Origin of the sequence: Pseudomonas fluvialis, from assembly GCF_014207935.1 — a bacterium.
In the GTDB taxonomy this organism is placed as follows: Bacteria; Pseudomonadota; Gammaproteobacteria; order Pseudomonadales; family Pseudomonadaceae; genus Aquipseudomonas; species Aquipseudomonas fluvialis_A.
This window is the reverse complement of the sequence record NZ_JACHLL010000001.1, coordinates 1-55,606: the sequence shown is the minus strand read 5'-3', so window position 1 is coordinate 55,606 and position 55,606 is coordinate 1. Positions and strand designations below refer to the sequence as shown.

General features: G+C 64.2%; 51 protein-coding genes (1 of these 51 cut by a window edge). 28 read left to right on the top strand and 23 right to left on the bottom strand.

What is annotated here, in order from left to right:
- Positions 1 to 237: the 5' portion of a hypothetical protein gene (locus tag HNP49_RS00255; RefSeq protein WP_184679611.1), read on the bottom strand. Its footprint begins 642 nt before the window's first position; the window shows 237 of its 879 coding nt (coding positions 1-237); the start codon lies at positions 235 to 237; the stop codon falls past the left edge of the window.
- A gap of 96 nt (positions 238 to 333) precedes the next feature.
- Between HNP49_RS00255 and HNP49_RS00250 the strand changes: the two genes are divergently transcribed.
- Together HNP49_RS00250 and HNP49_RS00245 are read left to right on the top strand one after the other, a co-directional pair.
- Positions 334 to 990: a TetR/AcrR family transcriptional regulator gene (locus HNP49_RS00250; RefSeq protein ID WP_184679610.1), complete on the top strand. Its 657-nt coding sequence runs from the start codon at positions 334 to 336 to the stop codon at positions 988 to 990.
- A 66-nt stretch (positions 991 to 1,056) separates the two neighbouring features.
- Entirely contained in the window at positions 1,057 to 2,010 is a 954-nt protein-coding gene (locus HNP49_RS00245; RefSeq protein WP_184679609.1) for an alpha/beta fold hydrolase, read from the top strand.
- Positions 2,011 to 2,067: 57 nt separating this feature from the next.
- Here HNP49_RS00245 and HNP49_RS00240 read toward each other — a convergent pair whose 3' ends face one another.
- Positions 2,068 to 2,904, bottom strand: a complete 837-nt coding sequence (locus HNP49_RS00240) for a metal-dependent hydrolase (protein WP_184679608.1) — start codon at positions 2,902 to 2,904, stop codon at positions 2,068 to 2,070.
- A gap of 161 nt (positions 2,905 to 3,065) precedes the next feature.
- Between HNP49_RS00240 and HNP49_RS00235 the strand changes: the two genes are divergently transcribed.
- The 3 genes from HNP49_RS00235 to HNP49_RS00225 all read left to right on the top strand — a co-directional run bounded on the left by HNP49_RS00235 (position 3,066) and on the right by HNP49_RS00225 (position 5,539).
- Positions 3,066 to 4,118, top strand: a complete 1,053-nt coding sequence (locus HNP49_RS00235; protein WP_184679607.1) for an AraC family transcriptional regulator — start codon at positions 3,066 to 3,068, stop codon at positions 4,116 to 4,118.
- Entirely contained in the window at positions 4,115 to 4,753 is a 639-nt protein-coding gene (locus HNP49_RS00230; RefSeq protein WP_184679606.1) for an MBL fold metallo-hydrolase, read from the top strand. The genes HNP49_RS00235 and HNP49_RS00230 overlap by 4 nt, the downstream gene beginning before the upstream one ends.
- Positions 4,754 to 4,831: 78 nt before the next feature.
- Positions 4,832 to 5,539 (top strand): OmpA family protein, encoded by a 708-nt coding sequence (locus HNP49_RS00225; protein ID WP_184679605.1) that lies wholly within the window; start codon positions 4,832 to 4,834, stop codon positions 5,537 to 5,539.
- 55 nt (positions 5,540 to 5,594) lie between these two features.
- On the opposite strand, the gene HNP49_RS00220 is transcribed toward HNP49_RS00225, so the two are convergent.
- The 7 genes from HNP49_RS00220 to HNP49_RS00190 form a co-directional block, all read right to left on the bottom strand.
- A complete protein-coding gene (locus tag HNP49_RS00220) occupies positions 5,595 to 8,651 on the bottom strand; it encodes a multidrug efflux RND transporter permease subunit (protein WP_184679604.1) in 3,057 nt (1,018 codons plus the stop codon).
- A gap of 21 nt (positions 8,652 to 8,672) precedes the next feature.
- Entirely contained in the window at positions 8,673 to 9,821 is a 1,149-nt protein-coding gene (locus tag HNP49_RS00215) for an efflux RND transporter periplasmic adaptor subunit (RefSeq protein WP_184679603.1), read from the bottom strand.
- Positions 9,822 to 9,959: 138 nt separating this feature from the next.
- Positions 9,960 to 11,579, bottom strand: a complete 1,620-nt coding sequence (locus HNP49_RS00210) for a methyl-accepting chemotaxis protein (protein WP_184679602.1) — start codon at positions 11,577 to 11,579, stop codon at positions 9,960 to 9,962.
- Positions 11,580 to 11,659: 80 nt separating this feature from the next.
- Positions 11,660 to 12,754 (bottom strand): DUF1513 domain-containing protein, encoded by a 1,095-nt coding sequence (locus HNP49_RS00205; RefSeq protein ID WP_184679601.1) that lies wholly within the window; start codon positions 12,752 to 12,754, stop codon positions 11,660 to 11,662.
- A gap of 1 nt (position 12,755) precedes the next feature.
- The gene (locus tag HNP49_RS00200; protein WP_184679600.1) at positions 12,756 to 13,811 is read right to left on the bottom strand and encodes an imelysin family protein; all 1,056 of its coding nucleotides are present in this window, start codon (positions 13,809 to 13,811) and stop codon (positions 12,756 to 12,758) included.
- Positions 13,812 to 13,821: 10 nt separating this feature from the next.
- Entirely contained in the window at positions 13,822 to 15,237 is a 1,416-nt protein-coding gene (locus HNP49_RS00195; protein WP_184679599.1) for a di-heme oxidoredictase family protein, read from the bottom strand.
- Positions 15,238 to 15,391: 154 nt separating this feature from the next.
- Complete coding sequence (locus HNP49_RS00190) at positions 15,392 to 16,702, bottom strand: imelysin family protein (protein ID WP_184679598.1); 1,311 nt, start codon at positions 16,700 to 16,702, stop codon at positions 15,392 to 15,394.
- 183 nt (positions 16,703 to 16,885) lie between these two features.
- Here HNP49_RS00190 and HNP49_RS00185 point away from each other — a divergent pair, with 183 nt between their 5' ends.
- Together HNP49_RS00185 and HNP49_RS00180 are read left to right on the top strand one after the other, a co-directional pair.
- Positions 16,886 to 17,458 (top strand): LemA family protein, encoded by a 573-nt coding sequence (locus tag HNP49_RS00185; protein ID WP_184679597.1) that lies wholly within the window; start codon positions 16,886 to 16,888, stop codon positions 17,456 to 17,458.
- Between the two features lie 7 nt (positions 17,459 to 17,465).
- On the top strand, positions 17,466 to 18,368 hold the full coding sequence (locus HNP49_RS00180) for a GIDE domain-containing protein (protein WP_184679596.1): 903 nt from the start codon (positions 17,466 to 17,468) through the stop codon (positions 18,366 to 18,368).
- A 93-nt stretch (positions 18,369 to 18,461) separates the two neighbouring features.
- Here the strand turns inward: HNP49_RS00180 and HNP49_RS00175 are convergent, their stop codons facing one another.
- From HNP49_RS00175 to HNP49_RS00165, 3 genes are all read right to left on the bottom strand, one after another.
- The gene (locus HNP49_RS00175) at positions 18,462 to 20,525 is read right to left on the bottom strand and encodes a bifunctional diguanylate cyclase/phosphodiesterase (protein WP_184679595.1); all 2,064 of its coding nucleotides are present in this window, start codon (positions 20,523 to 20,525) and stop codon (positions 18,462 to 18,464) included.
- Between the two features lie 182 nt (positions 20,526 to 20,707).
- A complete protein-coding gene (sodB, locus tag HNP49_RS00170; RefSeq protein WP_184679594.1) occupies positions 20,708 to 21,289 on the bottom strand; it encodes a superoxide dismutase [Fe] in 582 nt (193 codons plus the stop codon).
- Between the two features lie 187 nt (positions 21,290 to 21,476).
- Entirely contained in the window at positions 21,477 to 22,079 is a 603-nt protein-coding gene (locus HNP49_RS00165; protein WP_184679593.1) for a LysE/ArgO family amino acid transporter, read from the bottom strand.
- Between the two features lie 101 nt (positions 22,080 to 22,180).
- Between HNP49_RS00165 and HNP49_RS00160 the strand changes: the two genes are divergently transcribed.
- The gene (locus HNP49_RS00160) at positions 22,181 to 23,074 is read left to right on the top strand and encodes a LysR family transcriptional regulator ArgP (protein WP_184679592.1); all 894 of its coding nucleotides are present in this window, start codon (positions 22,181 to 22,183) and stop codon (positions 23,072 to 23,074) included.
- Here the strand turns inward: HNP49_RS00160 and HNP49_RS00155 are convergent.
- Together HNP49_RS00155 and HNP49_RS00150 are read right to left on the bottom strand one after the other, a co-directional pair.
- The gene (locus HNP49_RS00155) at positions 23,067 to 24,125 is read right to left on the bottom strand and encodes a trans-acting enoyl reductase family protein (RefSeq protein WP_184679591.1); all 1,059 of its coding nucleotides are present in this window, start codon (positions 24,123 to 24,125) and stop codon (positions 23,067 to 23,069) included. The two genes, HNP49_RS00160 and HNP49_RS00155, sit on opposite strands and share 8 nt — an antisense overlap.
- Positions 24,126 to 24,206: 81 nt before the next feature.
- The gene (locus HNP49_RS00150; protein ID WP_184679590.1) at positions 24,207 to 26,165 is read right to left on the bottom strand and encodes a methyl-accepting chemotaxis protein; all 1,959 of its coding nucleotides are present in this window, start codon (positions 26,163 to 26,165) and stop codon (positions 24,207 to 24,209) included.
- 158 nt (positions 26,166 to 26,323) lie between these two features.
- Here HNP49_RS00150 and HNP49_RS00145 point away from each other — a divergent pair, with 158 nt between their 5' ends.
- Positions 26,324 to 27,316, top strand: a complete 993-nt coding sequence (locus HNP49_RS00145) for an NAD(P)-dependent oxidoreductase (RefSeq protein WP_184679589.1) — start codon at positions 26,324 to 26,326, stop codon at positions 27,314 to 27,316.
- A gap of 37 nt (positions 27,317 to 27,353) precedes the next feature.
- Here HNP49_RS00145 and HNP49_RS00140 read toward each other — a convergent pair whose 3' ends face one another.
- Positions 27,354 to 27,686 (bottom strand): hypothetical protein, encoded by a 333-nt coding sequence (locus HNP49_RS00140; protein ID WP_184679588.1) that lies wholly within the window; start codon positions 27,684 to 27,686, stop codon positions 27,354 to 27,356.
- Between the two features lie 308 nt (positions 27,687 to 27,994).
- Between HNP49_RS00140 and HNP49_RS00135 the strand changes: the two genes are divergently transcribed.
- Positions 27,995 to 28,807, top strand: a complete 813-nt coding sequence (locus HNP49_RS00135) for an ATPase (protein ID WP_184679587.1) — start codon at positions 27,995 to 27,997, stop codon at positions 28,805 to 28,807.
- A 166-nt stretch (positions 28,808 to 28,973) separates the two neighbouring features.
- On the opposite strand, the gene HNP49_RS00130 is transcribed toward HNP49_RS00135, so the two are convergent.
- Together HNP49_RS00130 and olsB are read right to left on the bottom strand one after the other, a co-directional pair.
- A complete protein-coding gene (locus tag HNP49_RS00130) occupies positions 28,974 to 29,744 on the bottom strand; it encodes a 1-acyl-sn-glycerol-3-phosphate acyltransferase (protein ID WP_184679586.1) in 771 nt (256 codons plus the stop codon).
- A gap of 81 nt (positions 29,745 to 29,825) precedes the next feature.
- Complete coding sequence (olsB, locus tag HNP49_RS00125; RefSeq protein WP_184679585.1) at positions 29,826 to 30,599, bottom strand: L-ornithine N(alpha)-acyltransferase; 774 nt, start codon at positions 30,597 to 30,599, stop codon at positions 29,826 to 29,828.
- A gap of 135 nt (positions 30,600 to 30,734) precedes the next feature.
- Between olsB and HNP49_RS00120 the strand changes: the two genes are divergently transcribed.
- The 11 genes from HNP49_RS00120 to HNP49_RS18785 all read left to right on the top strand — a co-directional run bounded on the left by HNP49_RS00120 (position 30,735) and on the right by HNP49_RS18785 (position 40,797).
- Positions 30,735 to 31,628 (top strand): acyl-CoA dehydrogenase, encoded by an 894-nt coding sequence (locus HNP49_RS00120; protein ID WP_184679584.1) that lies wholly within the window; start codon positions 30,735 to 30,737, stop codon positions 31,626 to 31,628.
- 53 nt (positions 31,629 to 31,681) lie between these two features.
- Positions 31,682 to 32,467: an MBL fold metallo-hydrolase gene (locus tag HNP49_RS00115; protein WP_184679583.1), complete on the top strand. Its 786-nt coding sequence runs from the start codon at positions 31,682 to 31,684 to the stop codon at positions 32,465 to 32,467.
- 102 nt (positions 32,468 to 32,569) lie between these two features.
- Entirely contained in the window at positions 32,570 to 33,691 is a 1,122-nt protein-coding gene (locus HNP49_RS00110; protein WP_184679582.1) for a serine hydrolase, read from the top strand.
- On the top strand, positions 33,688 to 33,999 hold the full coding sequence (locus HNP49_RS00105; protein WP_184679581.1) for an amidase: 312 nt from the start codon (positions 33,688 to 33,690) through the stop codon (positions 33,997 to 33,999). Before HNP49_RS00110 ends, HNP49_RS00105 begins: the two co-directional genes overlap by 4 nt.
- A 62-nt stretch (positions 34,000 to 34,061) precedes the next feature.
- Complete coding sequence (locus tag HNP49_RS00100; protein ID WP_184679580.1) at positions 34,062 to 34,655, top strand: YceI family protein; 594 nt, start codon at positions 34,062 to 34,064, stop codon at positions 34,653 to 34,655.
- Positions 34,652 to 35,806, top strand: coding sequence for a phosphatidylserine/phosphatidylglycerophosphate/cardiolipin synthase family protein (locus tag HNP49_RS00095; RefSeq protein WP_184679579.1), 1,155 nt, complete (start codon positions 34,652 to 34,654; stop codon positions 35,804 to 35,806). The genes HNP49_RS00100 and HNP49_RS00095 overlap by 4 nt, the downstream gene beginning before the upstream one ends.
- Positions 35,807 to 35,879: 73 nt before the next feature.
- The gene (locus tag HNP49_RS00090; RefSeq protein WP_184679578.1) at positions 35,880 to 36,491 is read left to right on the top strand and encodes a DUF2846 domain-containing protein; all 612 of its coding nucleotides are present in this window, start codon (positions 35,880 to 35,882) and stop codon (positions 36,489 to 36,491) included.
- 132 nt (positions 36,492 to 36,623) lie between these two features.
- Entirely contained in the window at positions 36,624 to 37,190 is a 567-nt protein-coding gene (locus HNP49_RS00085) for a DJ-1/PfpI family protein (protein ID WP_184679577.1), read from the top strand.
- Positions 37,191 to 37,232: 42 nt separating this feature from the next.
- Entirely contained in the window at positions 37,233 to 37,541 is a 309-nt protein-coding gene (locus HNP49_RS00080; protein ID WP_184679576.1) for a ribbon-helix-helix domain-containing protein, read from the top strand.
- Positions 37,542 to 37,627: 86 nt separating this feature from the next.
- The gene (locus tag HNP49_RS00075) at positions 37,628 to 39,184 is read left to right on the top strand and encodes a DUF3369 domain-containing protein (protein ID WP_184679575.1); all 1,557 of its coding nucleotides are present in this window, start codon (positions 37,628 to 37,630) and stop codon (positions 39,182 to 39,184) included.
- Between the two features lie 2 nt (positions 39,185 to 39,186).
- Positions 39,187 to 40,797, top strand: a complete 1,611-nt coding sequence (locus HNP49_RS18785) for a sensor histidine kinase (protein ID WP_221445026.1) — start codon at positions 39,187 to 39,189, stop codon at positions 40,795 to 40,797.
- A 52-nt stretch (positions 40,798 to 40,849) separates the two neighbouring features.
- Here the strand turns inward: HNP49_RS18785 and rhlB are convergent, their stop codons facing one another.
- From rhlB to HNP49_RS00050, 4 genes are all read right to left on the bottom strand, one after another.
- Positions 40,850 to 42,292, bottom strand: coding sequence for an ATP-dependent RNA helicase RhlB (gene rhlB / locus HNP49_RS00065; RefSeq protein WP_184679574.1), 1,443 nt, complete (start codon positions 42,290 to 42,292; stop codon positions 40,850 to 40,852).
- Between the two features lie 96 nt (positions 42,293 to 42,388).
- Positions 42,389 to 43,543 (bottom strand): dipeptidase, encoded by a 1,155-nt coding sequence (locus HNP49_RS00060; RefSeq protein WP_184679573.1) that lies wholly within the window; start codon positions 43,541 to 43,543, stop codon positions 42,389 to 42,391.
- Between the two features lie 51 nt (positions 43,544 to 43,594).
- Positions 43,595 to 44,533 carry a GGDEF domain-containing protein gene (locus HNP49_RS00055; RefSeq protein ID WP_184679572.1) on the bottom strand — a complete coding sequence of 313 codons (939 nt, stop codon included), beginning with the start codon at positions 44,531 to 44,533 and terminating at the stop codon, positions 43,595 to 43,597.
- A 156-nt stretch (positions 44,534 to 44,689) separates the two neighbouring features.
- Positions 44,690 to 45,352 carry an alpha/beta hydrolase gene (locus HNP49_RS00050; RefSeq protein ID WP_184679571.1) on the bottom strand — a complete coding sequence of 221 codons (663 nt, stop codon included), beginning with the start codon at positions 45,350 to 45,352 and terminating at the stop codon, positions 44,690 to 44,692.
- Positions 45,353 to 45,698: 346 nt separating this feature from the next.
- On the opposite strand from HNP49_RS00050, the gene HNP49_RS00045 reads away from it, so the two are divergent.
- The 4 genes from HNP49_RS00045 to HNP49_RS00030 all read left to right on the top strand — a co-directional run bounded on the left by HNP49_RS00045 (position 45,699) and on the right by HNP49_RS00030 (position 49,879).
- Positions 45,699 to 46,727, top strand: coding sequence for an amino acid ABC transporter substrate-binding protein (locus tag HNP49_RS00045; protein ID WP_184679570.1), 1,029 nt, complete (start codon positions 45,699 to 45,701; stop codon positions 46,725 to 46,727).
- Between the two features lie 91 nt (positions 46,728 to 46,818).
- Positions 46,819 to 48,003 (top strand): amino acid ABC transporter permease, encoded by a 1,185-nt coding sequence (locus HNP49_RS00040; RefSeq protein ID WP_184679569.1) that lies wholly within the window; start codon positions 46,819 to 46,821, stop codon positions 48,001 to 48,003.
- A 2-nt stretch (positions 48,004 to 48,005) separates the two neighbouring features.
- Positions 48,006 to 49,103: an amino acid ABC transporter permease gene (locus HNP49_RS00035; RefSeq protein ID WP_184679568.1), complete on the top strand. Its 1,098-nt coding sequence runs from the start codon at positions 48,006 to 48,008 to the stop codon at positions 49,101 to 49,103.
- 11 nt (positions 49,104 to 49,114) lie between these two features.
- A complete protein-coding gene (locus HNP49_RS00030; protein WP_184679567.1) occupies positions 49,115 to 49,879 on the top strand; it encodes an amino acid ABC transporter ATP-binding protein in 765 nt (254 codons plus the stop codon).
- Between the two features lie 415 nt (positions 49,880 to 50,294).
- Here HNP49_RS00030 and fdxA read toward each other — a convergent pair whose 3' ends face one another.
- Positions 50,295 to 50,618: a ferredoxin FdxA gene (gene fdxA / locus HNP49_RS00025; RefSeq protein ID WP_184679566.1), complete on the bottom strand. Its 324-nt coding sequence runs from the start codon at positions 50,616 to 50,618 to the stop codon at positions 50,295 to 50,297.
- 134 nt (positions 50,619 to 50,752) lie between these two features.
- Entirely contained in the window at positions 50,753 to 53,320 is a 2,568-nt protein-coding gene (gene mutS / locus HNP49_RS00020) for a DNA mismatch repair protein MutS (protein ID WP_184679565.1), read from the bottom strand.
- Between the two features lie 78 nt (positions 53,321 to 53,398).
- Between mutS and HNP49_RS00015 the strand changes: the two genes are divergently transcribed.
- The 3 genes from HNP49_RS00015 (at position 53,399) to recX (ending at position 55,495) form a co-directional block, all read left to right on the top strand.
- The gene (locus HNP49_RS00015) at positions 53,399 to 53,899 is read left to right on the top strand and encodes a CinA family protein (protein WP_184679564.1); all 501 of its coding nucleotides are present in this window, start codon (positions 53,399 to 53,401) and stop codon (positions 53,897 to 53,899) included.
- 86 nt (positions 53,900 to 53,985) lie between these two features.
- A complete protein-coding gene (gene recA, locus HNP49_RS00010; protein WP_184679563.1) occupies positions 53,986 to 55,026 on the top strand; it encodes a recombinase RecA in 1,041 nt (346 codons plus the stop codon).
- A 10-nt stretch (positions 55,027 to 55,036) separates the two neighbouring features.
- Entirely contained in the window at positions 55,037 to 55,495 is a 459-nt protein-coding gene (gene recX, locus HNP49_RS00005) for a recombination regulator RecX (RefSeq protein WP_184679562.1), read from the top strand.
- Positions 55,496 to 55,606 lie beyond the last annotated feature (111 nt).

The window sequence follows — 55,606 nt, the reverse complement described above, 5'->3', positions numbered from 1 at the left end:
GGTCATGCGCTGGTAGATCGGCCCGGTGAACTCGCCGCTGCGTCGGGGCAGGGCGTTGACCTGGGTCTTGTCGATCTTGTCCAGCGCCTCGATCAGCAGGCGGTAGTCGCCACTGCTCCAGGGACGCTGGATGTCGGGAATCTTCTGCCCCAGGTAGAACAGCTCGGCGGCGGGCAGGCGACTGCTGACTAGTAAAAGGATGGCCAGCGGCCAGAGCAGTCGGCGTGTTAGGGTCATGACGGGTATCCGCAGCAAGGGGCGCGGCAAGAGTAACGGCTTGTCCCTGACGGAGTCACCCTGTCTTGGGTGGGGTTTGGCAGTTCTGGAGCGAAGATGAATCAGGCCGATCTGGGTGTGGTGCGTGCGGTATTCGAGGACCTTGGCGGGGTGCAGGCGGTAGCGCGCGAGCAGGGCGAGGGACCGCTGGTCAGCCATCTGCAGCGCACCAATATCCAGCTGGCCGCAATCCCGGTGTTCGTGCGCAAGGGGCTGGCCGACACCACGGTGAATGATCTGCTGGAGGCTGCCCAGGTTTCGCGGCGCACGTTCTACAAATATTTCGCCAACAAGATGGACGTGCTCGAGGGCATCTACTGCACGGCGGTGGCGCTGCTGCTGGCGCGCTTTCGCGAATTGCAGCCGGGAGCCGATATGGAGAGCTGGCTGCGCGCCATGGTCGGATTGTTCTTCGACTATCACCTGTCGGTGGGGCCGATCATCCGCCTGATGCAGGAAGAGGCGCTACGCGGCGACTCGCCGCTGGCGGTGCATCGTCAGCAGGCCCATGCCGAAATGCAGGCGCTGTTGCAGCAACGCCTGGCCCTGACCGGCAAGGAGTTCCCGACGCTGACCTACCAGGCGCTGATCTGGGCGATGGAGGCGGCCTCGCTCAATCTGCTCAACCGCGCCGCGCCACGGCAGGAGATCGGCGAGGCCAAGACCGTGCTGGGCGACCTTTTGCTGGCGGTGCTTTGTCCTCGCACGACCTAGGTTGGGGCGCATGATGGTCGGTGTCGTGCTCTGATGGTGGAACAATAACAAGCCAGGAGTTCTGCCATGTCTGCTTCCACCGCCTCCCTGCCTGCGGCCATGCTGCCACCACTGGCCAATGGCCTGGCCCGCCTGGGGTTTGGCGAGCTGCCGCTGGATGCCGTGAAGTCGCGTTACGGCAATGCCCGCGACGGCTCACGCTATGTCGAGCTGGACGGTTTCAATGTGCATTACCGTGACGAGGGCAACGCCAACGGCCCGGTGCTGGTAATGATTCATGGCGTGGTGGCTTCGCTGCATACCTGGGATGGCTGGGTGCAGGCCATGGCCAGCGATTACCGCATCATCCGCTTCGATGTCCCCGGTTTCGGCCTGACCGGCCCTGCGCGCGATGGCGTGTACAACGCCGAGCGCATGCTCAAGGTCATGACCAGCCTGCTGGACTTCCTCAAGGTAGGCAAAGCCTCGATCATCGGAAACTCGCTGGGTGGTTATATCGCCTGGAACTTCGCCCTGGCGCAGCCGCAGCGGGTGGAAAAACTGATCATGCTTGACCCGGCGGGCTACCAGATGCGCAAGGTACCGTGGATGATTGCGGCTGCTGAACTGCCGGGGGCCACCTGGGCGATGCCGCTTTGGATGCCGCGGGCGCTGATCGCTCAGGGCATCAAGGAAGTCTACGGCGACGCAGGTCGCATCAAGGCAGGTGTGGTGCAGCGTTACTACGACCTGACCCGGCGTCCCGGCAACCGCCGCGGCATGATGGAAATCTTCCGGGTGCTATTGGGCGTCAACCGCACCGAACTGGAAGGCACCGGTGCCCGCGTGGCCGAGTTGAAAATGCCCACTCTGCTGATGTGGGGTGAGCTGGACCGCTGGATTTCGCCCAAGCACGTACCGCTCTGGCAGCGTGACGTGCCGGGGTTGCAGGTCAAGGTCTATGCGGGTGTCGGGCATATTCCGATGGAGGAAATTCCCGAGCTGTCGGCGGCCGATGCGTTGGCCTTCCTGCGCAGCTGATTGATTATTCAGACAGCAAAAAGGCCCCTCGAGGGGCCTTTTTCGTTTGCGCCGCTGTCAGGCGGCGGCGCTGCTTTGCGGCTCGTAGTCACCCTTGAACTGGGCCACCAGCTCAAGGTTGTTGTGCTGCCAGGGGTGGAAGTCACCGCGGTAGAAATCCAGGTACACGCCGACCAGCTTGCGGTAGATACCGTCCTTGCCCCACAGCCAGGTCAGGCCATCACGCCAGACCCGCCAGTTCCACAGCAGGCCGTCGCGCTTGAGCATGTGCAGCAGGCCCTTGGTGGTGTCCCAGGTGAAGAAGAAGGTGCTTTGCAGCATGGCGCGGCGCAGCAGCCAGCGGCTGCCACAGGTCTGCTGGTAGACATCGAAGGCCACGGCCTTGTGTTCGGTCTCTTCCAGGGCATGCCAGCGCCACAGGCGGGCCATCTTCGGGTCGGCACCGGCGAGCCACTGCGGATCTTTCAGCAGGGCGTCGGCCATGATCGCGGTGAAGTGCTCGACCGCGCAGGTCGAAGCCAGCTGGGCATCGTGCGGCAGGTGCTTCTTGACGAAGGTCAGGCGCTTCTTCAGGCCGCGCTCCAAGTAATCGATGTCATAGCCCAGCTCGCGCAGGCGCTGGTTGTAGGCCAAGTGCTCGTGGCTGTGGTGACCTTCCTGGCCAATGAAACCGCGGATCTGCTCTTTCAGCACCGGGTCTTCGATCTGTTCGCGGAACAGGCGCACCGACTCGATGAAGAAGCGCTCGCCATCGGGGAACAGCACCGACATGGCATTGAACATGTGGGTCTTGAAGGCATCGCCGCCGTGCCAGTGGCGCGGCAGGGGATTGGGCAGGTCGAAGTCCAGCTGACGTGGACGGATTTCCAGACCTGCGGGGGTGGTACTGGCCATGGCGGGCTCCCGGTATCGAGATCGTTGTTCTTGTTGTGGCCCAGCACGAAGCTGGGTGAGGTAGCGTTGACTATGGGCTTGTGGCGGTTTGTCGGACAAGGTTATCTTCTGCCAAATTGCAGGTCATTTCCGGCCATGTGCGACGCGACGAGAACCCTACGATGAAGCAAGCCATGACCCCCACAGCCGAGCTGGTGCCGGTGGCCTATGCCGAGGTCCTGCTGGGGCTGGCCGAGGAGCGCGGTATCCGCCGCGAACAGCTGCTCCAGCGGGCCGGCGTGCGCGCGGAAGTGCTCGGGGCGCCCAATGGCCGTTTGTCGTTTCTCGATTTCAACCAGCTGGCCTTTGCCGCCCTGGCGCTCACCGCCGATGAGGCGCTGGGCCTGGCCATGGGCCAGCGCCTGAATGTGTCGACGCACGGCATCCTCGGCTATGCGGTGCTCTCCAGCGCGAGCTTTGGCCAGGCCCTGCAGTTCGCACTCAAGTACTACCGGGTGCTCGGTCTGGCCTTCGACCTGGAACTGCTGGAGGGCGACAGCCATCTGCAGCTGCGAGCCAGCGAGAGCCTGCCGTTGGGGCCGCTGTCGCGCTTTGCCGCCGAAGGCCTGTTCGGTAGCCTGCACACCATCGCCGGTTTTCTGCTGGGTGAGCCGCCGGCGGATTTCGCCCTGGGCTTTGCCTATCCGGCACCGGCCTATGCCGAGCGGTATCGCCAGCAGTTCGGCGTCGCCCCGCAGTTCGACCAGGCCCAGCACTGGCTGAGCATCCCCCGGCACTATCTGGCGCGGCCCATGGCCCTGGCCAACCCGGCGACGGTGCAGATGTGCGAGCAGCAGTGCGAGGCGTTGCTGGCCACGCTGGACGTTCAGGAAGGCCTGCTGCCAAGGCTGCGCCGCCTGCTGCTGGCGCGCCCTGGAGAGTTTCCCGACTTGGACAGCGTGGCGCGCGCCCTGCACACCAGTGGTCGCAGCCTGCGCCGGCATCTGGCTAGTCAGGGCACCAGCTACCAGCAGGTGCTCGACGAGGTGCGCAAGCGTCTGGCCCTGCAGTACCTCAGTACCACCCACCTGCCACTGCAGGAGATCGCCTACCTGCTGGGCTTCAACGATGCTTCCAACTTCCGCCGCGCCTTCCGCAAATGGACGGGGCGGCTGCCCAGCGATTATCGTGGCGACCTTTGCCTGCCCGATTCGTCTGTGGAGACCGCCCCATGAGCCAGCCGGCCCTGATCCGTGAAACCTTCCCCGTCGGCCCCCTGCAGTGCAACTGCACCATCATCGGCGACCCGGTCACCAAGAAGGCCATCGTGGTCGATCCGGGTGGCGATCATGAACATATCCTGGCGCGCCTCGATGCCCTGGGGCTCAAGGTGGTCAGTATCATCCACACCCACGCGCACCTGGATCACTTCCTCGCCTCCGGGCAGATGAAGGAGAAGACCGGCGCCAGTCTGCACCTGCATAAGGATGACCAGTTCCTCTGGGACAATCTGGAAATGCAGTGCCGTCTGTTCGGTGTGCCCTACACGCCGGTGCCCAGCCCTGACCAGTGGCTGGCCGATGACGAGGCGCTGGCCTGCGGCTGCGGCGTGGCTCTGCACACGCCGGGGCACACACCCGGTTCCATGAGCTTCTGGTTTCCCCAGGCCAAGCTGCTGATCGCCGGTGACACCCTGTTCAAGCGCGGCATCGGCCGTACCGACCTGTGGGGCGGCGACTATCCGACCATCGAGCGCTCGATTCGCCAGCGCCTGTATACACTGGACGAGGAGGCCACCGTGGTGACCGGACACGGCCCGGATACCCGGCTGGGTGACGAGATGCGTGAGAACCCCTTCGTGCGTGCGTGATTCACGGAATCTCTGCGTGTTGTTGTGTTCCAATCTGCAACCCCGTTCGGGCCGCCGTTCATTGACCAGGAGTTGATCATGACCCCCCATCGTTTCGCCGTAGCCCTGCTGGCTGCCAGCCTGCTCAGCGGCTGTGCCTCGCAGAACCCCTATGACCAGTCCGCCCAGGGCGACACCAACAAGACCGCCGTCTATGGTGGCCTTGGTGCACTGGCGGGTGCGGCCGCCGGCGCCCTGATCAACCATGACAACCGCGGCAAGGGCGCGCTGATCGGCGCCGCAGTTGGTGCGGCCGCCGGCGGTGGCTACGGCTACTACGCCGACAAGCAGGAAGAAGAGTTGCGCCGGCAGATGCAGGGCACCGGTGTGCAGGTGCAGCGTCAGGGCGACACCATCCAGCTGATCATGCCCGGCAATATCACCTTCGCTACCGACTCCGATGCCATTGCCAGCAGCTTCTACGCGCCGCTGAACAACCTGGCCAACTCGTTCCGCCAGTACAACCAGAACAGCATCGAGATCGTCGGCCACACCGACAGCACTGGCAGCCACAGCTACAACATGAACCTGTCGCAGCGTCGTGCGCAGAGCGTGGCTAATTACCTGACAGCCCAAGGTGTGGATGGCTCGCGCCTGAGTTCGCGCGGCGCCGGTCCGGATCAACCGATTGCCAGCAACGCCACCGCCGATGGCCGCGCGCAGAACCGCCGGGTGGAAGTCACCCTGCGTCCGCTGCCGGGTGCCCAGCAGCAGGCGCCGCAGTCCGGCCAGTACCAGCAGTACTGAGTTCGGCCTGACAAGAAAAAGCCCCGCACTGCGGGGCTTTTTCGTCCGGTCACACTCAGTGTGAAGTGCCGGGCTCCAGGGCAGGCTCAGCCCGGTGCGGCTTGGCCAGCAGGCTGTACACGCAGGGCAGGACGAACAGGGTGAACAGGGTGCCCACGGTCATGCCGGCGGCGATCACGATGCCGATGTCGAAACGGCTCTCGGCGCCGGCGCCACTGGCGAGGATCAGTGGCACCATGCCGAAGACCATCGCCGCCGTGGTCATCAGCACCGGGCGCAGGCGGATCGAAGCCGCTTCTTCCACCGCCTCGCGCACAGACAGCCCCTTCTCGCGCTGCAGCTGGTTGGCGAACTCGACGATTAGGATGCCGTGCTTGCTGATCAGGCCTATCAGCGTCACCAGGCCGACCTGGGTGTAGATGTTCATGGTCGATACGCCGAGGAAGATCGGCAGCAATGCCCCGCAGATCGACAGCGGCACGGTGACCAGAATCACCAGCGGATCGCGGAAGCTCTCGAACTGCGCCGCCAGCACCAGGAAGATGATGGCCAGCGCGAGGCCGAAGGTCAGCAGCAGGGCATTGCCCTCCTGGACGAACTGCCGCGAGGCACCCGCGTAGTCGAAGGCATAACCGCGCGGGGCCTGGGCCTTGGCGATGGTCTGCATGGTATCCACGGCATCGCCCATGCTGACGATCGGCACGCCTTCGATGATCGCCGAGTTGAGCTGCTGGAACTGTTTCAGACGGGTCGGCCGCGCGCGGTCGCTGATGCTGATCAGGGTGGCCAGCGGCACCATCTGCCCGCTCTCGTTCTTCACGTGGTACTTGTTCAGCCAGCGCGGATTGTCGCGGTAGGCGCGCTCGACCTGAGCAATCACCTTGTAGCTACGGCCGTCGATGGTGAAACGGTTGATCTCGCCCTCGCCGAGCAGGATGGCCAGGGTGCTGCCCAGGTCCTGCATCGACACGCCCATCTGCGCCGCCTTCTCGCGGTCGATCTCGACCACCACTTCTGGCTTGTCGAATGCCAGGTCGACGTTGAGGAAGGCGAACTTGCCGGAGGCCATGGCCTCCTGCTTGACCCGTTCGGCTACCTGCAGCAGCGACTCGTAGTCGTTCGGCGTGTTGATCACGAACTGGAACGGCAGCCCTTCACCGGTGCCCGGCAGGGCCGGCAGGTTGAAGCCGAAGATCTGCAGACCGGTGATCTGGTTGAGCTTGCCCTGCACCTCCTGCAGCAGCTCCATCTGGGTGCGCTCGCGCTCGTCCCAGGGCTTGAGCAGGAAGCCGCCGATGCCCGATTGCACGCCATCGAAGCCGTTGATCTGGAACGACGAGTAGTACTCGGGGAAGCTGCGGAAAATTTCCTCGAAGGCCTTGGTGTAGGCGTTCAGGTAGTCCAGGTTGCTGGTCTGCGGCGCATTGGAAATGAGGAAGACGATGCCCTGGTCTTCCTCCGGCGCCAGTTCGCTCTTGCTGAACTTGAGCAGCGCCGGGATCAGCGCCATCACGATCAGGGCGAACACCACCACCACCGGACGGGTGTTGAGGGTGCCGTGCAGGGCCGCCTGGTAGCGCCGCTTGAGCCGGTCGAAAATCTGGTCGAGGCGATGGGCCAGGCCACTGGGGTTTTCCTCATGGCGCAGTAGCTTGGCGCACATCATCGGCGACAGGGTCAGGGCGACGATGCCGGAGATGATCACCGCGCCGGCCAGGGTCAGGGCAAACTCCTTGAACAGTGCGCCGGTGAGGCCCTCAAGGAAGCCGATGGGGGCGTAGACCGCTGCCAGGGTGATGGTCATCGAAACCACCGGAATGGCAATTTCCCGTGCGCCTTCGATGGCGGCCTGGAACGGCGTCTTGCCCTCCTCGATATGACGGTGGATGTTTTCCACCACGACGATGGCATCGTCCACCACCAGGCCGATGGCCAGCACCATGGCCAGCAGGGTCAGCAGGTTGATCGAATAACCCATCAGCTGCATGAAGAACAGCACGCCGATCATCGACAGCGGGATGGTGATCACCGGGATCAGCACCGAGCGGAACGCGCCGAGGAACAGGAAGACGACCACTATGACGATCAGCACCGCCTCTGCCAGGGTCTTCACCACTTCGTCTATGGAGGCCTGGATGAAACGGGTGGCGTCGTAGGCGATGGAGACTTTCAGGTTCGGCGGCAGTTGTGCCTCGATCTCCGGCAGCGCGGCGCGCACATGCTTGATCACGTCCAGCGGGTTGGCACTGGGCGTGCCCTTGATGGCGATGTACACCGAGGGAATGCCGCTGAAGGAGCTGATCGAATCGTAGTTTGCCGCGCCCATTTCGACGCGGGCGATGTCACGCACCAGTACGCGGCGGTCACCCTCGGTCTTCACCGGAATGGCGCCGAAGGCCTCCGGCGATTTCAGGTCGGTGCTGGCGTTGATGCTGGTGACCACGTACTGGCCCTTCACTTCGCCGGCGGCGGCGAGGAAGTTGTAGCGCTGCACGGCGCTGTTCAGCTCGGCGGCGGAAATGCCATAGGCGGCCATCTTCACCGGGTCGAGCCACAGGCGCATGGCGAATACCTGATTGCCGAGGATCTGCGCCTCGGCAAGCCCCGGCAGGGTGGCCAGCTTGGGCTGGATGACCCGGGAGAGGTAATCGGTGATCTGCGGGTTGGACAGCTCGTCGCTGTAGAAGCTGACGTACATCAGCGCCGTGGAGTCGGCCGCTTCCTTGGACAGTACCGGATCTTCGGCGTCCTGCGGCAGCTGGTTTTTCACCTCATTGGCCTTGGCCAGCAGTTCGGTGAACAGGCGGTTGGTGTCGGTGCCGATGCGCGCGTAGATGGAGATGACCGAGGCGTTCTGCTGGCTGACCGAGGTCATGTAGTCGATGCCTTCGGCGCTGGCCAGGCTCTGCTGCAGCGGCTGGGTGATGTAGCCCTGAATGGTCTCGGCGTTGGCCCCGGGGTAGGCGGTGGTCACCGTGATCAGAGCGTTTTCCATCTGCGGGTACTGGCGGATGGTCAGTTTGCTGAACGCCTGCATGCCGAGCAGGATGATCAGCAGGCTGACCACGCTGGCCAGCACCGGGCGGCGGATAAAGGGATCGGTAAAAGCCATGCTGGGGGTCCTTGGCGCCGCTTATTGGGCGGCGCTGGCGTCCTGATTCAGGGTGAGGGCCGTGTCGGCGACTATCGCCACATGGGCGCCGTTATCCAGCTTGAGCTGGCCGGAGGTGACCACCTGCTCGCCGGCCTTGAGGCCGCTCTCGACGACCACCAGGCCGGCACGCCGTTCGCCGGTCTTGACGAAGCGGCGCTCGACCACCAGGTAGGGCTGGCCCTTGTCATCCAGCTGCGGCTTGCCGTCGTCACCCTGCTTGGGCACCACCACGTAGACGGAATTGCCATACAGGGTGAAGGTGATCGCGGTTTCCGCCACGGTCAGGGCTTCGGCCTGGCCGGGCAGCAGCACGGAGAGGTTGGCGAACATGCCCGGCAGCAGCTTGCCCTGCGGGTTGGGCAACTGGGCGCGGATCTGCAGGTTGCGCGTGCTGTCCTCGACCCTGGGGTTGAGGGCGACGATCTCGGCCTTGAACTGCTCGTCCGGGTAGGCGGCCACGCTGACCTCGACCTGTTGGCCGACGGCCAGCTTGGGCGCGGCCTGCTCGGGCAGGTAGAAATCGATGAACAGCTGCGACAGGTCCTGCAGGGTGGCGATCACGGTGCTGGTACTGACGAAGTCACCGACATCCACCTGGCGGATGCCGATGGTGCCGCTGAACGGCGCATGCAGGCGCTTCTTGTCCAGACTGGCCTGAAGCTGGGCGACGCTGGCCTCGGCCTTGAGCAGCTCGGCGTTGAGTCGGTCGAACTCGCTCTTGGAAATGGCCTGTTTGGCGGCCAGGTTCTTGCCGCGTTCGAACTCGACCCGCGCCAGGCCGCGCACGGCGATGGCGGTCTGCAGAATGGCGCGCTCCACCGCACTGTCCAGTTGCAGCAGCGGCTGGCCTTGACTGACCCGCTCGCCGGACTGGAACAGCAGTTCGCGCACGGTGCCGTCGACCTCGGTGCTGAGGTCGACGCCCTGGAACGCCTTGAGCGTGCCGATGGCCGGCATGCGGGCCTGCCACGGGCGCTGCTCGGCGGGCGCCGCCGACACATTGATGGCCGGTTGCGGCGCGGAAAACATCTGCACCTGCTGGTAGATGGAGAAGCCTTTGTAAGCAGCGAGAGCGAGAACCACCACAAGGGTGATCCCCAGCATGATGAGCATGCGACGGCGCAACATGATGCGAATCCTTGGCCAGGAAAGAGGGACTGTATGGAGCAGGCCGTGAACGTTATGCGCAGTTGTCCGCCAAGTCAAAAAACAGGCTTTGCAAGAGGTGTCCGGAGGCGCGGGAGTGCGCCTCTGGGGGCATGTTGACTATATCTGCAGGCGCGCGCTGACCAGCCCCAGTTGCTGCGACAGATCACCCAGCACCTGGCTGGCGGCATGGGTGCGTTGCACGTTGTCCTGGTTGCTGTGGGCGATGGCGGTGATCTCGGTGAGGTTCTGCGAAATATCCTCGGCCACCGAGGTCTGCTCCTCGGCGGCGGTGGCGATCTGCCGGTTCATGTCGCGGATCGACTCCACCGCGCTGGTGATGTGCTGCAGCATGGCGCCGGCTTCGGTAACCTGGGTCACGCCATCCTCGCTGCGCTGCTGGCCGCCCTCGATGGCGCGCACGGCGTTGAGCGCACCGTTTTGCACCGTGTCGATGATCTGGTGGATCTCGGCGGTGGACTCGGCGGTGCGCTGGGCCAGGGTGCGCACCTCGTCGGCCACCACGGCGAAGCCACGCCCGGCATCACCGGCGCGGGCGGCCTCGATGGCGGCGTTGAGGGCCAGCAGGTTGGTCTGTTCGGCGATGCCGCGGATGACTTCCAGCACCTTGCCGATGCGTCCGCTGTCTTCTTCCAGGCGGCGGATCACCGTCGTGGTGTTGCTGATCTCGCCGCGAATGGCGGTGATGGTTTCGATGGTGGCCTGCATCACCCGGCCGCCCTGGCGGGCCGAGGTGTCGGCGGCATCGGCGGCGTGGGCCGCATCAGCCGCGTGGCGCGCTACTTCCTGGGCGGTGGCGGACATCTCCTGCATGGCCGTGGCGACCTGGTCGGTACGGTCGAACTGTTCGCTGACGCCCTGGGTCATCAGGGTGGCAATGGCGTTCAGGTTGCCGCTGGCGCTGTCCAGCTCGCGGGTGCTGTGGTGCAGTTGCTGGCTGGCGTCGGCGAGGAAGTCGCGCAGTACGTTGGCAGCGTCGGTCAGACGACCGATTTCATCGCGGCGCTCATTGTCCAGGCGCCGGCCGATCTGGCCGCGGCTGAGTTGTTCGAGGTGGCCGGTCAGCTTGCCGATCGGCAGCAGCAGGGTGCGGTTGACCAGCCATAGGCTGAGCCCGGCGATGATCAGTGCGGTGACTATCAGAATACCGATGCCGATGCCGATGGTGCTGCTGGCACGGTCCGCCAGCTGCTTGGCCTCGGCGCTGGTCTGCAGGTGCAGTTGCTCGACCAGGACACTCATCTGCTCGCTTGTGGCGCGGTCGATACCCTTGACCGCGGCATCGCCGGCCTTGCTCTCGCCATTGGCGGCGAGGAAGGCTTCACGTCCCTTGCGGTAGGCCTGGCCCATGCTGCTGTGTGCCGTCTTCAGGCTGTCGACCTGCTGCCTGAGCTTGCCGTCCAAGGCAGGCAGGGCCAGCAGTTCGCCGAGGGTTTCCTGGACCTTGGCTTCCTGGCTGGTGAAGCCGCTCCAGTGTTTTTCAAGCGACGCCGGGTCGCTGCCACGTAGCAGCACGTTCTTCCATTCCTGGACCTGCACCTTGAATTCGACATTGGCCTTGTCCACCAGGCTGGCGGTTTTGACCTCGTGCAGAATCAGGTGCTGGTAGGCCTGGATGTTGCCGGACAGGAACTGGAAGCAACCCAGAGCAATCAGCAGCATCAGCAGCAGGCTGCCGCCGAGCAGAGCCAGGCTCTGGGTACGCAGGGATGTGTTCATCAGGACGGTCTCACTCAGCGTGCAGGGTGGTAGCAGTATAGGTCGGCTACCAGACCTGCAACTTGAGTGAGGGTATTGCCTCAGGCCAGGCGCAGATGGTTGTCCCACAAGGCCGCTGGCAGGTGCAGCGGGGTGCTGGTTAGGGCTGGCTGGCGACAGTCGATCAGCCGGCAGCGTGCCTGCCCGGAAGTGGCGACGAAGCCCTGCGGCACGGCGGCGACGCCAGCGCAGTCCGGCAGTGGCAGGTCCAGGCGCAACTCGGCACTGTCCAGATTCCAGATCAGCAGGCGGTTGCCGCGCGGGGCACTGGCGGCCAGCAGGCGCAGTTCGCTGTGCACTGCCACGCTGGCGGTGTACTGGCTCATCGCCTGCCACTGCTGCTGGGCCATGGGGAAGGGCTGCAGGGCCTGGCCGGGCCGCTTGATGGCGAGCAGATCGCTGCGTTCGCCGGGCTCGCCTTCGTATTGCTGTGAACTGACCACGGTACCGTCGCTGACCACGGCCAGGTGGCGGATGCTGTTGAGTGGCTGGGCCAGGCGATCACGGCTGAGCAGCCGGCCCTGGCGGTCGAGCAGGACCAGGCTGGAATCCATGGCATCGAGGTTCATTGCCTCGCGGCTGTCTGCCTCGGTGCGGATGCCGCCGTTGGCTACCACCAGGGTTTCGCCATCGGGCATCCACAGCAACTGGTGCGGGCCGATACCGTGGGTTGAGAGCTCATGGCTGCGCGCAAGGCGCCCCTGACTGACGTGGTAGACCCCGAGCACGCCGCGACCCGGATCGCGGGTGTCATTTTCGGTGCTGTACAGCCAGTCGCCCGAGTGATGGAACACGGCGTGGCCATAGAAGTGCCGGTTGGCCGGGGAATCCAGGGTCTGCAGCAGGCGGCCGTCGCGGGTGTCGATCAGGTAGCTCTGGGTACCGGGGCGACGCGCGACGAACAGGGCCAGTGAGAGGTAGGGGTGGGGCACCGCGTCATGGCAGCGCTGCGCCACTTCGGTGGCAAAGCGCTGGTTGCCATCCAGGTCATAGCCCACCGCATAGTGCCGGCCCTGGCTGTCGTTGCGCGCCGACAGCAGCAGCGGCTGACCGTCACGGCGCCCCAGCTGCCAGCCGGCCAGCAGAGCACCACCGAGCAGGCCGGCGCCGAGGCCGAGGAAGGTGCGGCGCTGCATGTCAGTCTCCGTCGTGGGCGTTGAAGCCGAGCTGGATATTCAGCGCCTTGGCCAGTTGGCTGGCATGCAGCTGGTGTAGACGGCTCAGGCTGTCATAGAAGACATTCAGGCGTTCACGTCCGGCAGCGTCCTTGAGCAGTGCATCCAGCGGCTGGTCGAGGGCCTTGAACTGGGCTTGGGTGTCCAGCCAGGCCTGGTCGATCTGCTCGGCCAGGGCCTGCTGGGCGCTGGGCAGCAACTGACGCAGGCTGCCATCTTCACTGCCCTCCCAGAGTGTCTGGGCGCTGCCGAGGCTGGCGCCGATCAGCGCCAGCGAGGCCTGACTGCGCCAGGCTTCGGCCTGGTACGGCTGCGGCTGACCCTTGCTCTGCCGGCCAAGCGGAGTGCCGAGCTTCTTCTTCAGCAGTTCCAGGGCATTGACCTGGGTACGCAGCAGTTCGGCCACGGCTTCCTGGCCATCGGCAAAGCGGGCATTGGGGAACTGGCTGAGCTCGGCGAGCATGCCGTCTTTGGCCTGCCACTGTTCCAGCACGTGGCCGGCCAGTTGCTGCTGATGGGCGGCGATGCTGGTCAGCAGGGGGCAGTAGCGGGCTTTCTGCTCGGCCTGGGTAAGGTCAATGGCCTGATCGAACAGCACGTATTCATAGGCGCTCAGGCCCTGAACCACCACGCTGGCCGAGTCCAGATCGGCCTGATTCAGCTGCGGCTTGCTGGTGAGCAGCGCCTCGACCTGGCGCTGCACCAGGTTCTTCTTGTCCGGCCAGAACTGCACCTGCCAGGCCAGATTGCCTTCGCTCAACGGGCCCACGGCGACCGGCTGCAGGGCCGCCCAGTGCTGCTGTACGGTCAGCAGTTGCTGGCGGGCCTGGGCCAGGTCGGCGCTGCCCTGGCAGAACGCAGTGGCGCTCTGGCTCAGTTGTTGATTGGCCTGCAGCCAGGCCTGGTAAGCCGGCAGCACCTGCTGCGTGGCCAGTTGCCGGCTGATGCTGGCCTGGTCTGGCGCCGGGTTGCAGGCGACCAGGGTCAGGCAGGAAAGGGCGAGCAGAGTCTTGCGCATGGGAGCTCCGTTACAGGGAATTGAGGAAGGCCAGCAGGGCCTCGCGCTCATCGCGGCTGAAATGACTGACGGCATCGCGGGCAGCCTGGGCTTCGCCGCCATGCCAGAAAATGGCTTCGAGCAGATTACGCGCCCGGCCATCGTGAAGGAATTGGGTATGACCACTGACCTGCTGCGTCAGGCCGATGCCCCATAGCGGCGGGGTGCGCCACTCCTGACCGCTGGCGAGAAACTCGGGGCGCTGGTCGGCAAGGCCGGGACCCATGTCGTGCAGCAGCAGATCGCTATAGGGGCGAATGGTCTGGCCAGCCAGTTCTGGCTCCGCTGCGTCGGCGCGGGTGATGAACTTCGGGGTGTGGCAACTGGCGCAGCCGGCCTGATGGAACAGTGCCTTGCCCTTGAGCACCTGCGGCGCGTCGACCTGGCGGCGTTGCGGAACGGCCAGGTTGCGGCTGTAGAACAGCACGCTGGCGAGGATGTTGTCGCTGACCTCGGGGCTGCCGCCATTGGGCATCTGCTGGCAGGCGGCTTGTGCCGCCGTGCAGTCATCGGCGGGCAGCAGCGAGGTGGTCAGGCCCATGTCTCCGGCAAAGGCGTGGGCGTTCTGCTGGTTCAGGGTGGGTTGCCCGGCCTTCCAGCCGAAGCGGCCGATCATGCTCTGCCCGCGGGCGTCATCCCACACCTGATTGGCGCGGCCGCTGATACCGTCGCCATTGCTGTCGTCGGGGTCGGCGAGTGCCAGCAGGTCGGCATCGGCAATGGCTTCGAGCAGGCCGAGGCCGATCATGGGCGGTGCGATGCGCAGGGAGAATTGCGTCTGCGGGTGCAGCGGACCATAGCCGAGGTCGCTGAGCTGCAGTTTTGGCTGACGCAACTCGACTTCGCTGCCGTCGGCCAGGGTGATGCGCTGTGTGTGCCACTCCAAGCGGATCCTGCCTTCGGGGGCGTGGCCGGGGATGGCCATGTCCTGCAGCTGGCCGCCGTAGGTAGGTTCGGCGATCACGCCGTGGCGCTGCAGCTGTGCTTCCTGGCCCGGCGTGGCGGGAATTGACAGGCGTAGCAGCATGGATACGGCGCTGGCCGCGTCGGCTGCCGGTGGGTGACCGCGACCATCCTTGATATGGCAGTTCTGGCAGGCGTTGGTGTTGAACAGCGGGCCGAGACCATCACGAGCGGTGGTGGTCGAGGGCGCGATGACCCAGGGCGCGCGGAAGAAACTGTTGCCGACGCTGAAGTCCAGGCGGCGCACCGGCGTCAGGTTGGCCGAAGGCATGGAGAAGGCGTTGTGGTCGACCTGGGCCACGCTGGCGGTGCCGCCAGAGAGGGCTTCACCCGGCTCGGCACGGCTGAAATCGGCCTGCTGGGCATCGCAGCCGGCCAACAGGGCGGCCAGTAGCAGCGGCAAGAGACGAGGCGAAACAGGCATGGCAAACACCTGGAGAAAACGAGGGCGCCAGGGTAACAGCTAGCGCTTTTTGAAATAAGAACAATTGCCATTCACGGTGGCGGCATGGCGTCGCACCCTGGCGGAAAAACAAACGGGATGCCGCAGGGCATCCCGTTCGCGTAACTGCGGGGGATCAGAACTGGTGGTCGGCGGTGTCCGGCTTCAGTTCGTTGATGCCCAGCTTGGCCGAGGCCTGCTCGATCGCGGCGGTCTGCTTGACCAGTGCGGCAATGGCGTCGCGGACGATCTGCTGGCCGGCGCTGTTTTCGGCGGCGATCAGTTGATCGAAGTGCTGGCCATTGTTGGCGCTGTCCACCAGGACCTGCAGCTTGCCTTCGGTCGCCTCCAGGTCTGCCTTGAGGGTGCTGTCGGTCTGGGTGTCGGCCTTGGCCACCAGGCTGGACAGGCTCGGGCCAGTCAGGGTGCTGCCGTCGACCTTCTGGTATTCGCCCAAGTAGACGTTGCGGATGCCCTTGGCGTTGAAGAAGTGCGAGTTGTGGGTGTTGTCGCTGAAGCAGTCGTGCTCGTCTTCGGTGGAGTTGGCTTCCAGCGCGACTTTCATGCGCTCGCCGGCCAGCTCGCCCAGGGACAGGCTGCCCATGCCGAACAGCATCTTGCGCAGGCCGCTGTCGGCCGGCTCGGCTTCCAGCTTGGCGCGGTAGTTGTCGGCCTTGCCGGTCTGCCACTGGCCGACCATGTATTCCAGGTCGCTGACCAGCAGGCCGGTGGCAGCCTTGAGGAACTCGGCGCGGCGCTCGCAGTTGCCGGCGGTGCAGGCTTCGCCCTGGGCAAAGTCTGTGGCCGGGCGATTGCCGGCACCGGGGTTGGTGCCGTTGAGGTCCTGGCCCCAGAGAAGGAACTCGATGGCGTGGTAGCCGGTGGCGACGTTGGCTTCGGAGCCGCCCAGCTCATTCAGGCTGGCCAGCAGTTCACCGTTGATGGTGCTCACGTCGATCTTGTCTTCGCCGACCTGCAGCTCGCGGTTGGCGATGATGTTGGCCTGCGCGCCCGGGTTGCCCAGGGCATGCTGGTAGTCCTTGGCCACGTAGTCGATCAGGCCTTCGTCCAGCGGCCAGGCGTTGAGCTGGCCTTCCCAGTCGTCGACCACCGGGTTGCCGAAGCGGAACACTTCGCTCTGCATGTACGGCTTGCGCGCGGCCAGCCAGGCTTCGCGGGCCGCCTTGAGGGTGGCATCGTTAGGCTGGGCGAGCAGGGCGTCGACCGCCTTCTGCAGGTTCTGGGCGGTGCTCAGGGCATCGCTGAAGACGGCCAGGGCCAGATCGCCATAGTGCTTGACCACGGCCTGGCCGGCGCTGGCATCCACCGCGCTGCTGGCCGCCGGCGTAGTGGCTGCGGTGTTGGCCGGGGTCTTTTCTTCGCCGCAACCGGCGAGGGTGATGGCAACGGCGAGCAGGCTGGCTGCGGCCCAAGGCTTACGAAGCATGGTGATTCCTTCTGGTCTGGCGCGGCGAGGGATATAAGAAACGTGAGTATAATGCGAAATATTTGCATTAACTGTAAAGCCTGACCGTGGATTTTCTCCCGCTGTGCTCGGGCTGGCAGTGTGGGGTGGCATTTGCCGGTAGAATCGGCCGGAATCTTTCGCAGCCCTCAGGGAGAAGCCTGCATGAGCCTGACCACTGTTGCCGTTCTGGTTGTCCTGTTCCTCGTCGCCGCCTACGCGGTCACCCTGTACAACGCGCTGGTCCGCCTCAAGCACGGGGTGAGCAAGGCCTGGTCGAATATCGACGTGCTGCTCAAACAGCGCCATGAGGAACTGCCCAAGCTGGTGGAAACCTGCAAGCAGTACATGCAGCACGAGCGCACTACCCTGGAACAGGTGATCGCCGCGCGCAATGCCGTGGCCAGTGCCAGCCAGAAGGGCGATATGCAGGCCCTGGGACAGGCGGAAACCGGTCTGCGTGCCGGTCTCGGCCAACTGTTCGCCCTGGCCGAGAATTACCCGCAGCTCAAGGCCAACGAGAGCTTTCAGCACCTGCAGCAGCGCATCAGTGGCCTGGAAAATGGCATTGCCGATCGCCGCGAGCTGTACAACGAGGCGGTCAATCTGAACAACGTGCGCATCGAGCAGTTTCCCGATGTGCTGATCGCCCGCTTCTTTGCCTTCAAGGCCGCCGAGCTGTTGCAGTTCAGCGATGCCGAGAAGGCCGATGTCGACCTGAAACAGCTGTTCAGCTGAGGCGCCCATGGCCACGGATGTCGCGGGCCTGGCCCTGAGTCTGGCCTTCAGCGTGGGCGCCTGTGTCGGCGGTGGCTGGTGGTGCGTGCAGCGCTGGCGGCAGGCGCGCATTCTGCTGGATACGCCGACCTCGAAGATTCGCTCGGCGGCCCAGGGCTTTGTCGAACTTTATGGCGTGCTCAAGGAACAGGTCGAGCCGCCACTGCGCGCGCCCCTGACCGATACTCCCTGCGTGTGGTGGCGCTATCGCATCGAGGAGTGCAGCCGCGACAGCAACAACAAGCTGCGCTGGCGGGTGGTCGAGAGTGGCACCAGTGAGGCCTGGCTTAGACTGGCAGATGCCACCGGCGAATGCCTGATCGATCCACGCGGTGCCGAAGTCCGCGCGGCCACTCGGCAGAGCTGGCATGGCAGTCAGCGTCATCCGCTACGCCTCGAGCGGGGCGGCCTGTTCAGTCTGCTGTTCAACCAGAGTGGCTATCGCTACAAGGAAGAGCGCCTGCATGCGGGCGAGCCGCTGTATGCCATCGGTGACTTTCACACTCAGGGTGGTGGCCGCACGGGACTCGATCTGGAGCGTGCCCGGGGTGAGGTGGTGCGCGAGTGGAAGCAGGATTTTCAGGGGCTGCTGACGCGCTTCGACAGCAATGCCGACGGCCGCCTGGATGAGCCTGAGTGGCAGCGCGTGCAGCTGGCCGCCGGCCTGGAGGCCGAGCAGCGCCATCGCCAGGTGAGCCTGCAGCCGGCACAGAACATCATGCGCCGGCCTGGCGAGGCGCAGCCATTTCTCTTGTCCAGTTCCGGTGAGGATGACGTGGCGCGCAGCTTCCAGTGGCAGGCCGCGGCTGGTGCGGTGGCTTGTCTGCTGGGGGCGCTGGCGACCGCCTGGTTGCTGCAGAACGCGCTCTAGCAGGCTGTTGGCACTAAGTGGCTTGGGGCGAGCCGCGCTGTAACGAAGCCCAGCAGACTCCGCGTGCTGGGTTTTGCTGCACTCAGCGCCGGTCTACTGGCGTTCGCCAAGCGAGACTTCGCTGAGCCGCCGGGATTGCTTGAGGTATTGCAGCAGGTCGCGCGGCGGCAGGGGCTTGCTGTACAGGTAGCCCTGACCTTCGTCACAGCCCTGGGCAATGATGTAGGCCTCCTGCTCGGCGGTTTCCACGCCCTCGGCGATTACCTGCATGCCCAGGCTGCGGCCGAGCTGGATGATGGCGCGTACGATGGTGGCATCGTCCTCGTCCTCGAACAGGTCCTGGACGAAGCTCTTGTCGATCTTGATCTTGTCCAGCGGCAGACTCTTCAGGTAAGTCAGCGAGGAGTAGCCGGTACCGAAGTCGTCGATCGCGATCAGCGCGCCGGAACGGCGCAGGCTGAGCAGGTGCTGGGCTGCGGTGGAGATGTCTTCCATCAGGCCGGTTTCGGTGACTTCCAGTTCCAGGCTGCGCGGCGGCAGCCGATAGACCTGCAACAGGTTGTTGACCACCCGCGGCAGCTCCGCGTGGTGCAGTTGCACGGTGGACAGGTTGACCGCCATGCGCAGTTCAGCAAAGCCCTGATCGTGCCATTCGCGCAGCTGGCGACAGGCCTGGTCGAGCACCCATTCACCGATGGTGATGATGCTGCCGTTCTGCTCGGCCAGTGGGATGAACAGGTCGGGCGAGATGAAACCGTGGGTCGGGTGCTGCCAGCGGATCAGCGCTTCAACGCCGACAATCTGCTGGCTGCGGTAGTCGATCTGCGGCTGGTAGACCAGATGGAATTCGTTGCGGGCCAGGGCTTCGCGCAGATCCTTGTCCAGCTCGCGACGGCGGCGCATCTCGCTGTCGACGCTGGCGACGAAGAACTGGTAGCGGTTGCGCGAGCGGCTCTTGGCCAGGGTCATGGTCTGCTCGGCTTTCTGCAGCAGGTTCTCGGTGCGGTCGCCATCCTCGGGGAACAGGGTGATGCCGATGGTGGCGCGCAGGCGCACTTCCTGGCTTTCCAGCTGGAAGGGGGCTTCCAGGTCGTCGAGGATGGTCTGCGCGAGTTCGGCAGCTTCGTAGGGTTGCTCGATGTCGGTCTGCACCAGGGCGAACTGGTCGCCGCCCAGGCGGGCCAGGGCGCCGAGACGGCCGCCATGGCTGCGCAGGCGATCGGCGAGGGATACCAGCAACTGGTCACCGGTCTGGTAGCTGAACTGTTCGTTGACGCCCTTGAAGTCGTCCAGACCTACGCACAGCACGGCAACCCGGCGTTGCAGGCGTCCGGCGTCTTCGAGAATCTGGTCGAGTTGCTGCTGCAGCAGCTGGCGGTTGGGCAGGCCGGTGAGAAAGTCGTACTGCGACATGCGCAGCAGGCTGGTTTCCGCCTCGCGGCGCAGGTGGGTGTTGCGTTCGATGGAGGCGAGCAACTGGTTGGCGGTGTTGATCCACAGCCCCAGTTCGTTCTTCTCGTTGCCCTTGAGCATCGGCAGCTTGTGTTCGCTGGGACGGTCCGGGTTGATGTTGGACAGGTGGTCGATGATCTTGCTCAGCGGCCGCGTCAGCAGCCAGTGGTAGACCATGTACAGCACCAGGCCCATGGCCAAGGCGCGTAGCACGCCAGAGATGAAGATCACGATGGAGTTGGCGACGAAGTCTTCACCGTAGGGTGCGGTGTCCAGGGCAATGGTCAGGTCGCCGTAGTATTCGCTGTAGGGCCCCTTGCCCACCAGTTGGGTGGAGAAGCTCTGTTCCTTGCCGAGGATAGGGTCGGTGATCCAGCGGGTTGGCTTGTCCATCAGTGGGCGGGATTTTTCCGCCAGCATGGGTTCGTTGGGGTGGCCGATGGCGGCGTGCTGCACCGACTCGTGCTGGAACAGGCCTTCGATCACCTGCATGCCCATCTCGCGGTCCAGGCTGTACACCGCCTGGGTCGAGGGATCGCGGAACATGCCGAGAATGCGCTGGGCGTCGTTGGCCACGGCCTGGCGGGCGCGATAGGCGTCGAAGACAATCTGCGAGAAGCTGAGGATGATCCCGACCACGAGGGCGGAGAGCAGTACGACGCGTAGCAGCTTGAGCGACAGACTGTTTTTCAGTTCCAGCTTCAAAAGGCGGTTCCTTGTTCCGGCAGGAAGTTGTTGCACCCAAGCAGTATTGGTAATCAACGGCAACTCGTCAAAGCGCAGGGCTTAATTGCTGGCAAGTTTTCTGCGCGGCCGCTGTTTGCGGTCTGGCTGAAATGCAAGAGCCCGGCAAATGCCGGGCTCTTGGGGATGACGCCGGGTCAGCTTCAGGCAGCGAAGTTCTTCGCCACGAAGTCCCAGTTCACCAGGTTCCAGAACGCTTCTACATACTTCGGACGCAGGTTGCGGTAGTCGATGTAGTAGGCGTGTTCCCACACGTCGCAGGTCAGCAGCGGGGTGTCACCGCTGGTCAGCGGGCAGCCGGCGCCGATGGTGCTGGCCAGGGCCAGGGAGCCGTCGGCCTTCTTCACCAGCCAGCCCCAGCCGGAACCAAAGGTGCCGATGGTGACTTTGCTGAACTCTTCCTTGAACTTGTCGAAGGAGCCGAAGGCCGCGTTGATCGCGTCAGCCAGGGCGCCAGTCGGCTGGCCACCGCCGTTCGGCGACAGGCAGTTCCAGTAGAAGGTGTGGTTCCAGATCTGCGCGGCGTTGTTGAACACGCCGCCGGTGGAGGTCTTGACGATGTCTTCCAGGCTCTTGCCTTCGAACTCGGTGCCCGGCACCAGGTTGTTCAGGTTCACCACGTAGGTGTTGTGGTGCTTGCCGTGGTGGAATTCCAGGGTCTCGGCGGAAATGTGCGGCTCGAGGGCGTTCTTTTCGTAGGGCAGCGGCGGCAATTCGAAGGCCATGGTGTTTCTCCGTTATTCCTCAGGGCTTGGCTGGCGCGGCAGGCAGCGACCGGTTCACGGGCCGGTCGGCGCTGTGGAGCTGGGCTCGGCGCGCCGCGGAGCGGGATCATAGCACCGCCGGGTGCGGCATATCCACGCAGCAACTGTGTGGGAAAGCCCGTGGCAGGCCGCTTTCTGGGACTCGACCTTACTGGCCGAGGATGAGTTGAGCGGCAACGCTGAGCATCATCAGGGCGACCAGGATATCCAGCACCCGCCAGGTGCTGGGGCGCGCCAGCCAGGGGGCGAGCCAGGCCGCGCCGAGGGCCAGGCTGAGAAACCACAGCAGCGAGGCACTGGCCGCGCCAGCGGCGTAGGCGCCGGGTACCGCCTGCTGGCTGCCTAGCGAGCCGATCAGTAGCACCGTGTCCAGGTACACATGCGGGTTTAGCAGGGTCACCGCCAGGGTGCTCAGCAGCACGGCGCGGCGCGAGCGCGGCCCGGCATCGGCATTGCCCTGCAGGGCATCGTTGCTGCAGGCACGGCGCAGGGCCTGAAAGGCATACCAGAGCAGGAAGGCCACCCCGCCCCAGCGGGCGATGCCGAGCAGCAGCGGGCTCTGTGCCAACAGGGCGGCCAGGCCGAACACGCCGGCGGCGATCAGGACGGCATCGCACAGCACGCAGAGGGCGGCGGCCGGCAGATGATGTTCGCGGCGCAGGCTCTGCGCCAGGACGAAGGCGTTCTGCGCGCCGATGGCCATGATCAGGCCGAAGGCCACCAGCAGGCCGTTGCTATAGCTTTGCCACATGGGCATGTCTCCAGAGTGGGTGGGGCAATGGCTGGAGAGTCTGAGGTGAGCGGGTGTATAAGGAAAACAAATCATGCTGATGCTTCATAAGGAAAACTGATTTGTTTGACTACAAGTTGCTTTCCGCGTTGGCCGCGGTGGTGGAGCAGGGTGGCTTTGAGCGGGCTGCACAGGTGCTGGGATTGTCCCAGTCGGCCGTCTCCCAGCGCATCAAACTGCTGGAGGCCAGGGTCGGTCAGCCGGTGCTGCAGCGCAGCACACCGCCAGCCGCCACTGAACTCGGGCAGCGTCTGCTCAACCACGTGCAGCAGGTGCGCTGGCTGGAACGCGATCTGGGGCAGAGCGTGCCGGCGCTGGCCGGTGGCAGCCAGCCGGAGCGGCTGCGTATCGCCCTGAATGCCGACAGCCTGGCGACTTGGTGGGCGCCGGCGGTGGCGGCCTTCTGTGCCGAGCAGCAGGTCTTGCTGGAACTGGTGGTGGAGGATCAGGAGGTGGGGCTCAAGCGCATGCGCGCCGGTGAAGTGGCCGCCTGCGTCTGCGCGGCCGAGCGTCCGGTGGCCGGCGCGCGCAGTGTGGCCCTGGGGGCCATGCGCTACCTGGCGCTGGCCAGTCCCGCGTTTGTTGCTCGGCATTTTCCAGAGGGTGTGCAGGCTGAGCGGCTGGCCGAGGTGCCGGCTATCGTTTTCGGTCCGGATGACCAGTTGCAGCACCGTTATCTGGCTGCGCTGGGGATGCACGGCGGTTTCAGCTACCACCTGTGTCCGTCGTCGGAGGGCTTTGTCCGTCTGGCCAGTGCCGGCCTTGGCTGGGGGCTGGTGCCGGCGCTGCAGGTCGAGGCGCAGCTGACCCGAGGCGAACTGGTCGATCTGCTGCCGGGGCAGTTTCTCGATGTGCCGCTGTACTGGCACCACTGGCGCCAGGGCGGTGAGTTGCTGGCCAGCCTGACCCGGCATCTCGGTCAGGCCGCCCTGCAGACCCTTCAGCCGATCAGCTGATGACGATGCTGGCGCAGCCCGGCAGTTGCTCGATGCAACGCGATCCCAGCAGTTTCGAGGGGGTGAAGTAGCCGCCCGGGCCTTGGTAGTCGAGCAGATGCCGCACGCTCATCAGCACGCCGTACACGGTCACGTCGTAGCCATTGCCAGTGGTCAGCCGGGCTGTGCGGATCACGCCCGCCGCGTTGCGGGCCTCGCCCCAGACCCAGGTGGGCAGGTGCTGGCGGGCGCTGGCCGACGGCCCCTTGATGCGCTTGGCGACCTGCCCCTTGAGCCAGCGCTGCACGCCCGGCTTGCCCAACAGCGGGCGCAGCGGGTCAAGCAGACGCAGCAGCCAGGCCATGGGCGCCGGCAGAGGCAGGTAGACGCTGATGTTGGCGATGCCGGTGGAGTAGAGCGCCGTGGCAACGTCGCCCCAGGGGATGGTGGCGGCATGCTTGAGGCCGCGGCCGAAATCGATATCGCGACCGTGATGGGCCATCGGCACGCTGATGATCTGTCCGTCCTGGCGAATCTGTCCGCCCAGCTTGAGCCCTTCGACGCTGGTCTTGGCGGTGCCGGGCGACAGACCGCTGCCGGTATCGAAGCCCAGGCACAGGTGTGTGGCGTCGGGCAGTGCGTCTTTCAGGCAGGCAGCGACGCAGTCGGTGGGGATGACGTCGAACCCCGAGCCTGGCAGCAGCACGATGCCGGCGTCCCGCGCCTGCGCATCGCGGGCCTGTGCGGCCTGGAACACGCCGATCTCGCCGGTGATGTCGACATAGTGGGTCTTGCTGGCCAGGCAGGCCTCGATCATCGGCGCGCTGGTGGCCGAGAACGGCCCGGCGCAATGAGCGACGACGGCGATGTCGGCCAGCTGTTCGGCAACCTGCGTCGGAGTATTCAGGTCGAAAATCCGTGCGCTGAGACCGAGCCGGGTGGCCAGCGCCTGCACACCGGCCGGGTCACGCCCGGCGAGAATCGGGGTAAGGCCCTGACGCACGGCCTCCTCGGCCAGCAGGTGGGCGGTATAGCCATTAGCGCCGTAGATCAGCCAGTGTTGCTTGGCCATAACGAGTTCTCCTTGTTCAATGGATGCATCCGTGTAAACGAGATCTACGACGTTGTCGCCGACCTGTGGGTTGGGGCTGGGCTAAAGCCTGAAGTGGCTTACCAGTGCTTGCTGATCAACCGCCACGTTCTGCAGGCGCTCGCCATACGCACGGGTGTTTTCGGCAGTCTGCCGATTGTCGCAGGTCATATCATGCAGTTGGTGCATATGCTGGTCGATGGTCTGTGTGTTACTGGCTTGTTCTTCTGCTGTTTGGGCAATTCGGAAGGCCAGATCATGCACGCTCTCCAGTGACTGGTTGAGTTCGCCTAGCGTGTCGAGCACCGCTTTGGTTTCCTGCTCTAGTCCGCGCGCCTGATCAGCGGCGCCTTGCATGGTTAGCTGGGCTTTACCAGATGACTGCTGCAGCGCCTGAATGATGCCGACGATTTCCTCAGTGGCTGTACTGGTCCGGGTTGCCAATTGACGGACCTCATCTGCAACCACGGCAAAGCCCCGGCCTTGCTCACCCGCTCTGGCCGCCTCAATCGCGGCGTTGAGTGCCAGCAGGTTGGTCTGTTCAGCAATGCTTTTGATTACGTTGAGTACAGTGCCGATCTGCAGGGCGTCGTGAGCCAGGGTGTCGACTACTTCGCCTGTTTGCTGAATGCCTCCGAGCAGCCTCGCTTGTTGGCTGATCATCTGTTCCAGGGTGCGCTGCATGGCGCTGAACGTGGTTTTGGCTGAGGTGCTGTTCTGGGCGCTGGCATTGGCGTCGGTCGCAATTCCCAGCACCGTTGCACTCATTTCTTCAATCGCATGCACAATCTGTTCGAGTGCCTGTTGCTGCCGGTCCAGATTGTCCCGGGTGGTACTGGCTGCGCTCAGGATGGCACCGCTTGACTGATTGATGGCCTGGTTGGATGTGCCCAGGCGTTGAACAATGGAGTGCCAGGCTGCAGCCATTTCGCTCAGGGCCAGCATCAGCCCCGCCTGGCCCGTTCTGTCCTCGTTGGCAAGACTGAGCTCTCCGGCGGCCAGTCGTCGAGCCAGACGCACCATCTGGCTCGGCTCCCCGCCTAGCGGACGCATCAGACTGCGGCTCACCCATAGGGTCACGCCGGCAACGCTGGCTACCGTGAGTAGCGCCAGGATAAGAATCTGCCACATCAGTGCGCGTACTGGCGCAAAGGCCTGGGACTCATCCATCTCGGCGATCAGTGCCCAATGGTGATTGGCAAACTCGATGGGAATGAAAACTTTGAGTGAGGGGGCTTGATCAAGGCCAGGTTCCTCAAGGCGACCGCTGGCCCCTTTGAGGGCCTGCTGCACGGCGAGACTTTTGGCAGCGTCGTGCTGCAGGGCTGTCAGATCGGCAAAACGGATCGAGTCCGAGCGGAGTTTGCCGTCTTCACCTACCAGATAGGTCTCGCCAGCATCTCCCAGGCCTTGGCGGGTTTGCATAAGGCTGTTGAGCTTGGTGACGGGTAACTCCAGGGTCAGAAACAGGAGAGGTACTTGGGGATCTTCACCTGCAACGGGCGTGCTGAGCAGCATGCTTGGTTCATTGCCATGCAGTGGATTCTTGGTCAGGTCACTGATGGCTGTTTTGCCCGTGCGTTGTGTTTGCTGGACATTACGGGCCAGCGGAGAGGACTGGCTGGCGCTGGCCTTGAGGTCCGCTTGCTGACTGTCGAGCTTGTTCACGCTGAAGATGACTTTGCCGCTGGGGAGACTCAAGTGCAGGTCACGATAGCCAAAGGTCGTGATGAAGTTCTTGAACATATCCCGGTCGTAGTTGGCGGCACTGATCAAGGCAATTTCATCGAGCCCCTGATAGTTGGTCGCCAGGTTGTTACTCAGGGCGCTGAGCTGATGTTTTCGCTGTTGCAAGTCGTCCAGCAACTGACGCTGCTTGATATGCGCCACGGCTTCCAGAGCACTGAGGCTCTGTTCTCGCAGAGCTTCTCCTGCGTGAAGATAGACCGTCACAGCCATGGCCAGAACCGGGATTAGGCCAATCAGTAAGTAGCTGATGGCCAGCTTTAGGCGCAGTGGCATCTCGGACCCCTTGAAGGTTTTTTGTGATTGTAGTTGAAGCAAATATTGCACGAGTGTTTGATTTAAAACACATCTAGGTGGCTGCGGAGTCACTGGCTTGGCCTGCTGGGACAGGTGTGCCTGCTATACAGTGCTGGGCAACTTAGTGCGGAGGCAGCATGCGGATACTGGTCACGGGGGCGAGTGGTTTTATTGGTGGGCGTTTTGCCCGGTTCGCGCTGGAGCAGGGCCTGAGCGTGCGCATCAATGGTCGTCAGGCCGACGCGGCGGCCGGGCTGATCGCGCGGGGGGCGGAGTTCATCCAGGGTGATCTGGCCGATCCCGAGCTGGCCCGCCGGGCCTGCGCCGGGGTGGAAGCGGTGGTGCATTGCGCCGGTGCGGTGGGCGTGTGGGGGCCGTACGAGCGCTTTTACCAAGGCAATGTGCAGCTGACCGACAATGTGCTGGCAGCCTGCCAGACCGAGGGCGTGCGGCGGCTGGTGCATCTGTCCTCGCCGTCGATCTATTTTGATGGCCAGTCCCATGTGGGCATCCGCGAAGAGCAGCTGCCACAGCGTTTCTCCGATCACTATGGGGCGACCAAGTACCTGGCCGAACAGCATGTATTTGCCGCTCAGCAGCATGGGCTGGAGGTGCTGGCGCTGCGCCCGCGTTTCGTCACGGGGGCCGGCGACACCAGCATCTTCCCGCGGCTGATCCGAATGCAGCGCAAAGGACGGCTGTCGATCATCGGTGACGGGCAGAACCGGGTCGATTTCACCAGCATCCACAATCTCAACGATGCGCTGTTCAGTGCACTGCTGGCCTGTGGCGAGGCCCTGGGCAAGGCCTACAACATCAGCAATGGTGCGCCGATGCCACTGTGGCAGGTGGTCAACCATGTGCTGGCGCGCTTCGATCTGCCGCCGGTGACCCGCCATGTTCCCTATCCGCTGGCCTATGGCCTGGCCACGCTCAGCGAGTGGACCTGTCGCCTGCTGCCAGGGCAGCCGGAGCCGAGCCTGTTTCGCATGGGCGTGAATGTGATGGCGCGCGACTTTTCCCTGGATATCAGCCGGGCCCGGCAATACCTCGGCTATCAGCCGAAAGCCGAGGTATGGGATGCCGTGGACGAATTCTGCGACTGGTGGCGAATCCGCGAAGGCGCTTAGCGCGACGTTATGCGGTATCGCTGCTCTGCACGGGCTTTCAGGCGTAGACGCGCTGGCCGCGGTATATCCGTACCGAGCCGCCTTGTGCCTGAACCGCCGGTGGGATAGTGACACTGGCCAGCGGCGTGTTCTCTGCTACGGGCTCTTGGTGGATGACCTTGGCAGGCTGTGCTTTGCCAGGTTGCAGTCCGCCCAATTCGGCCAGTCGCTGACCCAGCTGGCGGGTGGTGTCATCGTGCGTGCGCAGGCAGGCGGCGAGCATCGCGGCGATGGCATCGGGCTGGCTGAGGCGGATATCCACGCCCATCTCGCTCCGCAGGCGACGGCGCAGGGTCTGCATGCAGTCCACCAGGGCTTTGTTGATTTCCATGCGTCTTATCCCCTTTGATCCGACGGCTTGGCCGCGTCTTCCTGAGCTACTGGCCAACCTTGGCCAGCGCGGCACGCAGACCGGCATCCTGCCGGCCTTCCTCTGTCTCGCGACAGTGCGGCAAAAGCGAAGCAAAGGCTGTACCAGTGTGCGGCAGGGCACATTTCGCGCGGTGTGGGCGATTGGCTGGCGCGAGGGCTGCACTTCGTCGGTGCGCTCTGCACCAGGCTGATGCCGCGCTGCAGGCTGACAGCTGGCGGCGGTATACTGCGGCGCATTCTCACTTCTTGCTGTTTTAAAGGCCTCGCATGCGCAACGACACCCTCGACGAGCTGGACACCGTGCCCAGCTTGAAAACCGATGACCTGGACCGCGACGATTTCGTGCAGCAGCGCGTCGACCGTGGCCAGCCGTTGCGCGCCGTGGCCACCCCGCCCCGCAGTTCCACCGGACCGTTGTGGGCGCTGATCGCGGCGCTGCTGATGGCCATGGCCGGCCTGGCCTGGTGGAGCTTCCAGCAGATCGTGCTGATGGAGCAGCAACTGGTGGCAACCCAGGAAAGCTTCGCCAAGATCAGCGAGGATGCCGCCGGGCGCCTGCAGGATATTTCCGGCAAGGTAGTCGCCGCCGAGTCCAGCTCCACCACCGAGGCCGAGGCCCTCAAGCTGCGGGTCAAGCAGCTGGAGAACAAGCTGGCCGAGGTGAGTCGTCAGCAGCAGAACGTTGCCGTGCAGCAGACCAGCCAGGGCAAGCGTCTGGAACAGTTGAGCACTGAGCTGAAAAGCCAGCAGGGCAGTGCGGATCAGTTGGCGTCCCAGGTGAAGACTCTGGGTGCCGAGCAGAGCAAACTGCAGCAGGCCCTGGCCGGGATGACTCAGCAGGGTGAGCAGCTCAAGCAGCTCAGCGCTGCCGTGGAAACCCTGAAGAAGCAGGGCAACCCTAGCCAGGCCATCAGCCGTCTGGAGCAGGACCTGCTGGTGCTGCGCAGCGAACTGGAAACCCGCAGTGCCAGCAGCAGTACCGCTGAGTTCGATGCCTTCCGTGCCCAGATGGCCCGCAACATCAGCACCCTGCAGGCCCAGGTGGTCAACCTGCAGCAGCAGCTCGACGCCCGCCGCTGATCGCGGCTAACTCCAGCGCTGTCTCAGAACCTGTTTAAAGTCTCGCGAGCTAGAGCCAGGCAAGGCGAAATTGGGCGAAGAAGCGCAGTTTACGAGTGGTAAATGAGCATTCTGAGTCCGATTTCAACACAGCCTGGCCGACGCGCAGCAGACTTTGAACAGGTTCTCAGGCTGACTGGCGCAGGTCCTGCAAATCGTCATATAGCGCCCGGGCAATCGCCTCCTGAGCCTGGCGTGCCAGCTGGTTGCGCGAGCTGTCCTGGCTCGACAGTGGGCTGAGCAGGCGAATCTCCACTTCGGCGATGTCGCTGGAGAGCATCCGCAACAGATGATCCAGCATGCCGTCGTCGCCCACCCAGGGCGCGATCGGGCATGGCTGGCCGTCGCGCAGGTAGCGGATGGCCACCGGTTGCAGGGGCACGCCGCTGTCGATGGCGCTGCTCAGCAGGCGGCCATGAAAGGTGCGCAGGGCCGTGCCATCGGTGGTGGTGCCTTCCGGAAAGATCAGCAGGTGACGTTCCTGCTGCAGGTGGGCCGCCAGTTGCTGGTTGACCTGGCTGCTGTCGCCCGAGCCGCGGCGGATGAACAGGGTCCCGGCCTTGTTGGCCAGCCAGCCGGCCACCGGCCAGTCACGCACTTCGGCCTTGGACAGGAACGACAGCGGCGTCAGGGCGCCGAGCAGCGGGATGTCGCTCCAGGAAATATGGTTGGCCACCCACAGCATCGGCTGTTGCGGCAGCTCGCCTTCAACCCGCACGCGAAACGGCAGGGCGTTGGCCAGTCGGGCGAGGAACCAGCGGGTCAGGCGCTGGCGCTGTGGCAGCAGATCACGATGGCGCAGGCGCTCGTTCAGCTCGATCCAGCTGGCCAGCAGAGTGCCGAGCAGGACCACGCCGAACAGGCGCAGCAGACGGAAATACAGGCGCAGTTTTTTCATCGGACGCGGGTCATCAGGAAGAGACCGGCACTGTCTACACAGTGCCGGCGACGCAGGCAAGTGGGGCGTAGCCTTTCCCGATCAAACGGCGGCTTTGAAATGGCGGGCATAGCGCGGACAAAGCTCGTCGCGCTTGAGCAGGATGAACAGGTCGGCGACCTGGAACTCCTCGTCCCAGCAGGGCTCGCCGCAGACCTTGGCACCCAGGCGCAGGTAGGCCTTGAGCAGCGGCGGCATTTCCGCGCTGAGGTTGTCCGGCAGCACGTCCAGACCCGGCAGTGGCTTCTTCGGCTCGGCCCGCAGGTGCTCGGTGCACAGGTGCTGCTCGCGCAGGCGCTGCATGATGATCTGCGCCTGCAGGCCGCCGTCCTGCATGGACACGCTGGCGCAGCCCATCAGATAACGGTAATGACCTTCGTTGAGAATCTCGGCCAGCTCGCTCCACAGTACGGCGATGGTGGCGCCGTTGCGGTAGGCGCTATCGACGCAGGTGCGGCCCAGTTCGAGGATCGGCCCCTGCAGCTGGCTCAGACCGTCGAGGTGGAACTCCTCCTCGCTGTAGAAGCGGCCCAGGCGCGCGGCGGCCTGGTGGTCGAGCAGGCGGGTGGTGGCGACCAGCTCGCCGCTGCTGAGGTCGCGCACGCCGATGTGCTGGCAGTGCAGGTCGAACTCGTCCATGTCCAGGCCCAGTTCGGCGCCCTTTAGGCGGGCGGCGAACTCGTGGCTGAACACGCGGTAGCGCAACGCCTGGGCTTCGCGCAGGGCCATGGCGCCGGTCAGGCGCTCGGCTTGCAGGCGGCGGGGCTGACGCGGGGCAATCAGGGGTTTGTCACTGCTGAGCACGATCTGGGACATGGCGATTCTCCGGGTGCCGGCGGCAGCGGGCTTGCGGCCGGTCGATCTTGTTGTGCAAGCTCAGGCTATGGAGTGCCGGTGTCACCCGTGTGACAGTTCGGCGACGCTTGAATGACATGCACGAGGAGAATTGCCATGCCCTGGACCCGCCTGCTGGAGTCCGCCGAACGCCAGCCCGACGCGCGCCTCGAAGACTGGTACGCCAGCCTGCTGGCGGCCTGTCCGGAGGCGGCGCCGTTCGAGCTGGCGGTGCGTGGCGGCTGCCGGGCGGCGACGCCGGGGCTGGCCTTCCTGGCCGGTTACCAGGCGGCGCTGCGCATGCTCTGGCCCTCGGCACCGCTGAGTCTGGGGGCGCTGTGCGTCACCGAGCAGCGCAGCGTGCGGCCGGCCGATCTGCAGTGCCGGGTGGCGGATTTGCAGGTCAGCGGGCGCAAGGATTTCGTCACCGCCGCCGAGGCCGCCGACTGGCTGCTGGTGGCGGCTCGCGAGGAGGGTGCCGGGGAGAAACCGCAGGTCGCCCTGCTGGTGGTGCGCAATGGCGATCCGGGCGTGCAGGTCGAGGCGCTGCCGCCGCTCAAGCTGATGCCCGATATCGGCCATGCCCGGCTGCTGCTGAGTGAGGCGTCCTGCGAGCGGCTGGCCGGCGATGGCTGGAGCGATTACGTGAAACCCTTCCGCACGCTGGAGGATGTCCATGTGCTGGCGGCCTTCACCGCCTGGCTGTATGGCGTGGGGCGTGACAGCGGCTGGCCGCTGAGCCTGCGTTTGCGCCTGCTGGCGGTACTCGCCGGAGCGGCCGAAGTGGCCCGTCAGCCGGCCGGTTCGGCGGCGGCTCATCTGTTGCTGGCCGGTCTGTTCGAACAGTGGCAGCAACTGAGCGGCGATCTGGATCAGGCCTTTGCGGCGGGCCCGGCGGAGTGGCGCGAGCTGTGGCAGCGCGACCGCAGCCTGCTCGGCGTGGCCGGTGCGGCCCGCGCCAAACGTCTGAGCAATGCACTGGCGACGCTGGCGGTTGATGCAGGTCAGTGAGCGCGCGGCGGCAAACGGCTTAACTGGCGCCCCCTGAAACCCCGGAGGTGGCCATGCGCCGTGAACCCATCGTGCTGTTCGATAACGGCAGCCACCAATGCCTGATGTTCGATGACCTGGTCAGCGGCGAGGGCGTGCAGTCCAACCAGTTCCTGATCACCGACAACGAGCAATACTTGCTGCTCGATCCGGGCGGCGACCTGACCTATACACCGCTGTCGCTGGAGCTGTCCAAGCACATCGCGGTGCAGGATCTGACCTACATCTTCGCCTCGCACCAGGACCCGGACATCATCGCCTCGCTGGACAAGTGGCTGCTGCATACCCGCGCCAAGGTGATCTGCTCCAAGCTGTGGGCGCGCTTCCTGCCACACCTGACGGCCAGCTACCTGGCGCTCAGCCACGGCATCAACACCTACGACCGCATCATCGCGCTGCCCGACCGCGGCCAGTCGATTACGCTGGGCAAGTGCCAGCTCAAGGCGGTGCCGGCGCACTTCCTGCACTCGGTGGGCAACTTCCAGATCTATGACCCGGTGAGCAAGATTCTGTTCTCCGGCGACATGGGTGCTTCGCTGGTCGATGATGCCAGCCCGGTGCGCGACTTTGCCGCCCACCTGCCGAGCATGGAAGGCTTCCACCGTCGCTACATGGCGAGCAACAAGGTCTGCCGGCTGTGGGCGCAGATGGTGCGTGGCATGGACGTGGCGATGATCGTGCCGCAGCACGGCCGGCCCTTTGTCGGCCCGCAGATGATCGGCGCCTTCCTCGACTGGATCGAGAACCTCGAATGCGGCATCGACCTGCTCGGGGCCGAGGACTACCAACTGCCCAAATGACGAGTCGCGCCAAAGCCGCCGCCAGGCTGGCGGTTTTGGCGCTATGGCAGGTCTTCTGGCCCGTGCTAGGGTGCGTAGACTTAAACAACAAGAGGCCTGCCAATGCCCATTCCCGTTTTGCGTCGCCTGCTCTGTGTCGGCGTTCTGTTGCTGCCTGCCGCGGCTAGCTGGGGCGAAACCTGGCCTGAGCGTGACTGGGCCTCCCGTCCCGTAGCGCCCAGCGCCGCGCTCAGCGAATTCGAAACCTATGCCTTTCCCGCGCGGGACGATGGCACTCGCCAGGGCATCCGCAGCGATGCCGTGGTGGTGATCCGCGATGGCGAGCTGATCTACGAACGTTATGCCGGGCCGACCAAGGTCAGCACGCCACACCTGACCTGGTCGATGAGCAAGAGCCTGCTGGCGACGGCCCTTGGCGTGGCCTATGGCGAAGGCCGCTTCAAGCTGGATGAGCCGGTGGCGCAGTATTACCCGGCGTTCCAGGGGCACCCTTCGGTCAAACTCGGCCATCTGCTGAACTGGGCCTCCGGCCTGGCCTGGCAAGAAGACTACGAGTACGCGCCGCTGCGTTCCTCGGTGGTGGCCATGCTCTATACCCGTGGCCGTGGCGACATGGCCCGCTTCGTGGCCGAGCACCCGCTGGACGCGGTGCCGGGCACGCGTTTTCGCTACTCCAGTGGCGACAGCAATGTGCTGGCCGCCGCGCTCAAGCAGATGGTCGGCGCACCGGCCTATGCCGACTACCCCTGGCAGGCGGTGTTCCAGCCGCTGGGGATCACCTCGGCGGTGTGGGAACGCGATGCCAGTGGCACCTTTGTCGGTTCCTCCTATGCCTACATGACGGCCCGCGACCTGGCCCGCGTTGGCCTGCTGATGCAGCGCGGTGGCCGCTGGGGCCAGCAGCAACTGCTGCCCACGGCCTGGGTCGAGTTCAATCTGACCCCGTTCGCCAACTACCAGGCCGATCCGGCCAAACCCGGCGAAGCGGTGCCCGGCGGGCACTGGTGGCTCAACCGCCATCTGGCCAAGGCGAACAAGCCCTGGGCCGATGCCCCGGAATCCACCTTCGCCGCGCTCGGTCACTGGGGCCAGGGCCTGTACGTGCTGCCGGAGCAGAAACTGGTGGTGGTGCGCTACGCCGATGACCGCGACAAGACCTATCAGCACAACGAATTTCTCAAGCGGGCGCTGGCCGCCTTTGCCGCGCCGGAGGTGCAGCCATGATCCGTCGTCATCCGCTGCGCCTGGCTCTGGCGCTGATCGCCATGGTGCTGGCCACGCTGGCGTGGCACAACCGCGCTCACCTGCAGGCCTTCCCCGACATCATCGGCGCCTACTCGGCCAAGGAGTACTGCTCCTGCCGCTACGTGATGGACAACCCGGCGCCGTATTGCGCTGGCTACGTGAAACAGTGGCTGCCACTCACGCGCTTTCTCGATGACACCACCAACAAACGTGTCACCGCCGAAGGCCTGGGACGCAGCCACAGTGCGCGCTGGCTGGATGTGCGCCAGGGCTGTCAGCTGGAGTGATTGAGGTTCCCAAGAGCGGGGCGGCGGGCTATCGTTCGCCCCGTCTGTTGTGGAGTCCTGTCATGTTGCGAAGCCCTGTGATGTTGCGAGTAGTGCTGGCGCTGTGCGCCCTGAGCGTGGTCAGTGTGGCGCGTGCCGACTGGGTGCTGGATGGCGAGTCGTCGCGGGTTAGTTTCGTTTCCAGCAAGTCCGGCAGTCGGGCCGAGGTCAGCCGCTTCCTCGGGCTCAAGGGTGAGGTCGAGGCCGACGGCCAGGCGCAGCTGCGGGTTGAGCTGGAGTCGGTCAGCTCGGGAATCCCCAAGCGCGATGAGCTGCTGCGCAAGGACCTGTTCGAGATCACCCGCTTCCCGCTGGCGCTGATCGGCACCCGCCTGGATCTGCCGTCCCTGCTCAATCTGGCGCCCGGCGCCCAGCTGGAATTGACCGTACCGCTGACCGTCAAACTGCATGGCCAGGCCAGCGATCATCTGGTCGAGCTGCTGGTCACCCGTCTGGATGAACAGCGTTTTCAGGTCGTCACCCTGGCGCCGCTGGTGCTGCAGGCCGAGGACTATGACCTGCTGCCCGGCCTGGAGAAACTGCGCCAGCTGGCCAATCTCAGCCATATCAACTCCGCGGTGCCGGTCAGCGCCGTGCTGATCTTCGTCAACCGTTGAACCACGAGGTCTTTGCCTGGCGCAGCGGCAATCGCTTCGAGCTGCTGCTTGACGGCCCGCAGTTCTTTCCGCGCCTACTGGCGGCCATCACCGCAGCCGAGCAGCAAGTCGAGCTGGAACTCTATCTGGTCGAGGACGGTGCCTGCGCCACCGAGCTGGTCACGGCCCTGACGGCGGCGGCACGCCGCGGCGTGCGCGTGCGCTGCCTGTTCGACGGCTTTGGCTGTCTGGCGTTCGGCGAGGGGTCGCGCCAGCAATTGGCCGATGCGGGAGTCGAGTTGCGCCTGTACAACCCACTGAGCTGGCGGCGTGGCCTGCTCAACCTGTACCGCGATCACCGCAAGCTGCTGCTGGTCGACCAGTATCTCGGTTTCGTCGGCGGCACTGGCGCCACCGATGAGTTCTGGCAGCCGGGCAGTGAGACCTGCTGGCATGAGCTGATGGTGCAGATGCAGGGGCCGCTGTTGCAGGACTGGCGCCTGCTGTTCGAGCGCCAGTGGCAGGCCAGCGAGGGGCGCAGGGCTTGGCGCCCGCATTTGCCGCTGCGCCGGCCCAGCCTGCCGGCGATTCCGCCTCTGGGGCCGGGCCTCGGGCGGGTCGCTTACGCCGACGCCGAGCAGCACCGGGACATCCTGCAGTCGCTGGTGCGCAACTTGTTGCGGGCCCGGCGCACCATCTGGCTGGCCACTCCTTATTTCCTGCCGACCTGGCGGGTCCGGCGCGCTCTGCGTCGTGCTGCCAAGCGCGGGGTGGATGTGCGTCTGCTGCTCACCGGGCGCAACACCGACCACGCTCCGGTACGTTACGCCGGACGACGCTATTACCCGCGCCTGCTCAAGGCCGGGGTGCGCATCTTCGAATACCAGCCGCGCTTTCTGCACCTGAAGATGGTGCTGGTGGATGACTGGGTCAGCCTCGGCTCCTGCAATTTCGATCACTGGAACCTGCGCTGGAACCTGGACGCCAACCTCGAAGCCCTCGATCCGCAGCTGGCCGCTCAGGCGGCTGCCAGCTTCATGGCCGACTTCGCCCAGGCCGAGGAAGTGACCCTGGCAGGCTGGCGGGCCACGCCGCTGGGCGAGCGCATTCGTACGCGCCTGTGGGGCTGGCTCGACCGGCTGGTGATCAATCTGTTCGATCAGCGCCGCTGACCCGCACTTTTGGCGGGTGCCTGCTCTGGCGCGGCTGGTTAAGCTCGCCGGATAACCACTAAAGGGGATGCGCATGCGCCGCCAGATCCTGTCGCTTCTGCTGTTACCGCTGCTGCTGGCGGGCTGTTCCACGCCGGGAACCTTCTTCAAGCCTCTGCAGGGCCCGCACTTCAAGGCTCAGGCACTGCCCGACGAGGACAACGCGCTGGTCTATCTGTATCGCCCGCAAAGCGACTGGGGCGATCAGGAGCTGGAGGCGCCGGGGGTGTTCCTCAATAACGAACTGATCGGCGTGCTGCCCAGTGGTGGCTATCTGGCCCTGGAGTTCGATGTCGACAACTACCGGCTGGAAATGCGCCGTCCGCTGTTCGGCAGTTACTGGACGCTGTTCGCCGACGGTCCGCTGGAGTTCACCCGTATTGCCAGCTTCACCCTGGAAGCCGAAACCGGCGCGGTGTATTACCTGCGCTACGACGAACTGAACCCGCCGCCGGCCAAGGATACCCAGCCGGAAGAGGGCGATGGCCCGCTACAGGTCGTGGGCGAGCGCCTGGGGCTGGAAGAGCTGCCCGCCACCCGTCTGGTGCAGGACAGCCAGCACTATGCCGCCGGCAGCTACGCGGAGCGACCGCAGCGCAGCTTCTGGGAGGGTGTGGGCAAGGCGCTCGACCATATCGGCATCTGATGCACCGCTCAAAAAACCGGCTAACGCCGGTTTTTTTCTGCCCGTTTTCTGTCTGTAGTACGGGAGTATTACCCGTGCCGGCTCCGGCAGGAGGACACTGAACCTGTCCCCACGCCCTCAGGAGCAAGTGCCATGGCGAGCAAATCCATTCTCATGCTGGTTGGCGATTACGCCGAAGACTACGAAACCATGGTGCCGTTTCAGGCCCTGCAGATGGTCGGCCATCGCGTAGATGCCGTGTGCCCGGGCAAGACCAGCGGTCAGTTCATCCGCACCGCCATCCACGATTTCGAGGGCGACCAGACCTACAGTGAGAAACCGGGGCACAACTTCGTGCTCAATGCTGATTTCGAAGGCGTGACGGCCGAGGCGTATGATGCCCTGGTGATACCCGGTGGTCGTGCCCCGGAATATCTGCGTCTGAACGAGCAGGTGCTGGCGCTGGTACGCGACTTTGCTGCGGCCAACAAGCCGATTGCGGCTGTCTGTCACGGAGCTCAGCTGCTGGCGGCTGCCGGTGTGCTCAAGGGCCGTGCCTGCAGTGCCTACCCGGCCTGTGCGCCGGAGGTTCGCCTGGCCGGTGGCGAGTATGTGGATATTGCCGTGGATGCCGCCCATGTCGACGGCAACCTGATCACCGCACCGGCCTGGCCAGCCCATCCGGCCTGGCTGGCCGCGCTGCTGGCGCAACTGGGCTGATGCTAGGGTCTGTGTAGGTAACCTGCGGATAAGGAGGCGAGCATGTGCGAGCTGTATGTGAAAGCTGATCCGATTCTCTATGAGTCACGCACGCGCTCCCTGCGTATCTGCGGGGTGGTCACCACCCTGCGACTGGAAAACCAGTTCTGGGACATCCTGCGCGAGATCGCCGAAGTCGACGGCATGACCACCAATCAGCTGATTACCAAGCTGTATGAGGAAGTCATGGATTACCGGGGCGAAGTGGTCAATTTTGCCTCTTTTTTGCGCGTCAGCTGCACGCGCTTTCTCGCCCAGCGCGCCGCGCCGGGCGCCACCCTGCTGAGTTTGCCAGGGCGCAAGCAGGGCTGAAATCGCCTCGCAGGTGGACGCTCGGCCGCCTTGCGCTTGGGGTGGGCTGTCTATACTCAGGTCATTACTAGAGCCTGAGGGCCATCATGGACTTCTTCTCCGATCACGCGTCCGGCCAGTCTCCTCAGCCGCCTGCTGCACCCTCTGATAAACCCTCCTGGTGCGTCCTGCTGGTCGACGATGATGCCGAGATTCACGGCATTACCCGCCTGGCCCTGCGTGGCTTCGAATTCCAGAGCCGCCCGCTGGAGCTGCTGTCGGCCCATTCGGCGGCCGAGGCGCGGGAGATCTTCGCCCAGCGCCACGATATTGCCCTGGCCCTGGTCGACGTGGTCATGGAAACCGAGCACGCCGGCCTCGACCTGGTGCGTCACCTGCGTGAGGACTGCAACAACCGCCTGACCCGTCTGGTGCTGCGTACCGGGCAGGCTGGCCAGGCGCCGGAAGACCGGGTGATCCGCGAATACGACATCGACGACTACAAGGAAAAGACCGAGCTGACCACGCAGAAGCTGCGCACCCTGCTGTATTCCATGCTGCGTGCCTACCGCGATCTGTGTGTGATCGAAGAGCAGCGGCGCGGCCTGAGCAAGGTGCTCGAGGCTTCGGCCAAGGTGCAGAACGCCGCGACCCTCAAGCTGTTTTCCTCCACCGTGCTGGAACAACTGACCTCGCTGCTGCACCTCAACCGTTCGGCGCTGTATTGCATGGTGCTGCCCGGTGCCGGCAATGGCGAGCGCGAAACCCGGACCCTAGCCGCCACCGGCGAGTTTGTCCGTTATCAGCCAGGCAGCTCCTTCGAGGTGTTGCCCGAGGAGGTCGGTGCGCGCTTTCAGCAGGTTCTCGCCGAGCAGCGCTCGCTGCATTTCGATGACGCCTACGTGATGTACATGCAGGGCGAGCGAGGCGGTGCCAACCTGCTGTATGTCACCCATGTCGAGCCGCTCAGCGACCTCGACCGGCAGTTGCTGGAGATTTACATCCACAACGTTGCCCTGACCTTCGAGAACATCAACCTGATGGAGGACCTGCAGGAAACCTCCAAGGAGTTGGTGTGCACCCTGGCCGATGCGGTGGAGGCTCGCAGCAAGGAGACCGGCGCCCATGTGCAGCGTGTGGCGCTGATCTGTGAGCAGTTGGCCGGCCTGATCGGTCTGGATGAGCGCGAGGTGTTGATGATCAAACATGCCTCGCCGCTGCACGACATCGGCAAGGTGGCCATCCCCGATGCCATCCTGCACAAGCCCGGCAAGCTGGATGAGCAGGAGTGGGCGATCATGCAGAAGCATGTCGATTACGGCGTGAGTATCCTGCAGCGCTCCAAGCGTGACCTGATGCGCATGGGCGCGGTGATCGCCGGTAATCACCACGAACGCTGGGATGGTGCCGGCTATCCACAGGGCCTGGCCGGCGAGTCGATTCCCCTGGCCGGGCGCATCGTGGCCCTGGCCGACGTCTTCGATGCCCTCGGCTCGCGGCGCAGTTACAAGGAGCCGTGGCCGGACGACAGGATCCGCGAGTTGATTGCCAGCGAGCGCGGGCGCCAGTTTGACCCGCAGCTGGTCGATCTGCTGCTGGCCCACTATGAGGACTTCCGGCGCATCCGCGAACGCTTCCCGGATCTGCCCAGCGGAGAGCACTGAAAGTGCAGCCCGGCAGCCTGCAGGTTGGACGCAGCCTGTCCGCCAAGCTGATCCGCAGCACCCTGTTGCTGGCCTGCCTGCTGGGACTGGTGATCAGCCTGATCCAGATCGGTATGGACCTGCGGCGCACCGAGCGCCAGCCCGACCAGGACATGGCGGCGCTGATCAGCCTGACCCGTGAGCCGGCCACGGCGATCCTGTTCTCCCTCGATCATGACCTGGCCGAAGAACTTCTCAGCGGGACTCTGAAGCAACCGGCAATCAGCAGCAGCCGCATCATGCTGCCGGAGAGCGAGGTCTTTGCCTCGCGCGAACGACCATTGGCCGAAGGGCGCCTGCGTGCCTTCAGCGACTGGCTGCTCGGGGCAGTTCGTCACTACAGCTGGCCACTCAAATCCAGTGTCGATGCCGGAGAAGAGCTGCTTGGTACCCTAGAGGTGGAGGTCGACACCTACCACTACGGCCAGGTGTTTCTCGAACGTAGCATGATCATCGTCGCCAGCACCCTGTTTTATGCCCTGCTGCTCAGCGCCGGCCTGCTGCTGGTGTTTCACCTGCAGGTGAGCCGGCCGCTGATCAGCGTGATCCGCTCGATTGCCGGGGTGGATGTGGAACAGGCGGAGAAGGCCCGCCTGCATGAGCCCGCGGGCCATGCCGATAGCGAAATCGGCCTGCTGGTGCGCCTGACCAACCAGCACCTGCAGGCCATCGGCGACACCCTGGAGCAGCTGCGCCTGGCCGAGGCCGGGCTCAAGCGCTACATGGACGAGCTGGAGTCCAAGGTGGCCGAGCGCACTCACGAGTTGTCGGAAAGCGTCAGCCAACTGCAGACGGCGCAGAACCAGCTGATCGAGTCGGAGAAACTGGCGGCGCTGGGCGGGCTGGTGGCCGGGGTGGCTCATGAGGTCAATACGCCGCTAGGCATCGCTGTCACCGCGTCCTCGGTGCTCAGTGAGGCCCTGGAGGAGCTGAGTAGCCAGTTTGCCGCGCAGACCCTGAGCAGCAGCAGTTTCCAGCAGTTGCTGGAGCAGGCGGTGGACAGCAACGTCATGCTGTTCAACAACATCAAGCGGGCGGCCAAGCTGATCAGTGACTTCAAGCAGACCGCGGTGGATCAGGTGTCCGAGGCTCGCAGCGATTTTCTGGTGTACCAGGTGCTCGGTGCATTGATTGCCAGTCTGCACCCGGAAACCCGCAAGGTGCCGGTCGAGCCGTTGCTGATCTGCCCGGAAGACCTGCAAATGAACAGCCTGCCGGGAGTGCTGACCCAGGTCGTGGCCAATCTGATCATGAACAGCGTGCGGCATGCCTTTGCCGCCGATATCCGCGCGGAAATCACCATCAGCCTGCAGGCGCAGGGTGATCAGGTCATCCTCGATTACCGTGACAATGGGGTGGGGGTGTCGCAATCGTTGCAGGAACGCATCTTCGAGCCGTTCTTCACCACCAAACGGGGCAGTGGTGGTTCCGGGCTGGGCCTGAACATCGTCTACAACCTGGTCACGCGCAAGTTGGGGGGGCGCCTGGAGTTCTTCTCGCAACCGGGTGAAGGCGTGCACTTCATCCTGCACATCCCGCGCGAGCTGACCCATAACAGCGGCGGTCAGCGTTAGGGGGAAACAAAAAAGGCGAGCCCATGGCTCGCCTTTTTTCTGGGCCGGTCCGTCAGTGCTTGCGCGGCACGGCCTTGAGCAGCTCGGTCGGCGGCATTTCGCAGGTTATCTTGCGGCCCAGCAGTTCTTCGATCGGTGGCAGGGCGAAGGCGTCGTCCTCACCGGCGAAGCTGATCGAGGTGCCGCTGGTGCCGGCACGGCCGGTACGACCGATGCGGTGCACGTAGTCGTCCGGGGTTTCCGGCAGGGTGAAGTTGATCACGTGGCTGATGGCGTCGACGTGAATGCCGCGGCCGGCCACGTCGGTGGCGACTAGCACACGAATCTTGCCCTCGCGGAAGCCTTCGAGCACCTTGATGCGCTTGTGCTGCGGCACGTCGCCGGACATCTGCGCGGCGCTGATGCCGTCGCGGGTCAGGCGCTCCTCGATGCGGCGGACTTCGTCCTTGCGGTTGGCAAAGACCATCACCCGGGTCCAGTCGTTCTGGGCGATCAGGTTGTACAGCAGCTTGTACTTGTCGCTGCTGGCCACGGCATAGACGTGCTGCTCGACGGTGTCGCTGGCAACGTTCTCCGGTTCGATCTCGACGATCGACGGATTGACCGTCCACTGCTTGGCTAGGTTCATCACGTCGTCGGTGAAGGTGGCGGAGAACAGCAGGGTCTGTCGCTCGCCCTTCATCGGGGTCTGGCGGATGATCTGGCGCACCTGCGGGATGAAGCCCATGTCGAGCATGCGGTCGGCTTCGTCGAGCACCATGACTTCGACCATGTCCAGGTGCACTTCGCCGCGCTGGTTGAAGTCCAGCAGGCGCCCGGGGGTGGCGACCAGAATGTCGCAGTAGCGTGATTCCAGCTGCTTGAGCTGCTTGTCGAAGTCCATGCCGCCGACAAAGCTCATGACGTTGAGCTTGGTGTATTTGGTCAGGGCCAGGGCGTCGTTGGCGATCTGCACCACCAGTTCACGGGTAGGGGCGATGATCAGCGCCCGCGGCTCGCCCATGTAGCGCTCTTTGGGCGGAGGCGTGGTGAGCAGCTGGGTGATGGTGGAAATCAGGAACGCGGCGGTCTTGCCGGTGCCGGTCTGGGCGCGGCCGATGGCGTCCTTGCCGCGCAGGGTATGACCGAGCACCTGGGCCTGGATCGGCGTGCAGTAGGGAAAGCCCAGGTCGTGGATGGCATGCATCAGCTCGGGGGCCAGGTTGAAGTCGTGGAAGCGGGTCTTGCCTTCTGCCGGCTCAACCGCGAAGTCTTCCAGCCTCCAGGTATCGACCGGCTTGGCCGGGCGCTCGCGGCGCGGCTTGTCGCTCTTGGTTCTGGGGCTGCGAGGCTTCTCGCTGGCCGCTGGCTGGCTGGTGTCTGGTTCGCTGCTGCGTGCTGCAGGAACAGGGGAGTTGGACTGGCCGGCAGTGCTGTCGACTGCGGCGGGCGCCTGTGGCGCGCTGGCTTGGCTGGAATCGCCCTTGCCGAACATGGTCTTGAGTGCCTTGAGCACGGTGATCTCGATAATTGGCTAAGGAATATACGGTCGGCAGTGTAAAGCAAACGGCCGGTCTGGCGAAGTGCCAGGCGGCCGCCGGGTTTGCAGGAACTATGGCAGGTACTGCAGGAGCAGCCTTTGTACGTTGCCGCCCATGATGGCGGTGATCTGCTCGGCGCTGAAACCGGCCTTGAGCAGGCCGTCGGTCAGCAGGACCAGGCCGCGGGTATCGAAGGGCGCATGGATGGTGCCGTCGAAGTCCGAGCCGAGGGCGACATGCTCGACGCCGATCAGATCGACGCTGTAGCGGATCGCTTTGATGATGGCGTCCACCGAGGTGGCACACACCGCACCGTCCCAGTAGCCAATGCCGACCAGCCCGCCACCTGCTGCAATGCGGCGCAGATGCTCGTCGCTGAGGTTGCGCGGTCCCGGACAGGTGCCGGCGACGCCGGTGTGGGAAACCAGCAGGGGGCGAGTGGCCATGGCCAGGACGTCGTCGATCATAGGCTTGGAGGCATGCGCCAGGTCGATGAGCATATGGCGTTGCTCCAGGCGCTTGACCACCTCGCGACCGAAAGGCGTCAGCCCGCCTTTGGCCAGGCCATGGGCCGAGCCGCCCAGTTCGTTGTCGAAGAAGTGCGTCAGGCCGGCGATACGGTAGCCGGCGTTAAACAGCACGTCGACGTTCGCTAGCTGCCCCTCAAGCGGGTGCAGGCCTTCGGTGGCGAGAATGGCGGCCAGGGTCGGCTGCTCGGGGTTGCGTCGCGCCAGTGCCTGGCGCAACTCCTCGCGGCTGCGAATGATCTGTAGCAGGCCCTGGCTGTCGCGTTCGGTCTGCTGCAGGCGCTCGCTCTGGTACAGCGCCCGTTGCAGCAGGCTGCTCCAGGTAGCGCGTGGCCAGCGTTGGGCAATGATCAGCGGGGTGACGTTGTCGCTGTCGGCGGCATTGCTGGTGTAGTTGAGGCCGCGCGGGGTCTTGGTCACGGCGGCGAACACCTGCAGGCCGACATTGCCTTCCAGCAGACGTGGCAGATCGGTATGGCCGTAGCTGTGCCGTTGCAGCGGATCGCGCTGCCAGAGCAGGGCGTCGTCGTGCAGATCGGCGATCCACAGCTGCCGGTGCAGGGCCTGGGCCGCTGCGCTGGCCTGGTAGGGACCGTGGTCGGCGGTGCTGTTCATGCGGTAGTCGAGAAAGCTAGGCAGGGCGAAAAAGCCCAGGGCCAGCAGCAGGCTGGCTCCGGTGATGAGCAGGCGTTTACGCATGGACGGCGTCCTTGGCGGCGAGTGTGCCCGTACTCTAACAGTCAGGGTGGATCAGCCGCACAGGCAGTTGCGCCCCTGCTGTTTGGCGCGGTATAGCGCGCTGTCTGCCCTGGCCAGCAGGCTGTGCAAACTGTCGCGAGGGTTATATGAGGACAGGCCGATGGAGATGGTCACGCCGGGCAGCACGCCCAGAGGGGAATAAAAGGAGGGAATCTTTTCCAGGCTCTGGCGCAGGCGTTCACCGATGGTCAGCGCTTCGTCGTGATCAAGCTCCGGCAGGAGAATGACGAACTCCTCGCCGCCATAACGGGTCATGCTGTCTTTGGGCCGCAACTGGCTGCGCAGGGTATGGGCCACCAGACAGAGTGCGTAGTCGCCGGCCAGATGGCCATGCTCGTCGTTGTAGGCCTTGAAGTGATCGACATCGATCATCAGCAGGCTCAGCGGCGTGTCATTGAATGCGCAGCGCGTGCTTTCACGGGTAAAGGTGTGCTCCAGCCAGCGGCGGTTGTGCAGGCCGGTGAGGGTGTCGATGTTGGCATTCTGCTCGGTGTCGAGAATGATCTGGTTGCCCTGGCGAACCCGCTCGCAAAGCATGCCGAGGAGGTTCTGCATCAACTGCGGCGAGTGCTGGAACAGGCTGGTCAGCGCCCGGCGGTGCAGGCGCAGTACGCGACAGGGGCCGTTGGCGATGGCGTAGGCGGAGGGCGGTGCGTTGTCGATGAAGCTGATCTCGCCCACGCACTCGCCAGGGCCGATACTCGACAGTGGCTGGTTGTCCAGCGAGCCGAGGAAGATGCGCAGCTCGCCCTCCAGCACCAGGAACAGATGGTGGTTGCGACTGAAGGGAGAGAGCAGCACTTCGCCATCGTTCAGGGCATAGGCGCGCACGTCACTCAGCAACAGCTTGAGGTTGCTGGCAGTCACGTTGCGGAACAGGCGCATTTGCCTGAGCCGGGTCAGGTCGGCTTGCCAGTCGACGTGCTTCATGGGCACGTTCGCTCGGCGGAGCTGAAGCTGGGCACGATCAACACTCCGTGTTGGTTATTTGCACGCCAAGCGGTGAGTATTGTTCAGCACTATGACTTGGCAATGTCACTGCCGGGTTCTCCGACCAACGGCTTAATCCCTGTCTGTCGTGCGAATTCAGACCGGCATCAGGCGCTGCTGCAGCCACTGGGCGATAGCGCCGATTTCCCCTTCGATCACTTCGTGGCCCATCGGGTAGTCGCGCCACTCGACGGGCACGCCAGCCTCCTTGAGGGCATCGTGGGCGGCTCGGCCGAGGGCCGGCAGCACGACTTCATCCTGACGACCGTGCAGGCATAGCGTGCCCAGCTGTTGCTGGTGGCTACTCAGTTGCAGCGGGCTGCTGAAGGTCGGCGCGTAGGTCGACAGGGCCAGAACGCCACCCAGTGGCCCCGGCCAGCGCAGGAAAGCGGTGTGCAGCACCACGGCGCCGCCCTGGGAAAAGCCGGCGAGAATGATGCGGTGTGGGTCGATGCCGGCATCGCGCTGTTGCTCGATCAGTTGCATCAGCTGTTCACCGGACTCCTCCAGCTGGGCATGGTCGATCGCCCGGGCCGGGCTCATGGCCAGAATGTCGTACCAGCTGGGCATGCTCCAGCCACCGTTGATGGTGACCGGCCGGGTCGGCGCCTGCGGCAGGATGAAACGCGTGCTGGGCAGAACCTGCTGCAGGGCCTCGGCGACCGGCTGGAAGTCATAACGGTCGGCCCCTAGGCCGTGCAGCCAGATCACGCAGGCATCGGCAGGCGCTTGGGGTTCGAGAAGCAATGGGCTGTGCATATGGGCTCCAGTTTGGGGCGTCTGCCAATCGTCCTCGGACGCCGGTTTGGCAGGCGGGTGAGTGGGCTGACCTATCGGCATAACAATCGGTCGCATGGAGAAAAGTCTATCGAGTTGTTGGCCAGGTGCACGCTCTTTTGCCGGTTGTGGTACGTGCCTTGCTTTGACGACGGTGCCAGGTGAGTGCGCTCCTGTCGGCAGCGCCCGGCATGCAGCGGCGGCTGTCGCCTGGTCGATCGCCCAAGGCGGTCTAGACTTGTCACGTTGCCTCATCCCGCCAGCGTCGCCGCAAGTGCTCTGGCGGCTCAGTTGCTCCATAGAACACAACAACGGTTGGAGACTCTTGATGAAACAGGTGAAATTTCCATTGGCCCTGCTGGCCGCCACACTGACTCTGGGTAGTGTCACTCAGGTACAGGCCGGGGCCACGCTGGATGCAGTGAAGAAGAAAGGTTTCGTGCAGTGCGGCATCAGTGATGGCTTGCCCGGTTTCTCTTACGCGGACGCCAAGGGCAAATACGTGGGCCTGGATGTGGATGTGTGCCGGGCGGTAGCGGCTGCAGTGTTCGGTGATGCGGAGAAGGTCAAGTACAGCCCGCTGACTGCCAAGGAGCGCTTCACGGCGCTGCAGTCCGGCGAGGTCGATATCCTCTCGCGCAATACCACCTGGACCAGCTCGCGCGATGCGGCCATGGGTCTGAATTTCACCGGCGTGACCTATTACGATGGCCAGGGTTTTCTGGTCAACAAGAAACTCGGTGTTGCCAGTGCGCGCGAACTGGATGGTGCCACCGTGTGTATCCAGGCCGGCACGACTACCGAGCTGAACCTGGCGGACTACTTCCGCGCGCACAACCTCAAGTTCACGCCCATCACTTATGACACCTCGGATGAGAGCGCCAAGTCGCTGGAGTCGGGGCGTTGTGATGTGCTGACTTCCGACCAGTCGCAACTGTACGCTCAGCGCATCAAGCTGGCGGCGCCGGACGATTACGTGGTGCTGCCGGAGGTGATTTCCAAGGAACCGCTGGGCCCGGCGGTGCGCCAGGGCGATGAGGAGTGGTTCGATGTGGTGCGCTGGACCCTCTATGCCCAGCTCAATGCCGAGGAACTGGGGGTTTCGTCGGCCAATGTCGAGGAGCTGGCCAAGTCGACCAAGAACCCGGATATCGCCCGTCTCCTCGGCGCCGAGGGCGAGTACGGCAAGGACCTGAAGCTGAGCAAAGATTGGGCGGTGCAGATCGTCAAACAGGTCGGCAACTATGGCGAGATCTTCGAACGCAATGTCGGCGCCGGCAGCCAGCTGAAGATCGAGCGCGGGCTCAATGCCTTGTGGAACAAGGGCGGCCTGCAATACGCCCCACCGGTGCGTTGATCCTCGGGCCGGAGCTTGCTCCGGTCTTGGCGACCCCTGTGGCCCATCGTCCCGTGCCCGACACGGGACGATGGGCTGAGTCGAGGTGTGCATGCGTAGTTCCGTTCCCGAGCCACAGCCCAAGCCATCCTGGCTGACCGATCCGCAGGTACGTGCCTGGCTGTTCCAGGTTCTGGCGGTGATCTTTGTCGTTGCCTGTGGCTGGTTCCTCTTTCACAACACCCAGACCAACCTGGCCCATCGCGGCATCCTTTCTGGTTTTGGTTTTCTCGATAACAGTGCCGGCTTCGGTATTTCCCAGCACCTGATCGACTACCGCGAAAGCGACAGCTACGCACGGGTCTTCGTCATCGGCGTGCTCAACACCCTGCTGGTGTCGTTGATCGGTATCGCCCTGGCTACCGTGCTGGGCTTTGTTGTTGGCATGGCGCGCCTGTCGCCGAACTGGCTGCTGCGGCAGATAGCGACGGTTTACATCGAGGTGTTCCGCAATATCCCGCCGTTGCTGCAGATCTTCTTCTGGTACTTCGCCATTCTCCAGCCGCTGCCCGGCCCGAAGCAGAGCCTGGCGCTGGGCGAGCTGTTTTTCGTCAATAACCGCGGTTTGTATATGCCAGCACCCTCGTTGAGCGAGGGCTTCATGCCCGTGCTGGTAGCTTTCCTGCTGGCACTGGTGGCGTGCATCGTTTGCTGGCGCAGGGCCTCGGTGCAGCAGGAGTTGAGCGGCGACAGCGGTTGGTGGCGCCCGCTCGGCGTGGGCCTGCTGCTGGCTGTGCCGCTGTTGACGGCATGGGCTCTGGGTAGCCCCTTTACCTGGAGTGTGCCGACGCTGAGCGGCTTCAACTTTCGCGGCGGCTGGGTGGTGATTCCGGAGCTGGTGGCCTTGACCCTGGCGCTGACCATCTACACGGCGGCATTCATTGCCGAAACGGTGCGCTCGGGCATCCAGTCGGTCAGCCATGGGCAGACTGAGGCAGCGCGTTCGCTGGGCCTGCGTCCGCAACAGACCTTACGCCTGGTGATCATCCCGCAGGCGCTGCGGGTGATCATCCCGCCACTGACCAGCCAGTACCTAAACCTGACCAAGAACTCCTCGCTGGCTGCTGGCATCGGTTATCCGGACATGGTCTCGCTGTTTGCCGGCACTGTGCTCAACCAGACCGGGCAGGCCATCGAAACCATGGCCATCACCATGAGTGTTTACCTGGCCATCAGCATCAGCATTTCCCTGCTGATGAACCTCTACAACAAGCGCATTGCGCTGGTGGAGCGTTAAGCATGGACAAACATGTGTTTCGCCCCAGCCTGCCGCCGCCTGCTCTGGAGGTCGGTGTGCTGGGCTGGCTGCGCGGCAATCTGTTCTCCAGTGTCGGCAATACCCTGCTGACGTTGCTGGCTGGCTATCTGCTGTGGCTGATTGTGCCGCCACTGCTCGACTGGACCCTGCTGCAGGCCGACTTCAGTGGCAGTCAACGTAGCGACTGCAGCGGGGAGGGCGCCTGCTGGGTCTTCGTGCGTGAGCGCTTCACCCAGTTCATGTATGGCTTCTACCCGGCCGAGCTGCGCTGGCGGGTCAACCTGACGGTATGGTTGGCGGTGATTGGCGCTGCACCGCTGTTCATGCCGCTCATGCCGCGCAAGCCGATCTATGGTCTGGGCTTCCTACTGGCGTATCCATTGCTGGCCTTCTGGCTGCTGCACGGCGGTTTCTTCAGCCTGGTAACGGTGGAGACCAGTCAGTGGGGCGGTCTGATGCTGACGGTGGTAATTGCCGCGGTCGGCATCGCCGGGGCATTGCCACTGGGCATTCTGCTGGCGCTGGGGCGGCGCTCCGACCTGCCAGCGATCCGGGTGTTGTGCGTGACCTTCATCGAGTTCTGGCGCGGCGTTCCGCTGATTACCGTGCTGTTCATGTCCTCGGTGATGCTGCCGCTGTTCCTGCCTGAGGGCATGAATCTCGACAAACTGCTGCGGGCTCTGGTCATGGTGATCTTCTTCGAGGCGGCTTACGTCGCCGAGGTGGTCCGTGGCGGTCTGCAGGCCATACCCAAGGGGCAGTATGAGGCCGCCGCCGCGATGGGCCTCGGTTACTGGCGCAGCATGGGGCTGGTGATACTGCCGCAGGCACTGAAACTGGTGATCCCAGGCATCGTCAACACCTTCATCGCCCTGTTCAAGGACACCAGCCTGGTGATCATCATTGGCCTGTTCGACTTCCTCAACAGCATCAAGCGCGCGACCAATGACCCGGCCTGGCTGGGCATGTCCACCGAAGGCTATGTGTTTGCCGCACTGGTGTACTGGCTGTTCTGTTTCGCCATGTCGCGTTATTCGCTGCGCCTGGAGCGTCAGCTCGATACCGGTCACAAGCATTAGGAGTTGATGGCATGAAGGCACACGAGCAGAGCGCGAGCGAAGGTTCGGCGATCATCCAGTTGCAGGGCGTGAACAAGTGGTACGGACAGTTCCACGTGCTCAAGGACATCAACCTGAGTGTGCAGACCGGTGAGCGCATCGTCCTCTGCGGGCCTTCCGGCTCGGGCAAGTCCACCACCATTCGCTGCATCAACCGCCTGGAGGAGCACCAGCAGGGGCGTATCGTCGTCGATGGCATCGAGCTGACCCGTGATCTCAAGCAGATCGAGACGGTCCGCCGCGAGGTCGGCATGGTGTTCCAGCACTTCAACCTGTTCCCGCACCTCACCGTATTGCAGAACTGCACCCTGGCACCGATGTGGGTACGCAAGTTACCCAGGCGCGAGGCCGAGGAGATCGCCATGCTCTATCTGGAGCGGGTGCGCATTCCCGAGCAGGCGGACAAGTACCCGGGGCAACTCTCCGGTGGCCAGCAACAGCGGGTTGCCATTGCCCGGGCGTTGTGCATGAAGCCGAAGATCATGTTGTTCGACGAGCCAACTTCGGCTCTCGACCCGGAGATGGTCAAGGAAGTGCTGGATACCATGATTCAACTCGCCGAGAGCGGCATGACCATGCTCTGCGTGACCCACGAGATGGGCTTTGCCCGCACTGTCGCTGATCGGGTGATCTTCATGGACCGCGGCGAGATCGTCGAGCAGGCGCCGCCCCAGGCATTCTTCGATAACCCGCAGAACGAGCGGACCAAGCTGTTTCTTGGTCAGATTCTGCACTGAGGGACAAGTGCTGCAGTGTGTGTAAGCCGTGGCTTACATTGCTGTCGGAGATGGGCGGAAAGCACTGCCGGAAAAGGGTTTTTTTCTTCTGTGTTTAAATGCTATCCGACTGTTTTTAAAGGATTTAATCTTTTGTCGCGGTTTTGCTTGGTAAGCCCTGTGGTGATTTCCATGGGCTTGCTGGAGCCGCTGGCGGCGCTAGTATTCAAATCGTGTTCAGGACGAACACAGTCTGCCAGGACGGCAGGTAAGGGATTAGGCGCATGAAGCGCTGCATCAGGATGATGAGTGGGATACAAAGGGACTAGGGACAAAAAGTGGGCGGGCAATCCCCGCCCCTTTTTTTGTCTGGCGAAAAGTATCCGCACAGCAAAAGGCCCGCATCTGCGGGCCTTTTTGTTTTGGCAAGGAGTGCTTAGCGCTCCAGGTATTGCAGCTTGTCCTTGACGCCATCCCACTCCTCGGCGTCCGGTAGCGACTCTTTCTTTTCGGTGATGTTCGGCCAGACTTCGGCCAGGTCACGGTTCAGCTCGATGTATTCCTGCTGGTCTTCCGGCACCTCGTCTTCGGAGAAGATCGCCTGGGCCGGGCACTCAGGCTCACAGAGGGCGCAGTCGATGCACTCGTCCGGGTGGATGACCAGGAAGTTCGGGCCTTCGTAGAAGCAGTCCACCGGGCAGACTTCAACGCAGTCGGTGTATTTGCACTTAACGCAGTTATCGGTAACGACGAAGGTCATGGGATATCTCCTCGGGCGGCGGCCTGGCGGCTTCTGCGAGCAACGCTCAGGCGCAAAGTTATGGCCGCGGCTCAGGCTGTAAACCGGGCAGTCGTAAAAATGCGCGCGATTCTAACAGCTTGAGCGCGCGGGCGTTAGATGCGCGTCTTCCATGCATATAACAGTTCCAGGGCCTGACGGGGAGTCAGATCATCCGGGCTGATGCGTTGTAATTCCTCGATCACTGGGTGCGGCAGGCTGGCGAACAGATCGTTCTGCAGTGGCGCGGCCGCCTGGCCGGCCACGCTGTGCGGCGCTTCGTGGGGCAGGCTGGTGGTTTCCAGGCGCGCCAGGTGCTCGCGGGCGCGGGCAATCACCGGGGCCGGCACGCCGGCCAGCTGTGCCACCGCCAGACCGTAGCTCTGGCTGGCAGGTCCCGGCAACACGTGGTGGAGGAAGACGATGCGCTCGTTGTGCTCGGTGGCGTTGAGGTGCACGTTGGCCACCACCGGCTGGCTTTCCGGCAGTACGGTTAGCTCGAAGTAGTGGGTGGCAAACAGCGTCCAGGCGCGCAGGCTGGCCAGCTGTTCGGCGGCCGACCAGGCCAGTGACAGACCGTCGAAGGTGCTGGTGCCGCGGCCGACCTCGTCCATCAGCACCAGGCTGCGCTCGCTGGCGTTGTGCAGGATGTTGGCGGTTTCGCTCATCTCGACCATGAAGGTCGAGCGGCCGCCTGCCAGATCGTCACTGGAACCGATGCGGGTGAAGATGCGATCGACCAGCGACAGCTCGCAACTGGCCGCCGGGACGAAGCTGCCGATATGGGCGAGCAGTACGATCAGTGCTGTCTGGCGCATGTAGGTCGATTTACCGCCCATGTTCGGGCCGGTGATGATCAGCATGCGCGTGTTGTCATCCAGGCCGAGGTCGTTGGCCACGAACGGCGTGTCCAGCACCTGCTCGACTACCGGGTGGCGGCCCTGGCTGATGCGCATGCACGGCTCTTCGACGAAGCGCGGGCGGTTGAGGTCGAGGTTCAGCGCCCGTTCAGCCAGGTTGCTCAGCACGTCCAGCTCGGCCAGGGCGGCGGCGGTATCCTGCAGCGGCGCCAGATGACCAATCAGGCGTTCCAACAGTTCGTCGTACAGCAGCTTCTCGCGGGCCAGGGCGCGGCTCTTGGCCGACAGGGCCTTGTCCTCGAACTCCTTGAGCTCCGGGGTAATGAAACGCTCGGCACCTTTCAGGGTCTGGCGGCGGATGTAATCGGCCGGCGCTGATTCGGCCTGCTTGCTCGGCAGTTCGATGAAGTAGCCATGCACGCGGTTGTAGCCGACCTTGAGGTTGGCCAGGCCGGTGCGGGCCTTCTCGCGCACTTCCAGGTCCATCAGGTACTGGCCGGCGTTCTCGCTGAGCGATTGCAGTTCGTCCAGCTCGGCGTCGTAGCCGGTCTTCAGCACGCCGCCGTCACGGATCACCGCCGGTGGGTTGTCGATGATGGCGCGGGCCAACAGGTCGGCCAGCTCCGGGTAGGTGCGGATGTTCACCGCCAGTTCCGCTAGGTGCGGCACATCCAGCTTGGCCATGCCGTCCTGCAGTTGCGGCAGGGCGGCCAGGGCATCGCGCAGGCGCGCCAGGTCGCGTGGGCGAGCATTGCGCAAGCCGATGCGGGCGAGGATGCGTTCGATGTCGCCGATGTCCTTGAGCTGCGGCTGGATCAGCTCGAACTGGTAGCGGTCGAGCAGGCAGGCGATGGAGTCCTGGCGGCCTTCCAGCACCGCGCGATCACGCAACGGGCGGTTCAGCCAGCGGGTCAGCAGGCGCGAGCCCATGGCGGTCTGGCAGCGGTCGACTACTGATTGAAGGGTGTTGTCGCGGCCACCGGCGAGGTTGGTGTCCAGCTCCAGGTTGCGCCGGCTGGCACCGTCGAGAATCACCGTATCGTCCAGGCGCTCGTGGCGCAGGCTGCGCAGGTGCGGCAGGGCGGTACGCTGGGTTTCCTTGGCATAGCCGAGCAGGCAGCCGGCGGCGCCGATGGCCAGGGTCAGGTTCTCGCAGCCGAAGCCTTTCAGGTCCTGGGTGGCGAACTGCTGACACAGGCTCTTGCGTGCCGTGTCACGGTCGAAGTCCCACGGCGCGCGGCGGCGGGTGCCACGGCGCTTGTCCACTGGCAAGCCCTGCGGCCAGTCATCGGGGATCAGCAGTTCGGCCGGGCTCAGACGCTCTAGCTCGGCCAGCAGGTTTTCCCAGCCCTTGAGTTCCTGCACGGTGAAGCGACCGCTGGTGATGTCCAGGGTGGCCAGGCCGAACATGCGCTCGTCGCCCAGCACGGCGGCCAGCAGGTTGTCGCGGCGCTCGTCGAGCAGCGCCTCGTCGCTGATGGTGCCGGGGGTGATGATGCGCACCACCTGACGCTCCACCGGGCCCTTGCTGGTGGCCGGGTCGCCGATCTGCTCGCAGATCACCACTGACTCGCCCAGTTTGACCAGCCTGGCCAGGTAGCCTTCGGCCGAGTGGTGCGGAATGCCGCACATCGGAATGGGCTGGCCCGCCGAGGAGCCGCGCGCGGTCAGGGTGATGTCGAGCAACGCCGCAGCCTTCTTCGCATCCTCGTAGAAAATCTCGTAGAAGTCGCCCATGCGGTAGAACATCAGCTGGTCCGGGTGCTGGTTCTTCAGCTTCCAGTACTGCTGCATCATTGGCGTGTGGGCGGAGAGGTCACTCATGGTTCTGGCTGTCCGGCTTAAATCAAAAAGGCGCCTAGTGTACGGTATCGCCCACGCCGCCTTAACCCCGGAGAGCATATGGATCAGATCAGCCATCTGGCCGCCCAGTTGGGCGCGCAACTGCAGGCCTGTTCGGCTCAGGTCAGCACCGCCGAATCCTGCACGGGGGGCGGTATCGCCGAGGCCATTACCCGGGTTGCCGGCAGTTCGGCCTGGTTCGAGGCGGGCTATGTCACCTATTCCAATCGGCAGAAAACCGTCCAGCTGGGCGTGCCGGCCGACTTGTTCGAACGTGTCGGTGCAGTCAGCCAAGAGGTGGTCGAGGCCATGGTGCGCGGCGCCCAACAACACAGCGGTGCGCGCTTTGCCGTGGCGGTCAGTGGCGTGGCCGGTCCCGCTGGCGGCTCAGCGGACAAACCGGTGGGCACAGTCTGGCTGGCCTGGGGCGATGGCGAACAGTGCTACAGCCAGCGTTACCTGTTCGGCGGTGATCGCCTGGCGGTGCGCAAGCAAAGCGTGATCATGGCCCTGGGTGGCCTGCTCCGACTGGCGGCAGGAGAAAATCCGCTGCAGGGGTAGGCGACCGACTTGCCATATGGAATACTACTGTCTACATATACAGGTATTGGCGGCCGTGAACGCCGAATTGAACACGAGAGGATGCAATGGACGACAACAAGAAGCGTGCACTGGCTGCAGCCCTGGGCCAGATCGAGAAGCAGTTCGGCAAGGGTGCGGTCATGCGCATGGGCGACCATGAACGTCAGGCCATTCCGTCCATCTCCACCGGTTCCCTTGGGCTGGATATCGCCCTGGGTATCGGCGGCCTGCCCAAGGGCCGTATCGTCGAAATCTACGGTCCGGAATCCTCGGGTAAGACCACGCTGACCCTGTCGGTGATCGCCGAAGCGCAGAAGATGGGCGCCACCTGTGCCTTCGTCGACGCCGAACACGCCCTGGATCCGGACTATGCCGGCAAGCTCGGCGTTAATGTCGATGATCTGCTGGTCTCGCAGCCGGATACCGGCGAACAGGCCCTGGAAATCACCGACATGCTGGTACGTTCCAACGCGGTTGACGTGATCATCGTCGACTCCGTGGCGGCACTGGTGCCCAAGGCGGAAATCGAAGGCGAGATGGGTGACACCCACGTCGGTCTCCAGGCGCGTCTGATGAGCCAGGCTCTGCGCAAGATCACCGGCAACATCAAGAACGCCAACTGCCTGGTGATCTTCATCAACCAGATCCGTATGAAGATCGGCGTGATGTTCGGCAACCCGGAAACCACCACTGGTGGTAACGCTCTCAAGTTCTACGCTTCGGTGCGCCTGGATATCCGCCGTACCGGCGCGGTGAAGGACGGCGAGGAAGTGGTTGGCAGCGAAACCCGTGTCAAGGTGGTGAAGAACAAGGTGGCACCACCGTTCCGCCAGGCCGAGTTCCAGATCATGTACGGCAAGGGTATCTACCGCACCGGCGAGATCATCGATCTCGGCGTGCAACTCGGTCTGGTGGAGAAGTCCGGTGCCTGGTACAGCTACCAGGGCAACAAGATCGGTCAGGGCAAGGCCAATGCCGCCAAGTACCTGGAAGACAACGCGGAAGTCGGCAACGCCATCGAGAAGATCATTCGCGACAAACTGCTGGTGCCGAGCGGGCCGGTCAAGGCCGATGCCGAGGTGGCCGAGCTCGACGCCGAAGCCTGAGTGATAGTCGATGCCCGCTTTGCTGGATAGCCCGGCTGCAGTACGCCGGGCCGCCATGGACCTGCTCGCGCGACGTGAGCATGGTCGGGTAGAGCTGGAGCGCAAGCTGCGCCGTCAGGGTGCCAGTGATGATCTGATCGGTCCTGCTCTGGACCGACTGGCCGAGCAGGGCCTGCTCAACGAATCCCGTTACCTGGAAGCCTTTGTCGGTAGCCGTGCACGAGCTGGCTACGGGCCGCAGCGCATCCGTGAGGAACTGGCGCAGCGTGGGCTGCCGCGTGCCGATATCGCGGCAGCGTTGGATGAAGCGGAGGTGGACTGGATGGCTGTGCTGCGCAGCGTCTGGCAACGTAAGTTCGGCGAGCTGCCCGCCGATGCCAAGGCGCGCGCTCAGCAGGGGCGGTTCCTCGCCTACCGAGGCTTTTCCGGGGAGCAGATCAGTCGTCTGCTGCGCGGAGCCGACGACTGAGTCTTATGGCCGGAGTCGGCCCAGGCTGTGTAAAAACGCTGGCATCGACCTTGCTGTGATTTGATGGATTCAAATCAGTGGGGAATGCCGATGAAGCGTTTTATCCAGGGA

What these genes read in the sequence shown, in the direction of transcription:
- HNP49_RS00250 (WP_184679610.1), top strand. Translation starts at nt 334, where the DNA reads ATGAATCAGGCCGATCTGGGTGTGGTGCGTGCGGTATTCGAGGACCTT.
- HNP49_RS00245 (WP_184679609.1), top strand. Translation starts at nt 1,057, where the DNA reads ATGTCTGCTTCCACCGCCTCCCTGCCTGCGGCCATGCTGCCACCACTG.
- HNP49_RS00240 (WP_184679608.1), bottom strand. Translation starts at nt 2,904, where the DNA reads ATGGCCAGTACCACCCCCGCAGGTCTGGAAATCCGTCCACGTCAGCTG.
- HNP49_RS00235 (WP_184679607.1), top strand. Translation starts at nt 3,066, where the DNA reads ATGAAGCAAGCCATGACCCCCACAGCCGAGCTGGTGCCGGTGGCCTAT.
- HNP49_RS00230 (WP_184679606.1), top strand. Translation starts at nt 4,115, where the DNA reads ATGAGCCAGCCGGCCCTGATCCGTGAAACCTTCCCCGTCGGCCCCCTG.
- HNP49_RS00225 (WP_184679605.1), top strand. Translation starts at nt 4,832, where the DNA reads ATGACCCCCCATCGTTTCGCCGTAGCCCTGCTGGCTGCCAGCCTGCTC.
- HNP49_RS00220 (WP_184679604.1), bottom strand. Translation starts at nt 8,651, where the DNA reads ATGGCTTTTACCGATCCCTTTATCCGCCGCCCGGTGCTGGCCAGCGTG.
- HNP49_RS00215 (WP_184679603.1), bottom strand. Translation starts at nt 9,821, where the DNA reads ATGTTGCGCCGTCGCATGCTCATCATGCTGGGGATCACCCTTGTGGTG.
- HNP49_RS00210 (WP_184679602.1), bottom strand. Translation starts at nt 11,579, where the DNA reads ATGAACACATCCCTGCGTACCCAGAGCCTGGCTCTGCTCGGCGGCAGC.
- HNP49_RS00205 (WP_184679601.1), bottom strand. Translation starts at nt 12,754, where the DNA reads ATGCAGCGCCGCACCTTCCTCGGCCTCGGCGCCGGCCTGCTCGGTGGT.
- HNP49_RS00200 (WP_184679600.1), bottom strand. Translation starts at nt 13,811, where the DNA reads ATGCGCAAGACTCTGCTCGCCCTTTCCTGCCTGACCCTGGTCGCCTGC.
- HNP49_RS00195 (WP_184679599.1), bottom strand. Translation starts at nt 15,237, where the DNA reads ATGCCTGTTTCGCCTCGTCTCTTGCCGCTGCTACTGGCCGCCCTGTTG.
- HNP49_RS00190 (WP_184679598.1), bottom strand. Translation starts at nt 16,702, where the DNA reads ATGCTTCGTAAGCCTTGGGCCGCAGCCAGCCTGCTCGCCGTTGCCATC.
- HNP49_RS00185 (WP_184679597.1), top strand. Translation starts at nt 16,886, where the DNA reads ATGAGCCTGACCACTGTTGCCGTTCTGGTTGTCCTGTTCCTCGTCGCC.
- HNP49_RS00180 (WP_184679596.1), top strand. Translation starts at nt 17,466, where the DNA reads ATGGCCACGGATGTCGCGGGCCTGGCCCTGAGTCTGGCCTTCAGCGTG.
- sodB (WP_184679594.1), bottom strand. Translation starts at nt 21,289, where the DNA reads ATGGCCTTCGAATTGCCGCCGCTGCCCTACGAAAAGAACGCCCTCGAG.
- HNP49_RS00165 (WP_184679593.1), bottom strand. Translation starts at nt 22,079, where the DNA reads ATGTGGCAAAGCTATAGCAACGGCCTGCTGGTGGCCTTCGGCCTGATC.
- HNP49_RS00155 (WP_184679591.1), bottom strand. Translation starts at nt 24,125, where the DNA reads ATGGCCAAGCAACACTGGCTGATCTACGGCGCTAATGGCTATACCGCC.
- HNP49_RS00150 (WP_184679590.1), bottom strand. Translation starts at nt 26,165, where the DNA reads ATGCCACTGCGCCTAAAGCTGGCCATCAGCTACTTACTGATTGGCCTA.
- HNP49_RS00145 (WP_184679589.1), top strand. Translation starts at nt 26,324, where the DNA reads ATGCGGATACTGGTCACGGGGGCGAGTGGTTTTATTGGTGGGCGTTTT.
- HNP49_RS00140 (WP_184679588.1), bottom strand. Translation starts at nt 27,686, where the DNA reads ATGGAAATCAACAAAGCCCTGGTGGACTGCATGCAGACCCTGCGCCGT.
- HNP49_RS00135 (WP_184679587.1), top strand. Translation starts at nt 27,995, where the DNA reads ATGCGCAACGACACCCTCGACGAGCTGGACACCGTGCCCAGCTTGAAA.
- HNP49_RS00130 (WP_184679586.1), bottom strand. Translation starts at nt 29,744, where the DNA reads ATGAAAAAACTGCGCCTGTATTTCCGTCTGCTGCGCCTGTTCGGCGTG.
- olsB (WP_184679585.1), bottom strand. Translation starts at nt 30,599, where the DNA reads ATGTCCCAGATCGTGCTCAGCAGTGACAAACCCCTGATTGCCCCGCGT.
- HNP49_RS00120 (WP_184679584.1), top strand. Translation starts at nt 30,735, where the DNA reads ATGCCCTGGACCCGCCTGCTGGAGTCCGCCGAACGCCAGCCCGACGCG.
- HNP49_RS00115 (WP_184679583.1), top strand. Translation starts at nt 31,682, where the DNA reads ATGCGCCGTGAACCCATCGTGCTGTTCGATAACGGCAGCCACCAATGC.
- HNP49_RS00110 (WP_184679582.1), top strand. Translation starts at nt 32,570, where the DNA reads ATGCCCATTCCCGTTTTGCGTCGCCTGCTCTGTGTCGGCGTTCTGTTG.
- HNP49_RS00105 (WP_184679581.1), top strand. Translation starts at nt 33,688, where the DNA reads ATGATCCGTCGTCATCCGCTGCGCCTGGCTCTGGCGCTGATCGCCATG.
- HNP49_RS00100 (WP_184679580.1), top strand. Translation starts at nt 34,062, where the DNA reads ATGTTGCGAAGCCCTGTGATGTTGCGAGTAGTGCTGGCGCTGTGCGCC.
- HNP49_RS00090 (WP_184679578.1), top strand. Translation starts at nt 35,880, where the DNA reads ATGCGCCGCCAGATCCTGTCGCTTCTGCTGTTACCGCTGCTGCTGGCG.
- HNP49_RS00085 (WP_184679577.1), top strand. Translation starts at nt 36,624, where the DNA reads ATGGCGAGCAAATCCATTCTCATGCTGGTTGGCGATTACGCCGAAGAC.
- HNP49_RS00080 (WP_184679576.1), top strand. Translation starts at nt 37,233, where the DNA reads ATGTGCGAGCTGTATGTGAAAGCTGATCCGATTCTCTATGAGTCACGC.
- HNP49_RS00075 (WP_184679575.1), top strand. Translation starts at nt 37,628, where the DNA reads ATGGACTTCTTCTCCGATCACGCGTCCGGCCAGTCTCCTCAGCCGCCT.
- HNP49_RS00060 (WP_184679573.1), bottom strand. Translation starts at nt 43,543, where the DNA reads ATGCGTAAACGCCTGCTCATCACCGGAGCCAGCCTGCTGCTGGCCCTG.
- HNP49_RS00055 (WP_184679572.1), bottom strand. Translation starts at nt 44,533, where the DNA reads ATGAAGCACGTCGACTGGCAAGCCGACCTGACCCGGCTCAGGCAAATG.
- HNP49_RS00050 (WP_184679571.1), bottom strand. Translation starts at nt 45,352, where the DNA reads ATGCACAGCCCATTGCTTCTCGAACCCCAAGCGCCTGCCGATGCCTGC.
- HNP49_RS00045 (WP_184679570.1), top strand. Translation starts at nt 45,699, where the DNA reads ATGAAACAGGTGAAATTTCCATTGGCCCTGCTGGCCGCCACACTGACT.
- HNP49_RS00040 (WP_184679569.1), top strand. Translation starts at nt 46,819, where the DNA reads ATGCGTAGTTCCGTTCCCGAGCCACAGCCCAAGCCATCCTGGCTGACC.
- HNP49_RS00035 (WP_184679568.1), top strand. Translation starts at nt 48,006, where the DNA reads ATGGACAAACATGTGTTTCGCCCCAGCCTGCCGCCGCCTGCTCTGGAG.
- HNP49_RS00030 (WP_184679567.1), top strand. Translation starts at nt 49,115, where the DNA reads ATGAAGGCACACGAGCAGAGCGCGAGCGAAGGTTCGGCGATCATCCAG.
- fdxA (WP_184679566.1), bottom strand. Translation starts at nt 50,618, where the DNA reads ATGACCTTCGTCGTTACCGATAACTGCGTTAAGTGCAAATACACCGAC.
- mutS (WP_184679565.1), bottom strand. Translation starts at nt 53,320, where the DNA reads ATGAGTGACCTCTCCGCCCACACGCCAATGATGCAGCAGTACTGGAAG.
- HNP49_RS00015 (WP_184679564.1), top strand. Translation starts at nt 53,399, where the DNA reads ATGGATCAGATCAGCCATCTGGCCGCCCAGTTGGGCGCGCAACTGCAG.
- recA (WP_184679563.1), top strand. Translation starts at nt 53,986, where the DNA reads ATGGACGACAACAAGAAGCGTGCACTGGCTGCAGCCCTGGGCCAGATC.
- recX (WP_184679562.1), top strand. Translation starts at nt 55,037, where the DNA reads ATGCCCGCTTTGCTGGATAGCCCGGCTGCAGTACGCCGGGCCGCCATG.